Source organism: Haliea sp., from assembly GCF_041395985.1.
Taxonomy (GTDB): Bacteria; Pseudomonadota; Gammaproteobacteria; order Pseudomonadales; family Halieaceae; genus Haliea.
In genome coordinates this window covers 169,303-226,274 of record NZ_JAWKZJ010000001.1, presented here as the reverse complement: position 1 = coordinate 226,274, position 56,972 = coordinate 169,303, and the positions used below count along the sequence as shown (strand labels likewise).

Genomic DNA, 56,972 nt, shown 5'->3' with positions numbered 1-56,972 from the left:
CAACGCCCGCCAGGAAGCCGAGGGCAGTGCCGGTACGGAAACACAGCAACTGCGCCTGGAGAGTGACGGCAGGCTGATCCGTCTGGTAACGCTGCACGGGGCCAAGGGTCTGGAGTATCCCGTGGTGTTCCTGCCGTTTATCAGTTACGGCCGTGATCAGGCCCGCCAGCGTCCGGGCATTGTGCGCTACCACCAGCGCCATGACTTCAGTGCCCGGCACGCCCTCGAGCCTACGGATGAGGAACTGGCCTGGTATCGCGAGGAGCAGGCTGCGGAGGATGTGCGCCTGCTGTACGTGGGGGCGACGCGCGCTGCGCGCCGCGTCTACCTGATGGCAGCGGCCTTTGCCAGCCTGCAGACCTCGCCGCTGGCGCGTTGCCTGAAGGTCACCCGCTGGGACGCCCTGGAGCAGCAGGTGCGGGCCATGGCCGATGCCGGCGACTGCGCCGTGTTGCAGCTGGAAGGGCAGGATACGGCACCTGCGCCTGCCACCGCTGCCACAGCAGACACCGCGCTGGCACCGGCTGTGTTCACCGGGCGCATTGAGCGCGACTGGTGGCTGTCATCCTTTTCTGCACTGACCCGCAACGTGCGCCACGGCGGCCTGTCGACGCCGGACAGAGACGGCGAGGTCACCGCGCCTGCCGAGCCCGGCCCCGACTCGCCCGGAGAATTGCGCTTCTCGTTGCGCCGTGGCGCTGAGGCCGGCAACCTGCTGCATGATCTGCTCGAGGACCTGGACTTCCAGCGCCCGGACCTGGCGCGCGCGCTGGACCAGGCGGAACGCCGCTATCCCAACCTGCTGCTGGGTCAACCCGGCTGGCGCGCGGCGCTGGCGGAGTGGGTGGCGCAGCAGCTCGCGGCGCCGTTGCCCAGTGGTGCGCGCCTGGCGGACCTGGCGCCGCAGCAGACCCTGCGCGAGGTGGAATTCTATTTTCCCATGCAGGGTGACGCTGATCCCGAGGCGCTCGGGCGCCTGCTTGTGCGCCATCGGCGCGGCGCCGAGGCACCGCTGCCAGCCCCGGTGCGGCTGAAGGGCATGATGCACGGCTATATCGACCTGGTGTACCTGTGGCAGGGGCGCTACTACGTGGTGGATTACAAGTCGACCTACCTCGGCAATCGGCTGGGGGACTACCATGCCGATGCGCTCACCGCCGATGTACAGCAAAACGTCTACGACCTGCAGTATTTGCTCTATACCCTGGCACTGCACCGCTACCTGCGCACGCGGCTCGTGGACTACGACCCCGCCCAGCATCTGGGGGGGGTGCACTACCTTTACCTGCGCGGCCTGCACCCCCGTGGGGGAGCAGGGGTTTACCACCGCGATGTGGACATCGATGGTCTCCATGCGCTGGATAGCTTCTTCCGCGCGCAGGAGGGTGGCGGATGATGTTGTCGACCGAGGCCCCGGCGCTGGATCGCGCCCTGGCACAGGCGCTGTGCCGGTGGTACCGCTGCGAAGACGACTGGTTGCGCCTGACGGTTATGGCTGTCAGTCAGGCGCTACAGGAGGGGCACAGCTGTCTGTACCTCCCCGACTGGGCCGAGCGCGGCGTCGCGGGCGCCCTGGGGCACGGTGCCTTGCCGGCACTGGATGACTGGCAACACAGACTGTCGGCCTTGCCGCTGGATGCGGACAGCGCGACGCCGCTGGTGCTCGACGGGCCGCGACTCTACCTGCGGCGCTATTGGCAGTTCGAGCAGCGGCTGGCGGCGGCACTGCGTCCGCGCCTGGCGTCGGCCCCAGCGGCCGATCCTGCGCAGGCGCGTGAGGTGCTGGACACGCTGTTCCCCGCCCGTGCCGTGGGTGAGCCGCCCGACTGGCAGAAAGTGGCAGCGGCGAATGCCCTGCTGCAGTCATTTACCGTGGTGGCTGGCGGCCCGGGTACGGGCAAGACCTACACCGTCACCCGTCTGCTGGCCTGCCTGATTGCCTGTCTGGCACCCGGGCGTGCCGCGCCGCTGGCGATTGGCATGGCGGCGCCCACCGGCAAGGCCGCCCAGCGGCTGGCCGAGTCGATAGCGGCGGCCCGGTCGGATCTCCAGGGGCTGTTGCCGGCAGCGGTGCTCGATGCCATACCGGATACCGGCATCACACTGCACCGTCTGCTCGGGGTGGTGTCATATAGCCCCGGTTTCCGGCACCGCGCCGACAACCCGCTGCGGCTGGATATCCTGGTGGTGGACGAAGCCTCCATGGTCGACCTGCCCCTGATGACGCGCCTGTTTGAGGCGCTGCCGGCGCACTGTCGTGTTATTCTCCTGGGGGATCCCGACCAGTTGCCCTCGGTGGCCGCCGGATCGGTGCTGGCGGATCTCGCCGCTGGCGCTGCCAGCGGCTACAGCCCTGGGCTGCTGGCCGGGTTTGCCGCGCTGGGGGTGACGCTGGAGGCAGCAGAGGCGGGATCCGGCGAGGCTGATTACCTCACGGTGCTGCGCCAGAGCCGCCGTTTCGATGGCAGCGGCGGCATTGCCCGGCTGGCGCGGCAGGTTCTGGCAGGCGACGGCGCGGGGAGCCTGCAGACACTGAGTGCCGCCGATGACACACTGGCCCGGTTTGACGACGCGGGCAGCGGGGCGGCGGTGACGCGCTGGCTGGATCTGTACTACCAGCCCATTGCGAAGGCCGACAGCCTGGCGCAGGCGTTCATGCACCTGCAGCAGTTCCGCATTCTGTGTCCGACCCGCGGTGGGCCGCGTGGCGTGGAAGCGATCAACCGTCTGGCGCTGGCGCGGATGAACCCTGCGGGGCTGGCGCACTACCGCGGCAAACCCATCATGATCACCCGCAATCACCACGACCTCGGCCTGTACAACGGTGACGTCGGGCTGCTCTGGCCGGACGACGGGGGCCAGCTGATGGCCTGGTTTCCCTCAGCGGGCGGCTTCCGCCCCATGGCGCCCGGGCGGCTCCCCGAGCACGAGGTGGTGTACGCCATGACGATTCACAAAACCCAGGGGTCCGAGTTCCAGCGCGTGGCCCTGTTGCTGCCGGAGCAGGCCCGCGCCGGGCTCACCCGGGAGCTGCTGTACACCGCCATCACCCGTGCGCGCGAGGCACTGGAGGTCGTGGGGAGCGAGGCGGTGTGGTGTGCCGGCGTAGCGCAGCGGGTGCAGCGCGACTCGGGTCTGCCGGCTTTGCTGCGGGCCCGGTAATTCGCTCGGCAGTCAGGGTTTCGCCACCCACACTCCGTGTCTGCCATAGGCCTGCCAGCCCCAGGCCACCCAGCGCAGTAACCGGTTGGCGAGCCAGAGCGCCCAGATAAGCATCACGGCGCGATAGACCATCAGGTTGACACTGATCACGGTGGCAGTGGGGAAGCTGTCTGCGTCCGCCCGGTCCTGGAAGAAATTGTAGACGTGCGACCAGCTGTTATTACCGGTGACCAGCATGTTCGGGCTGGACAGCAGGCCCAGCGGAATTGCCGAGACCAGGGTGGCGAGCGTGATGAACGCACCAATCCCCAGTGCCACCTGCATCAGGTTGAATGTCAGTCGGTTCATGCCGGCGGGATCCATACGCTGCCGAAGTGCCAGCAGGAACAGGAAACCGGCGACGACCAGTACCCCGTAGCTGTTGACGGTGGACAGCCCGACCCCCAGCAGCAGCCACCCCGCCAGGCCGATGGGAATACCGGCGCCGATGCGCCGGTTCAGCCCGTGCAGTAGCAGGGCACCGAGCAGGATGACGCAGAAGACGCCCCAGTACAGCATGGCAGGGCCGATCGCCGGCCCGCTCAGGTACAGCGGCCAGCGGTCCTGCGGCAGGGTGTAGGCAAGCGAAATGTTGCTGGCGCCTCCGGGCAACACCACCTGCGGCGTCTCACTCCACCAGCCGCTGCCACCGTCCTGCTCGAAGGTCAGGCTGATGTGCTGATGGCCGGGCTGCAGGGCCACGGTGACGGTATTGCTCTCGGGAAGGTTGAGGTCGTTGCCGTTGCGGTTCAGCGCCGTAACACGGCTGCCGGAGGGCAGCGTCAGGGCATAGTCCTGCCCCATGCTGGCCTTGATGCTCAGGGCGAGCTGACTCTGCCGAACTGCAGTGCCCGCCTGGAAGGACAGCTTTGCCCCCTCGACGGTATAGGTGGGGCCGGCGACGCCCTCCGGGCGCTCGAACTTCAGCATCAGCGATTCCCGTGGCCAGGGTTTCCACAGTGGTTGCAGGCTGTCGGCACCGCCGAGCGGGCGGGTTGGCGGCAGGCCCTCATGACTCAGTCGCCACAGCGCCGAGGGGCGCAGGCGCCAGGTTTCGACGTAGTGCTCTCCGCTGGCGGCCTGCAGTTGCAGCTCGCTCACCGGGTTGATGCTGGATTCCCAGCTGACCTGCTGCTGGCGATCGCTGAACTGCAGCTGTGCCTTGCCGCCGGCGAAATTGACCGCGCTGGACAGGGGGCGTTCCAGGTCCAGCAGGGGAACCTCCACGGCCACCGGCCCCGCGGCCGGTGCCAGCCGCGTGACCCGGGTCACGACCCGCCACTGCAGGCCGATGTGGAATTCGCGGTGCACGGCGAAGAAGGCCGCAATGGGGTCGGGCTTGATGCGCTTGCCGGCCTCTGCCCGGGCGGCGGACAGGGCGCGCAGGGATAGCGTGCCCGAGGGCACACGGCCGTCTACCAGGCCACTCAGCTGCCAGTCGCTGCCGCGGGTGCTCAGGTTGTGGATTGCCACGGGCAGGCTCACGCTGGCCGTGTCGCCCTGCAGCGGACCGCCCAGGCTGATGATATGGTGGCCCCGGGTCAGCCGCACAGACAGGAATCCGTCGTGCAGGCGAGCACTGGCGTCCGCACCGTTCACCTGCAGGGTCGTCACCTGCCAGCCCTCGCGGGGGGTGGGCAGCTGCAGCAGCATATCGGCGGCCGCATAGGCGCTGAAGCCGATGGTGAGCGCATTGCGTTCGGTGGTGATGACGCCCTCATCGAGTGCGACGCAGTGCGGCGTGCAGGTCGGCGGTTGCAACAGGCGCTGTTCCAGCTCCTGCAGCAATGCGGCGGGCGGGAAATCCTGCGCCACGGCCGGCGCAGGCAGGGCGGGGAGCAACAGGCCTACCGCCAGGGCCAGTGCAGCGGCGCCGGCGGATGGGTTGCCGACGCCGTTCCCGTCGTCTGCCGGCGGGGCGCGCAGCGCGTGCAGCAGTGCCTGCATCAGCAACCCGGCATAGGCAAGGGTCAGCAGCACACCCACCACCCGCCACAGCCGCGTCAGCCAGGGGGGGCTGTACAGCACCGAGAGCCGGGCACCTTCCGGCACCGGGCTGCCGGAGCGCAGCTGTACCGTGTTCCACAGCCAGTTGGGCGCACCGGGTCCGGTTTGTACACGGTCGGTGTCCCCCAGCAGGTAGGCGGTTTCGGCGGAGCCCGGGGGCGCGCCGGCGCCGAATACTTTGCCTGCCACCGCGGATCGTTGTGCCAGGGCTTCGGCGCCAGCCTGCACACTGTCCGCAACGGCGGCCACTTCCCTCAGGTCAAGATCGTTGTTGGCGTAGGGGTGGACACCGAGGTCGTTGCTGTAGTCATAGACCCCCACTGCACTGCGCTCCAGTGAGGGGTAGATGGCGAGGCGGAAGTTGCTGATCGAGAACGCCACCAGCGCCAGCGCGGCTGCGATGCCGGTGACGGTGGCTGCAATGGCGATGCTGCGCCGCATGCGGCCCCGGGCAACGGCAGCGAGGGGCAACAACAACAGCAGGGTTGCCAGCAGCGCAGTGGGCATGACCGGCTCATGGTAGCCGGCCAGCAGGGCGACACCCGCCAGCGCCGCGGCCCTTACGCCCAGCAGTTTGCGTGTGGCAGCGACCATCACCAGCACCAGGAAGATGTCCCAGAGGTCCCAGTCACTCAGCCAGGTGCCCTGCACGCCTTCCACCCCGGATGCGTGCAGGACGCGCCAGCCGGGCGGGATGTGCAGCGTTGCATCGAAGGTGTCGGCGCGGCTTTGCCAGCCCGTTGCCGAAAAGTCTGTGGGGGATGCAATGCGGGTGACCGCTTGCAGCGCGATGTCCGGGCTGCGGATCTCGACCCCCTCGGTGTCGGCATGCCGCGTGACCAGTACCGGCAGGCCGGACACGCTGGCGCTGCCGAGCTGGGTGTCGGTCTGCGCGTTCAGCCGCCAGTCACTGCGCATGGCCCCGGTCACCTGCTCCACGCCGGTGAGGGCGGTGCCGTCGAAATCCAGCCACAGGTTTCTGTTGACCGCGAGGCTGTTACTGGCGGGGGACTGGTCACCACGGTATTCCGTGGTGAGCTGCAGACCGTCGTCAGCGCTCAGGCGCCAGGCCGGGAGTTCTTTCCAGTCCTCCGGAATCGGTGCCTGTGACGTGTCGATGGCGGGCGCCCCGGAGAGTTTCACCTGTCGCAGGTTGCTGTCAGCGGCAAAACTGAGGTACTCCACGACTGGCCAGGGCGCGCCGTGCTGCGTGGCGGCAAGCTGCTCCACGGGCCGCAGGAAGCGCGACAGCGTCGTTATGGTGTGTCGTCCCGCGGTCAACTGCACGCGCAGGTCACCGTTGTGCTCGACGCGGGCGGGCAGCGGGGAATCAATGCGCATGAGCGCGGTGCCTGGCCAGGCGAGCTGGCCCGTCTGTACCTCCCGCGGTTCGCCGCTGACGGTCATCACCACGCGTGTTTCCAGCGTCATCGGTACGCCGTCTGTCAGCTTGCGAAACACCTCAATGTCCAGTGAGTTGTTTTCTTTCACCGCGGTGGTTACGCGGTCGCGGTTCAGCAATACCTGTTTGCCGCGACGCTCCGCCGGTGACGCCTGACCACCCTCGGTGACGCTGACCAGGGCAATCGAGTCCGGCACAGGTAGGCCCGCAGGGCGCCGCTGCCAGCGGAACTGGCCGCTGATGCGGTGCTTGCCGCGCGCCAGCAGCGCCTGCGGTTGGCCGGCCTGGTCGAGGACGGCTGCCCGCGCCCCATTCACGGTGACGTTCAGCGGCCAGGCGCCGGGGCCGCCGGGTAGCGGTGCCAGCGCATCCTCCTGGAACACCTCGACCTCGTAAGTGAATAGCAGGCCCTGAGACTGGACCTCGAGGTTGAGCCGGCCGGGCCAGAGACAGGCGCGCTCCGGAGTGTCTGCGAACACCCAGGGACAAGCGCTGTCCGGGTGCTTCTCGAGTAGCCAGGCCTCCCAGCGGGCCAGGGACGCAGGGTCAGCCGCCGCCTGCAGACTGGCCAGCAGCATGACCAGGCAGGTCAGCGATCTGAATACGGCGTGGGGCATGGGGATCTCCGGCGCAGGGACTTTTATACCCTAAACATAGCACCCGGCGCGGGTGCCGCGCTGCGATTTTCGCGCCCCGCGGGGGGATCAGACGCTCTGCCGGTCCTGCGCCAGCGTGTCGAGATACTCGGTCACGCCGCAGATGCGGCCGTCGCGCAGGGTGAAAACAATGCAGTAGTCGTTGCGATAGGGGTTGCCGTTGGCGAGCCGGGCCTGCATGGAAAACTGGGCGGCCACCCGGGTCTGGTCGGCAATCAGCGGCTGCAGGGTGATCGCCATGCTGCCAGCCTGATAAACCCCCACCCCGCTGTGCAGCAGGTCCATGACCGCCGCATGGCCCACCCGCGGGTTGGGCGTGATATGGGGGTTGCTGTGCGGTACCTGCCAGGTCACATCGTCGCTGAAAAAATCCGCGAGGTCGCGATCACCCGCTAAACCCTGGAGCACAGCGAAATAGTGTTCGATGACTGCCCGGTTTGCCTCCGCCGGGTTGAGCGCTTGCGGCATACTTCAATCCTTGTTCGTGTGCGCCTTGTTGTTTTCCATCCAGCGAATCGTCGGGGCTGCAGAATGAAGACCACACAAGTATCGTTGATTGTACGCGCAGATCAAGCACAGCTGCCCCGGGGACATGGGGCTTCACAGACCTCGTCGTGCTGTTAGGATGGTAGCAACCGGCCGCGGTGGGGAGTTCCCGCCGGGCGATTGAACTCGTTGCAGGAGCCCGCTGATGTTGAGACGTTTCCTTTTCGCCGCAGGTATGGCGGTTGTCGTGGGCGCCTGTTCCACCAGCAAGGTTCCCGCACCTGCCGCGGCTGTTGATCCCGGGCGCCTTGAGGCCATGGTCAAGGTGCTGGCGTCAGACGCCTTCGAGGGGCGCGCGCCGGGCACACCGGGCGAGGATAAAACCATCGCCTATCTTATCGAGCAGTTTCAGGCCATTGGCATCCAGCCGGGCGGGCCGGACGGGCAGTGGACACAGGCCGTGCCCATGATGCGCACCTTCCTTGAGTCGCCGCAGTTGGCGTTCACTTACCCGCAAGGCCAGCTACAGTTGGTGCAAGGTGAGAATATAGAGGTCAGCACCGTGCGGGCAGCGGAGCACATCCACGCCGAGGAAGTGCCGCTGGTGTTCGTCGGTTTTGGCGTGACGGCCCCCGAGCGAGACTGGGACGACTACGGTGATATCGACCTGACGGGCAAGATTGCCGTGTACCTGGTGAACGACCCCGACTTCGCTGCCGAGCCCGGTGAGCCCGCTGCCGGGCGCTTCGGCAATCGCCGCATGACCTACTATGGCCGCTGGGCCTACAAGTACGAGGAGGCCGCGCGGCGCGGTGCCCTGGGTGCACTGGTGATCCACGAGACCGAAGCGGCGGGTTACGACTGGAGCGTGGCCGCGGCCGGTGCCGGGGAGCGTGTGGCGCTGGCCAGTAATGCAACGGGCCCCGCGCCGATCGCGTTACAGGGTTGGCTGCATGAAGGCGCCGCCACGGAACTGCTGGCCATGGCGGGACATGACCTGGCGACCCTGCGCAGGGCGGCGCGGCAACCGGATTTTTCCGCGTTCGAACTCGACGGGGTGCAATTCCGCGTGCACTCGGACGTCACCGTGACCCGCTTCGACAGCCGCAACGTGCTGGGCCTGTTGCCGGGCTCCGCGCGTCCGGATGAGGTGCTGATGGTATCGGCGCACTGGGACGCCTACGGTGAGGGGCCACCGGACGCGCAGGGTAGAACCGTGCGTGCGGGCGCCAACGACGATGCCCTGGGCACGGCGGGTGTGCTGGAAATCGCCCGGGTACTGCAGACGGGGCCGCCGCTGGAGCGCAGTGTGGTGTTCGCGCTGTGGACCGCGGAGGAATCCGGCCTCGTGGGGTCCAGAGCCTACGCTGTGGACCCGGTCTACCCCCTGGAGACTACGGTAGCCAACTTCACGCTGGACATTCTGCAGACGGCCGGTGCCGCGCAGGATGTGATTCTCGTCGGTGAGGGGCAGAGCAGCCTGGAAGACGATCTGGCGCGGGCTGCCGCAGCGCAGGGGCGTTACGTGACGCCCGAGAACCTCCCTGAGAACGGCCTGTTCTACCGCGCCGACCATTTTTCCCTGGCGCGCGCCGGTGTGCCTGTGCTCCTGCTGATGGGCATTGCCGGTGGCGCCGACCTGGTGGAGGGCGGTCGTGCCGCGGGCAACCAGTGGATCGCCGACTATGTCGGTAACTGCTATCACAAGCCCTGTGATGCCTGGTCGCCCGACTGGGACCTGAGTGGGGCGGTGCAGGATATCGAGCTGTTTCTCCGGATGGTGGAGGATCTCGGCAACGCGCGCCGCTGGCCGGAATGGCGCCCCGCTTCCGAGTTCAAGGCCGTGCGCGACAACAGCGCCGCGGCGCGGCGCGAGGACGGGTGAGCCGACCGTGACCCGGCACCAGGAATGCCCCGCCGCGCCGGGCCTGCGGAATTACACTTCATTGCCACTGGAACCGGGGGAGCGTAAATATGTCACCTGCAAAAACGTTTGAACAGGTGCGCGCCGAACAGCTGGAGTACAACGCCAGGCGCGAGTCGGGCTACCGCGAACGTGCGTTAAAGCTGTTCCCCTGGATCTGTGGCCGCTGCGCAAGGGAGTTCGATCGCAGAAACCTGTCGGAACTCACCGTGCACCATGTAGACCACAACCACGACAACAACCCTAGTGATGGCAGCAATTGGGAATTGCTCTGCCTCTACTGCCACGATGAAGAACACAGCAAGTTCGAGGCCTATGTACGCTACGGCAGCACTAAAGAGAGCAGAGCTTCGGCGGCGACCCACAATCCGTTTGCGGGCCTGAAGGCGAAGATGGAGGGGAAGGACTGAACGTTGCCTTGCGCCCCGGCTGTGACTTATTGTTCCCCAAACGGGGTGCAGCGGCGAGGCAGCCGGCGCACCCCCCCCGGTCCCATTGTGCAGGGAATGAGAGATGGCAAAATTGCAAACGGTGTGCCCGGCCTGCGGCACCCTGAACCGTCTGGATGCGGAGCGTATTACCGACCGGCCAACCTGTGGGCGTTGCCACGCGCTGCTGGCACCGGGCACCCCACAGGATATCGATGATGCCTCTTTCACGCGCATGCTGCAGAAGGACGAGCTGCCGCTACTGGTTGATTTCTGGGCGGAGTGGTGTGGCCCCTGCAAAATGTTTGCACCCACCTACGCGAAGCTGGCGGCGACCCGGCCCGACGTGCGCTTTCTCAAGGTCAACACCGAGCGCGCTGTAGAGACAGCCGCCAACTGGCAAATTCGCAGTATTCCTACGCTGATGCTTTTCCACCGGGGTAAACAGCTTGCGCGGCAGTCCGGCGCCATGAGTGAGCCGCAGTTGACGCAGTGGCTGCAGCAGGCCCTGGCGGAAATGCCTCGGTGATCAGCAGCGGTCAGTTCAGGGTAGCCTGGATTGCCCACATGCCGGAGAGTACAAAGCCGAACGAGCTGATGGTTGCAACCGATGCGAACATCACGGAACCGAAGGGCTCCTGTATCCATGTCGTGAAGCGCTGACCACGCGATGGCTTGATTTTCACGTCTTGGTGAGCCTTGTCTGGTGCGGTGTTCATATCCTGTGCTCCGGGTCTGGTGGGTGCGGAAAGGATACCTTTCTCTCAATTAAGTTAAAGTCGAAGTTTATGCATTAATATTCAGGAATATTCGATGTATTTGTGGGCCTGGCTCAAGGGGCGATGGTACGGCAGCGTTTGGCCCATGGATCATGCAGCTTGTTCACATTTCGGTCTGCGTCAGGCAGATTTTGAGTGCTGTCTGGGTCGCAAGGCAGGACTCCCTGTTGAGTGTCCTGAGCTCTTCCGCAAACAGGCTCCGGTGCCGCAGCAACCGGTTGAGAACCTGTCGTGGTATCTCGATTTGCACCCACTCCTGTGCGGCGCCCTGCGCGAGGTGGGTACATTCAGCATCGGGGTGTCTGACCATTCTGCTATAGGCGTTCAATGCACGTTGTGCCTCGGCAGGCCATCGGCCACCTGCCCGGAGAATCGCGTCTGGTCGGTGGTTTCAGGTTGATCGAAGTGGTCACCGACATGAAGTAGTCGCTGGCAGCCTTCGAGGACAGCTCGGCGCTCCACGCCACTGAACAGCAGTTCTTCCAGCCGGGCTATCGTGCCGCCAATCACGCCACAGGCCAGACGACGCTCACCGGTTCGGAGTAGCGATGTACACAATAACAACGCCGAATCCGTAAACCGGCCAATATCATTTTTGGTCTGTCTGGCGTGGTAGAACAGAAGTAGTTCGGCCGCTTCAAGTGCGCAGCCGGCGTAATTCACCGCTTTAATGGCGTCATGTTCATTGAGGAGGGTGCTGGCGTGCTCATAACTGCGTTGCCACGAGTCAAACGTAGCGAGCGCATTCGATGCCAGCCAGTCACGGTGATTGCTACACAGGAAACGTAATCGCATTTGCGGGCTCCAGGAAAGTTTGCCGTTGCAATTTAATGCGAATAATTCCTATTTGCAATAGCCGCCACTGGCGGACAGCTCCATCTATGATTTGAGATGTGGCGGGCAAACCGTGGGAACACGGGAAGTGACGGACAAAATCTGGCTTGCCGGAAGGCCGGGCCCCAGCTTCTTGGATTATGATCTAGGCTTCTTTGATAGAGAGTTAAACAAGGTGGAGCCAGTGGGAAAGAATCCCTTCGCTCCGAAAGTGTTACCTATGCTCTCGGAATAAAGTGCAACCTATGTGACCGGAATGCACCATTTGCAGGATGGCCCGCCCGAGAGGATTCGAACCTCTGACCTCTGCCTCCGGAGGGCAGCGCTCTATCCAGCTGAGCTACGGGCGGAAAACGGCAGTTGCGGGTGGCTGGTGCCGCAGCCCGCACCCCGCTAGGGGGAGTGGACTATAGCAAAGGCGCTCACGGCGCTCAATAGACGAACAGCGGGCGCGGTGCCGGGTGCGGGCGTGTCAGCGGCCGGCTACTCGCCGCCGGCAGCTTCCGGACCCGGGGGGAAGGCCGCGAAAATGACCTCCGCCGCCTCGTTGTAGCGCGACTGGTCCTGCAGCTGTTTGCCGGTCAGGCGCGAGTGGGTCACGCCGCGCCACACGGAGCGCTTCATGTCCGGATCGATCATATCGACGATAAAGGTGCCCTCGGTGTAATCGCGCACGCTGACCTCGGTAGACATACCCATGCAGGACCAGCAGTTGTACAGGCTGTAGCGGTTGTAGCCGTAGTACATGCCCATATAGCCGGGGCGGTCGTAGGTCTGCACATCCGTCTTGAACTGGGTGAGCAGATGCCAGCTGACCAGCATGTCGGCATCCGCGGGGTCTTCCACCAACGCGATACCTTTCAGTGACAGGGCGTGGCGAATGGCCGTGTCGATGCGCTCTTTCTGTATATCGCTGAGTTGCAGCGGGTTGTCGCCCGCCACGGTGCCGGAGTCTTCAAGGAACGCGACGCTGCGCACCTGGCTGAAGTCATAGCCCGGGTTGTAGTCGACATCGGGCTTCGGTGGCCCGCTGGCACAGGCTGCCAGTACCAGCGCGAGACTGCCGGCGCAGGTCGCTTTGAAAATGCTCAGTAGATTCGTCACGGGTTATCCCTGGGTGATGTGGTGCGTTAATGGTGTCCGTCAAACCACTTAGACTCCGTGCGCGCTGCAGAGTTTCCCGGAAACAGTCCGGCAGGCGTCAGGCGTCAACCAGGCTGCCGACCCGCGCCGCCGCAGGGTTCAAGGGTGGCCTGCAGCGCTGCCACATGGCGTTTCGGTGCCTCTGCCCAGTTTGTCAGGTTGGTGTCTCGCTGGCGCTGCCAGTCGCGATAGGCAGGAGGCAGGGCAGAACCGATCTCCTGTTCAAGGGCCTGCACCAGCGGCAGCAGCTCATGTTGGCGGCGGCCGAGGTCTGCGGACCAGGGCTGTACCTCGCCGACGAAAAACTTTTCGATCACGTTGCCCAGCGTATCCGCCGCCGCCGGGCGAATACGCTCGCTGCACAGGGGGCCCGCCGCGCGTTGCTGCGCCAGTACCGTGTCACCGGCCTGCAGCCAGCCAGCCTGCAGTGCCTGGGCGCGCAGCAGGGCGCCGCCATCCCCCAACGCGATCTCACTGAGCTGCAGCTCAAAATCCATATTGTCGGCGCGGTAGTCACCTGCCAGCCAGCGCCGGACGCTGGCATTGATGTTGGACAGCGCGGTCAGCGGTGCGCTGCTGGTATTCGCCGGGTAGTTTCGCAGGTTGTCCGGCGGCCGCCACAGGGCGCGATATTCGGGGCCACCCAGGGTGGCATTGAAGATCAGCGCCGGTAGCTGTTGCCGCTTCTGCGCATGGGCGTCTTCCAGAAGTTGGGCCAGTGCGGCTTCTCCCTGGCTGCGCTGGTAGGCGATACAGTCGGGCGCCAATTGCAGGAACTCCAGCTCCAGCAGCAGGCGCTGGGAGTCGCTGGCCATGATGCCCAGGCTGCTGTTGCGTTTGCCGATGGTGACCTGCACAGCGCAGCCCGTGAGGGCGAGAAAGTCGAGCGTGCCCAGGTTGCCACTTTCCAGCGCAAGCTTCAGTTCACCGCGCGTCGGAAGCCGCGGCAGGGTGGGCAGTTGGGGTTGGGGAGCCGTCTGCCCCAGAGTGCGCTCCAGCCGCTGCACGTAGTCCGCCAATGCGGTATCGGCCGGCACCTCACCGCATGCCGACAGGGCCAGCATGCCGGCGAGGAGCGCGCCGCGCAGGGTTCGGTTTCGCGAGAAGACTGTCTGCATGGCGCTGTTATAACCGAATTTGCACGGCCCCGCAGCGGGCAAATGGGGGCAGCGAGCTGGGCGCCGATGGGCCCCTGGGCCCCGGCGCCAACGCGTTTCACTGCCCGCCAGCAGCTGCCTCAAGGGCTGCCTTGGCGCGCGGTAGCCAGGCCTGGATGTGGCTGCACTCGTCGGGCACGGCGGCCTTGATCCAGCCGGCAAACTCGACGCACACCAGCAGGTCGATATCCGCGAGCGAGAAATGCTCGCCGGCCAGAAAGGGGCTTTTCGCCAGCGCGCGGTCCACCATGCGCCAGCCGGCTTCCAGGCGTTGTTTGCCGCGGTCAACCAGGGCCGGAATTTGCGCCACCTTCATCGGCCCCGGCAGGGCGCGGTCGGCGAAGGCCGGATTGCCGTTGCGGAACACTTCGGCAATCGCGTGGAACATGCTGTTGAAGAGGCGGTGGTTCCAGCTGATCACCTGGGCTTTTTCCAGCGCGGTGGTGCCCAGCAGGGGCTTCTCGGGATAGAGCGTCTCGAGATAGACGCAGGTGCCGATAACTTCGGTGAGTACCGTGCCATCATCCAGTGCCAGTGCCGGCACGGTACACATCGGGTTGACCTTGCGGAAGCTCTCCTCGAACTGGGCCTGTTTCATCATGTCGATCTGGACCGTGTCCAGCTTTATACCCTTGTAGTCGAGGAACAACTGCAGGCGGCGTGGGTTGGGGGCTGGGTCGTAGGTGTAGAGTTTCATGCGGGTGCTCCGGGTTGTGTGCGGATTTTTGCAGCTATAGTACGGGCAAACGCCGCGCGCGTGCCAGCGGCCTGCAATGGCGAGTTTTCCCAAGGCGCATAACTGGCTATAATGCGCGGCCAGTAACCAGAGGACTCTGTTGTGATGAGCCGATTTGTAGTGAGTGTAGTGGCACTGTGTGCAGCTATGGCGGCGGGTGCTATCGAGCTGTCGGACAGCCAGAGGGCTGCTATTGAAGAGCGCATCAAGCCGATGGGCGAAGTGTGCCTGCAGGGTGACGCCACCTGTGCCGGCGCCGCAGCATCGGGTGCGGCAGCGGTTGCTCGCTCGGGCGAGGAAGTCTATAACGCGGCCTGCATGGCCTGTCACATGACGGGTGCCGGCGGGGCTCCGGTAGTCGGCGACGCCACGGTCTGGGCGGAGCGCATTGCCAAGGGCATGGATGTATTGCATGACCATGGCATCAACGGCATCCCGGGCACCGGCATGATCGCCAAGGGCGGCTGCATGAGCTGCTCCGATGAGGAAGTGATGGCCGCGGTCGATTTCATGGTTGAAAAAAGCCAGTAAGGTCCAGCGCTGTCTGAAACCGCCCCGCTACGGCCGGGCGGTTTTTTTGTGCCCGCTGTTCTGTCCGGGCGCAGCTGTTGCTCCCCACCCCCCGGGCTCTGTTACAGTTGCCCCATACAACATTGGGGGGGCTTGGCGTGTCAGGCATGACGTTAGTGATTCGCGCAACGGCCGCGGTCAGCGTGCTTTCGCTGATTGCCTGCTCCGAGCCCGCGCCGCCGCCTCCGCCGGCCGGGGTGGTGGTGGACACAGTCCGGATAGAGCCCTACCAGGCACGCTCGGTGTATGTGGGGCGCCTGGTCGCCCGCGATGATGTGACCATCCGTGCCAGTGTCAGTGGGTATCTGCAGGAGCGCCGCTTTGTTGAGGGGGAGCAGGTAGAGGCGGGTGACGTGCTCTATGTGATCGACCCCGCGGAGTACGCTGCGGCGCTGGCCATAGCCCGGGCAGACCTCGCTGCGGCGAAAGCCAACCAGAACAATGCCGAGCGCAACTACCGGCGCGGTCTGGAGTTGTTGCCGAAAGGTGCGATTTCCCAGGTGGAGATGGACAATCTCACGGCGCTGAAGCTGGATGCCGATGCCCGCATCGAGGCGGCCCAGGCGCAGGTAAAGGCCGCGGAGGTCAACCTCGGGTTCACCACCATCAAGGCGCCGATCAGCGGCCGCATCGGGCGCAGCCAGGTGAGCCCGGGCGATCTGGTGGGTCCGAGTAGCGGCGATCTCACCACGCTGGTCAGCATCGACCCTATCGAGGCGCTGTTCCAGGTGTCGGAAGCCACCTACATCGACCAGATCAGCCAGCGGGTAACGGCCAATCCCTCGGTGGACGACCTGCAGGGCGTCGAAGTGACCCTGGAGCTCGCCGATGGTCTGGAATACCCCGAAGTGGGGCAGATTGATTACTTCGGCAACCGCATTGACGCAACCACCGGCACCATGGAGGCCCGCGCCCGCATTCCCAACCCCTATGGCCTGCTGGTGCCCGGCCAGTATGTGCGCGTAACCCTGCAGGACACGGCGCTGGAAGAGGGGCTGTTCGTCCCCCTCGCCGCAGTGCAGGCGGACCAGCAGGGTGCGTTTGTGCTGGTGGTGTCGGACCAGAACACCGTGCAGCGCAACAACCTGCAACTCGGTGAGCGGGTTGACGACATGGTGCTGGTGACGGACGGGTTGGCAGCGGGTGACCGCGTCATCGTACGCGGCCTGCAGCAGGTGCGCCCGGGCATGCCGGTGGTGATCACCGCGACGGTGGGCAGCACCGCCGACGAGGGCAACTGATGTTCAGCGCGTTTTTTATCCGGCGCCCCAAGTTTGCGCTGGTGATATCCATTGTGCTCACCTTGCTCGGCAGCCTGGCCCTGCGATTTCTGCCGATCAACGAGTATCCCCCGATCGCACCGCCCAACATTGTGGTGTCCGCCGTGTATCCGGGTGCCGCCGCCGAGGTGGTCGAGATGGCGGTGGGTGCGCCCATTGAGGACGCGGTGAATGGCGTGGAGGATATGCTGTACATGTCCTCCAAGAGCGCCAACGACGGCAGCTATTCCCTCACCATTACCTTTGCCATTGGCACCGATGCCGACATGGCCCTGGTGCGCGTGCAGAACCGGGTCAAGCTGGCAGAGCCCTCACTGCCGGCGGAGGTGACGGCGCGCGGGCTGAAGATTGCGGAACGCGCCCCGGACATGCTGAAAATCATCAGCTTCACCTCGCCGGACGAGTCGCTGGATTACAAGTTTCTTTCCAACTACGTGAAGATCAACGTAGCCGGTGCCCTCAGCCGGGTGCCGGGAATTTCCGGTGCAGATGTGATGGGCCAGGCGGACTATGCCATGCGCCTGTGGCTGGACCCGGACAAGATGGCCAATCGCGGCCTGTCGGTGACGGACATCCAGGCGGCGCTGCGCGAGCAGAATGTGCAGGTCGCGGCGGGCAAGATAGGCGGCCCGCCCTTTGACCAGCGCATGGAAACCGAGTTTACCCTGCGGGTGAAGGGCCGCCTGCAGAATGTGGCGGAGTTTGAAGGTATCGTGCTGCGCGCCCGCCCGGATGGCTCGGCGATTTACCTGCGCGATGTGGCACGGGTGGAACTGGGCCAGTCGACCTACGGTTTCTACGGTGAAATTGGCGGACGCCCCGCGGTCAACGTGGCGCTCTACCTGGCCTCGGATGCCAATGCGCTGGAGGTCGGCGAGACGGTGGATGCCCTGGTGGCGGACCTGGCGCAGTCCTTCCCCGCGGGCATGGCCTACCAGATCAACTATGACACCACGCGCTATGTGTCGACAGCCGTGGCGCAGGTGCTGCAGTCACTGCTGGTGGCGGTGCTGCTGGTGGTGCTGATTACCTTCCTGTTCCTCGGCAGCCTGCGGGCCACCCTGGTGCCGGCGGTGACCATTCCGGTGTCCCTGGTTTCATCGCTGGCCGTGCTCTTTCTGCTGGGCATGTCAATCAACACCATGACCCTGTTTGCACTCATTCTGGCCATCGGGGTGGTGGTCGATGATGCCATTCTGGTGATCGAGAACTGTGACCGGCACCTGCGCGAGGATCCGGAACTAGAGCCGCGCGATGCTGCCCTGCAGACCATGCGCGAGGTGGGTGGCGCCATCGTTGCGACAACACTGGTGCTGCTGGCGGTCTTTCTGCCAGTCGCGGCACTGCCCGGCATCACCGGTGAGATGTACCGTCAGTTCGGGGTGACCATCTGTGTCGCGGTGGTGTTTTCATCCGTCAACGCGCTGACCCTGAGTCCGGCGCTCTGCGCCCTGCTGCTCAAGCGTGGCGGGCAGCGCGATGCCGGATGGTACCGGATATTCCTCGCGGGATTTGCCCGCGTCACCGGCGGTTACACCCGTGGCGTGGACTGGGTGCTGCGCAAACTGGTGGTAGTTGGGCTGGTTTTCCTCGCCTGGATGGGTGCGCTGGCTGTGGGCGTGATCGCCACGCCGACCGCGCTGGTGCCGGACGAGGACAAGGGCGCGCTGCTGGTGAATATCCAGCTGCCGGATGCCGCCTCGCTGCTGCGCACCCGGGATGCGGTGCGCAAGGTGTCGGACATCATCGCCACCGACGCGGCGGTGCAGAGTGTCACCGAAGTGACCGGATTTTCCATCCTCACCGGCGCCATGGCGAGCAACGCCGCCACCCTGTTCGTCGTGCTCCGCCACTGGGACGATCGGCAGCAGGCGGAGGAGTTGGTGTTCAACGTGGCGCAGCGTATCAACCGGCAGGCCTTCCGGCAGGTGCCGGAGGCGCAGGTGGTGGCGATTGCACCGCCTGCCATCCCCGGCATGGGAGCCGTGGGCGGGCTGGAGTTGATGCTGCAGGACACCCTGTCCCGCGGCCCCGCCGAGCTGGCCGCCGTATTGAACAATTTCATCGTGGAAAGCAATGCGCACCCGGCACTGGCCAGCGTGTTCAGCACCTTCCGCGCCAACGTGCCGCAGTACTTTATCGACGTTGACCGGGTGAAAGCCAAGAACCTCGGCGTACCGTTGAGTGAGGTGTTCCTGACCCTGCAGGCGCAGCTGGGCTCCCTGTATATCAACGATTTCAACAAATTCGGCCAGACCTACCAGGTGACCATGCAGGCCGATGCGCCCTTCCGTGCCGATTTGGAAGGCCTGGAGCATTTCTACCTGAAGTCAGGCAGCGGGGAGATGGTGCCCCTGAGTACACTGGTCCGCAGCAACCTCACCCTGGGGCCGGATGTCACGCAGCGCTACAACCTGTACCGCGCCGCCACCGTGCGCGGGAACGTGGCACCGGGCTTCAGCAGCGGCGACGGCATGCGTGCCTTCGAATCGGTTGCGGACACGTTGCCCGATGGCTACCGCGTGGCCTGGACCGGCGCTGCCTTCCAGCAGCAGCAGGCCGGCAATACGGCGGTGCTCGGTTTCGTCCTCGCGCTGGTGTTTGTCTATCTGTTCCTGGTTGCGCAGTATGAAAGCTGGTCCGTGCCCGTCGCCATTATCCTGGTGGTTCCGATGGCGATCGGCGGAGCAATTCTCGCCCTGCTGCTCACCGGGCAGGCGCTGAACCTGTATGCGCAGATCGGACTGGTGCTGCTGATCGCCATGGCGGCGAAGAATGCGATCCTCATCGTGGAGTTTGCGCGCCAGCTGCGTGAGGACAGCGGCCGGGGCATCATCGAGGCAGCGGCCGAGGCGGGTAGGTTGCGATTCCGGGCGGTATGCATGACCGCGGTGTCGTTTATCCTGGGTATTCTGCCGCTGGTATTCGCTACCGGTGCCGGCGCTTTCGGCCAGCGCTCGCTCGGCATCACGGTGTTTGGCGGTATGCTCGCGGCCCTGTTGGTCGGCACGTTCTTTATTCCCGGTTTTTACGCGATTGTGCAGGGCCTGCGGGAGCGTGTTAAACAGCGTCTCGGCATCGGCGGGGCTGATATAAACGCGTAGCGGCCGCGCTGGTCGCCACCTGCAGCGCCACTTATACTGGCGCTCTCGGCAACAGGGGTGGGCAGGGTATCAACACTGACGCGCGCTATATGGCCTGGCTGCTGGATTATCTGGCGGGCCTGGGGATGGACGCTGGCGCACTGGCGCGCACGCACGGTATTCACGTCGATCAGCTGCACCGTCCTGAAGCCCGCATCAGCGAGGCGAGCCACCACGGTGTGTTGCGCGACGCCCAGGCGAGCTTTCCGGGCAGGTCGCTGGGGCTGCAACTGGGCCTGCACCGCTCAATGGCCACCCTCGACCAGCTGGCCTACCTGATGATGAGCAGCGCTACGCTGAGAGAGTCCATTGCCCACGGCCTGCGCTTCCAGAATTATCCCGGACGCTTTTCGGGGTTCCAGCTGGTGACCGCATTCAGCGAAATCGAAGGGCAGGGCTGCTACCAGATTCATGCCCACGACAGCCTGGGCGACCTGCGGTTGCTGGTGGTGGAGGAGTTGCTGGCGGCCATCGTCACCACTTCGCGCTGGGTGCTGGGCCGGGCGTTACCGGTTACGGCACTGAAACTCGACTACCCGGCGCCGGTACACCACGCCGAATACGCCGGGGTTTTCAATGCGCCCATACAGTTCGACAGCGCGGCCATTCAGCTGTTTTTTGCCGCGGATATCCTCGATCAGCCGCTGCCCCACGCCAGCCCGCAGAGTGCGGCGCTGTACGCCAGGCTCTGCGAGGAAACCAGTATCAGCCGCAGTCGGGGCGATATGGCCTGGCGTGTCTGGCAGATTATTGTGGAAAACCCGGCAGAGCCGCCCGGGCTGGAAGAGTGCGCTGCACTGTTGCACTGCAGCGTGCGTACCCTGAGTCGCAAGCTGCAGGCCCAGGGCTGGCAGTACCAGCATCTGGTGGACCAGGTGCGTGAGATACATGCCCGACGTTACCTCAGCCACCCGCGCCTGAGCATCACCCACATAGCCCACCAGCTGGGTTACGCCGACAGCTCTGGTTTTCATCGCGCGTTCAAGAAATGGACCGGCCTTTCCCCCAGTGAATTCAGGGCCAGGTTGTTTGCCTGACGCGGCAATGGCGTGATCGGCCATGCAACTGGCCACATTCGCCATGCCTGCAGCGCCGGGCCTATCTACTATCATTGCATAAAGCCGGCCCGGGCAGTCTGCAATGCCCAGAGGCCGCTTGCGCCAGACCAGTTGTTGATAACCCAAGGTTCGCTAAACCGCCAGATGACGGAGTGTCGCTATGAATAAATATGACGGCTTGAACAAGGCCATGCTGGACCGTTTTGCACCGCAGCCCGGCAGGCGCCCGCTGCTACCCGAGATGAGCGCCAAGGCGCAGGTGGCGCTCACCTGCCGCATGCTGTTTCGGGAGGGCTGGAACGAGCATATCGCGGGGCACATCACCCTGCGCCAGAGTGACGGCACCATACTGACCAACCCCTGGGAACTGGCGTGGGACGAGTTGACTGCCAGCGATATCATGACGCTGGATGCCAAAGGCAACATTATTGATGGCGAGTGGAACATTACCCCGGCCATCGGCCTGCACCTGCAGCTGCACGAGTTGCGGCCTGACGTACACGTGGTGATCCACAACCACACACACTGGAGCGGTATCTGGGCCAACCTGCAGCGCACCCCACCGATCTACGACCAGACCGGCGCGCACTGCGGCCTGGAGCTGCCGGTGTACAACGAGTACACCGGCACCTTTGAAGACGAGGCAACCACACTGTCTGCTGCCGAAGCGCTGGGCGATTCCAAGTGGGCACTGCTGGCCAATCACGGCGCGCTGGTAGTGGGCAAGGACCTGCGCCAGGCGCATCTGCGCGTGATCACCCTCGAGTGGCGCTGCAAGCGCGCCTACGAGGTAGAGCTGCTGGGTGGCGCCGAGCCCCTGAGCAACGAGGTGGTGGAGAAAGTGAGCATCACCGACGGCAACGGTTTCCCCTTCTGTTTTGAAGCCATGGCGCGTCGCGAGCTGCGCCTGGACCCCAGCATTCTGGATTAGGAATTGACCATGAGCCTGACTGTAAAACCGCTTGCCAACATCGGCGCCGAGATCAGCGGTGTGAACATCAACGAGCCCGTTTCCGAGGCGCTGGCCGAGGAGTTGAAAGCCCTGTGGTATGAATACGGTGTGCTGCTCATCCGCGGGCAGAAAGTCACGCCGGAGAGCCAGATCGCCTTCAGCCGCACCTTCGGCCCGTTGGAGATGCATCCGCTGAAGGCGACAACCTCGGAGGCCAACCCCGAGCTGTTCGTGCTGGAGAATGGCGGTGACAAAGACGCGTATGCCACCGCATTCTACAACGGTGAGAAGATCGTGGGCCGCCTCGACTGGCACATCGACCTGCACTACACCGGCAAGCCCAACCACGGGGCCCTGCTGACCGCCGTCACGGTTGCTGCGGAGGACGGTCTCACGGGTTTCGGAGACCTCGCCATGGCCTACGATGCCCTGGATGACGACACCAAGGCCCTGCTGGAAAAACTGGAAGTGGCCTACTGCTTCAGCATGCAGCGGCGGCATATGCGTTACGTCGACGTGCAAGGCTATGAGCCGGGCCCGCACAGCCCGAGGAAGCCTGCAGATGTCGGCTTGCCAGACTTCCCTGATGCGGTCTACCCGGCAGCCCACAGGCACCCGGTCACCGGGCGCAAGGTGCTGGGTATTGTCGAGCAGTTTCTCGATCGGGTGATTACGCCGCAAAAATTCGGCCTGTCCAACGACGAGTCAATCGAGCTGCTGGAAAGGCTGGTGGCCCACACCCGCAAGCCCGAGTTTCACTATTTTCACACGTGGGAGGAGGGCGACCTGGTGCTGTGGGACAACTGGCGCATCATGCACTGCACCACCGGCACCAAGCCCGGCGTGCGCCGCGTCATCAACCGCACGACCATTGAGGGGAATGCGGTGCTGGGTCGTGTGCTGGGTGCTGAAGTCTAGCCCTCGGCGAGCAAGCCCGCGCGCGGTGCACCGCGCTCGCGCTGAGGCGACGTCAGGCGAACAAGGATTTCAGGCTGCTCAGGGTCTCTGTCGCGCGCTGTTCATTGGCTTGCGCGGTATCGGCGTCGCCACCCTGCCACTGCAGGTCCTCTGCGGGTAGCTCGGCAAGGAAGCGGCTGGGCTCGCAGGTCAGCTGTTCGCCATATTGGCGGCGTTTCAGGGCCAGCGTCATGGTCAGTGTTTCCCGTGCCCGGGTAATACCCACGTAGGCCAGACGCCGTTCTTCGGCAATATTGTCCTCCTCAATGCTGACCCGGTGCGGCAGCAGATTCTCCTCCATGCCGATGATGAAGACGTGGGGGAACTCCAACCCTTTGGAGGCGTGCAGGGTCATCAGCTGCACGCTATCTGGCCCCGCTTTCTCTTCTTCCTGCTGCTCCAGCAGGTCGCGCAGCAGCAGGCGGCTGACCGCCTCGTCGAGGCCGATATCCTCATCGCGCGTGACCCGCTCCAGACTGTCGATCAGGAAAGTGACGTTGCCCATGCGGCGCTCCGCCACATCCTCGCTGGAGCTGATCTGCAGCAACCAGTCGGCGTAATCGATATCCCGTACCAGCTGGCGGATCGCGCCGATGCCGTCTCCGCCGGCGCTGCGCCGGCGCAGCACGCCCAGCCACTGGTTGAATTCCCGCAGCCGCTTGAGCCCGGCATCGGGCAATGCGCCGGCCTCGATGTGCTGCAGGGCCTGGCTCAGGCTGCAGCGATGCTGCGTGGCGCAGGTGCCGAGTGCCTCCAGGGTGGAGGGCCCCAGCTTGCGCCGCGGCACGTTGGCAATGCGCAGGAAGGCGTTGTCGTCGTTTTCGTTCACCAGCAGGCGCAGGTAGGCCATGATGTCCTTGACCTCATTGCGGGCGAAGAAAGAGGTGCCGCCGCTCAGGTGGTAGGGCACCTGCTGCTGCTGCAGGGCGAGCTCCAGCAGCCGCGACTGGTGGTTACCCCGGTAGAGGACCGCGTAATCGCCGAAACGGGTGCGCTTGCGCAGTTTGTGGTCGAGGATCTCTGCAACCACCTGGTCTACTTCCTGCTGCTCGTCGGCGCAGCGCAGCACGCGCAAGGGTTCACCGGCGCCGAGCTCACTCCACAGCTGTTTCTCGAACACGTGCGCATTATTGGCGATGAGGGTGTTGGCGGCCTTGAGAATGCGGGCGGTGGAGCGGTAGTTCTGCTCCAGCTTGACCAGTTTCAGGCCGCGGAAGTCCGCCTGCAGCTGGGCCAGATTCTCCGGGCGAGCGCCGCGCCAGGCGTAGATCGACTGGTCGTCGTCGCCGACCACGGTCAGCCCGCCGCGCAGGCCCACCAGTTGGCGCACCAGCAGGTACTGGCTGGCGTTGGTGTCCTGGTACTCGTCCACCAGCAGGTAGTGCAGCCGGTTCTGCCACTTTTCCAGAATGTCCGGCTGGTGCTCGAAGAGGATGGTGGGCAGCAGGATGAGGTCATCGAAGTCCAGCGCATTGAAGGCCTTCAGGGCACGCCGGTAGCGCTGGTAGGCCTGCGCAAAGAGCATCTCTGCCGGCGAGGTCGCCTGCGCCAGCGCCGCCTCGGGCAATATACGGTCGTTCTTCCAGTTGGAGATGCGCTGCTGGATGAGGCCGGCCTGGTCGCCTTCGGCGCCGTGCTCCTGAATCAGCAGATCATGAATGAGTTTGCGGCTGTCCTCACCATCAAATATCGAGAAGCCGGCCTTCATGGCCAGCGCCTTGCGCTCCTCGCGGATAATCTTCAGGCCCAGCTGGTGGAAGGTACTGACCGTGAGCCCCTCTGAAGCCTGTGGGCCGAGCAGGCCACTGACGCGCTCTTTCATTTCCCGCGCCGCCTTGTTGGTGAAGGTGACGGCGGCGATGCGCTCGGCGCGAATGCCGCAGTCCTGCACCAGGTAGGCGATCTTGCGCGTGATTACGCTGGTCTTGCCGCTGCCCGCGCCGGCGAGCACCAGCAGCGGGCCGTCAATGTAGCGCACAGCCTCGCGCTGGCGGGGGTTGAGCTGGGTCACGTGGGTGTCATTCAGGTGCTGTTCAGGGTCGCGCAGTGTAGCAGGAAATTTCCATCATCCGTGCCCGTGGCGTTTCCCGGGGCGCAATACTTTGGTCATACTTGGCGTTTACCATGCCGCCTCAGGTCACCTGACAGCACGCCCGGCGCGCACTGTCTCACTGCTGGAGTTCCCATGCACAAACGCTTTGTTCCGGGCCATGCCGACCCCTCCTTTGCCGCGAACGAGGAGCCGCTGCGTGAGCCGGTGCCACAGCCGGACTTCCAGCAGGTGGTAAGTGCTCGCTATCAGCGTAGAGACATTCTGCGCGGGGGTGTCGGACTGGCCCTCTGCACCATGTTCGGTGGTCTGTGGCCGCCGCGAACAGCGCAGGCGTCTGCGGCCGCCGGGCCCCGGCCGGCCTCTTCCCGCCTGGGGTTTTCAGCGGTGGCCGCGGGCAGCGCGGACACGGTGGTGGTGCCGCCCGGGTACCGGGTGCAGGTGCTGTTGCCCTGGGGAGAGCCCCTGTGTGGTGAGTACCCTGCTTTCTCTGTGGGCAACGGCGCTGCGGATCAGGCCCAGCAGATGGGTTCACACCACGATGGCATGCATTTCTTTCCCCTGGCGGGCAGTTCAGCAGAGGGCCTGCTGGTGATGAATCATGAGTATGCAGAACCGCGCTTCATGCATGCCGCAGCGGCAGGGCTGGCGCTGGGTGCGGTGGATGTTCCATTGCGTACAGATGGTAGCCGCGACCCGGAGCAAGTGCTCAAGGAGATCTATGCCCACGGGGTGAGCGTGGCGCACATTCGGCGCGATGCACACGGTGTGTGGCAGCTGGTGCGCGATACCCGCAACCGGCGGATCACCGCCGCGACCCCCATGGCTATCAGCGGGCCGCTGCGCGGAGACCCTCGCCTGCGTACGGCGTGGAGCCCGGATGGCACGCAGGCGCGGGGTACGCTCAACAACTGTGCCCACGGTGTCACTCCCTGGGGCACCTACCTGGCCTGCGAAGAAAACTGGCGCTATTACTTCGTGCGCGATGCGGGCCCCGCACCGGTCTCCTTGACCCGCTACGGCGTGGAGCCACTCAGTGCCTGGCGTTGGCATTTGGCCGCCGGCAATGCGGCCGACGACCCCGGCCAGTTCGCGCGATTTGATGCCAGTCGGCGCGCGGAGTCTGCCGAGGGCGACTTCCGCAATGAGCCACACGCCTTTGGCTGGGTAGTGGAAATCGACCCCTTCGATCCACAGAGCGTACCGGTGAAGCGCACCCGCCTCGGGCGGTTTGCGCATGAAGGGGTCGTCTTTGCGCCCGCAGTGGAAGGCCGCCCCCTGACCCTATACTCAGGCGATGATGCCCGGTTCGAGTATATCTACAAGTTCGTGTCCAGCCGCCCCTACCAGGCCGCCTCAGCCGATGGATCACTTCTCGACGAGGGGACACTGTATGCGGCACGCTTCTCCAGCGATGGCAGTGGAGAGTGGCTTGCGCTGGTGCCGGGCAAGAACGGGCTGACGCCGGCCACTGGCTTCGCCACGTTGGCCGATATTCTGCTTAACACGCGCGGCGCCGCAGACGTGGCGGGCGCCACCCCGATGGATCGCCCCGAATGGGGGGCACTGGATCCGGCTACGGGGCAGGTCTATTTCAGTTTGACCAAAAATGAACGGCGCACGCGTGAGCAGGCGAGTGGGGCGAACCCCCGCGCTGGCAATGCCCATGGGCAGATTGTGCGTTGGCGTGAGGCCGAGGGTGACCACACGGCGACAACCTTCACGTGGGAGCTGTTTTTGCTGGCAGGTTCGGCGGGGCAGGGCCGCGACCTGCAAGGGCAGCCATTTGCGCAGGAGAGCAGCCTCTCCAACCCGGATGGGCTCTGGTTCGACGCCGACAGGCGCCTCTGGATACAGACCGATATCTCGGACGAGAAGCTCAACACAACGGGTTGGTCTGTCTTTGGCAACAATGCCCTGCTGGCAGCGGACCCGGATACCGGCGAAGTCAGACGCTTTATGGTCGGGCCTCGCGGCGCCGAGATCACCGGCTGCGTTGGCACACCGGATGGGGCTACGCTGTTTGTGAATGTTCAGCATCCCGGGGCGTCTACCAGCGCAAAGGACTTTGCCCGCGGTCGCCTGCAGAGTTATTGGCCCGACGGCGGCCCCGCGATGCCGCGCTCGGCCACGCTGGTGATCACCCGGGAAGACGGAGGCGTGGTGGGTGCCTGAGAGGGTGTTGTGCCTGCGGGCCAGCGGCGTGCTTTCCGCCCGGCCTCAGGGCAGGCGCTCAATCAACAGGGCGCTGCCCGTACCGGCCGCCCCGGCCGCTGACACCACGCCCCACTGCAGGTCGCGCCGCTCCAGCTCATCCAGCAGGGTGCCTGCCATGATGGCGCCCGTGGCACCCATCGGGTGGCCCAGGGCAATCACGCCGCCGTTGACGTTCAGTTTGTCATCGGCAATCCCCAGCTCGCGCATCGCAACCACGCTGACTGCAGCAAACGCCTCGTGAATCTCGAACAGGTCGATATCCGCCGCACTCAGGCCCTGCTGGGCGAGCAGCGATCGCGTGGCCTCTACACAGCCGCTGAGTACCTGTAAGGGGTCGGCATTGACGGTGACCGAGGCGACGATGCGCGCCCGCGGCCGGCGGCCGTTGCGTTGCCCCCAGGTTTCGTCGGCAATCAGTACCAGTGCCGCGCCGTCGGCCATGGCAGGTGAATTGCCGGCGGTGTGGATATGCTCAACCGCGCTCAGCTGCGTGTGCCCGGCCAGCTGGAAAGCATCCACGCCGGCGGCGCCGGCCTTGGCGAAGACGGCGGGCATCTCCGCCAGCTGCTCCGCCGTGGTGGAGGCCCGGATGCATTCGTCGGCGCTCACTACGCTGCCATCTTCCAATGTGATGGGCACCACGGAGGTGAACCACCCCTGCTCGCGGGCGCGGGCGGCCCGCTGCTGGCTGGCAAGGGCTACAGCGTCGGCGTCGGCGCGGCTGACACCGTGCAGTGTGGCAATGAGGTCCGCTCCGTTACCCATCATCAACATGCGGCACTGGGCGGCGAACTGCGGATCGGTGAACACACGGGCCTGGTCCGAGAGCATGGGCACACGCGACATCATTTCCACACCGCCGGCAACCGTGACGTCGGCCTGCCCGGCGGCCACCTTGAGGGCGGCCAGGGCCATGGCATCAACGCCGGAGGAGCAGTAGCGGCTCACTGTAAGACCGGGAACCGAGCCGGGCCAGCCTGCATACAGCGTGGAGTTCTTGGCGATATTGCCTGCCTGCTCGCCGGCCTGGGTGACGCAGCCCAGAATGACATCGGCAACCTCGCCCGGCGCCAGCCCGGTACGGGACACCAGCGCGGTGTAAAGCTGCTTGAGCAGCGCCTGGGGGGTGAGTGAGTTCAGGCTGGCGCCCTCTTTGGCGCGGCCGCGTGGGCTGCGCAGGGCGTCGTAGATCAGCGCGTCCTTCATGCTCCTACTCCAATAATCAGGCTGACACAGGTGGTGGCGCTGCCACCGAGATTGAACGTGGCCATGTTCTCGGCTTGCGGCAGTTGGTAGTCACCGGCTCTCCCGCTCACCTGCAGGGCGCAGTCCAGCGCCATGCGTACACCGGTTGCGCCCACCGGATGGCCGAGGCCGATCAGGCCGCCACTGGGGTTGATGGGAAAGCTCCCGTCGCGGGTGATGCGGCCGTCCTCCACCGCCTTCCAGCTTTCCCCCGGGGCGGTGAGCCCGCTGTGGTCTATCGCCATGTATTCGGTGACCGAGAAGCAGTCGTGGGTCTCCAGGGCATCGAGGTCGGTGATCTGTGCAAAACCGCCGCGGCGCAGTGCATCTTCCATCATGGTCTGTACATGGGGGAACAGCAGCGGCATGCCGGCGCTGAGTTGCAGCTTGCGCTCCAGCAGGATCGGTGCGGAGCGGTGTCCCCAGCCCTTGATGCGCGGAATGTCGGCCAGCTTCAGGCCCCGTTTGGCGGCGTGTTCGCGCGCGGCGCGCTCACTCGCGAGCATGACGCAGGCGGCACCGTCGGTGATCTGCCCGCAATCCATCTTGCGCACACGGCCTTCGATAACCGGGTTGAGTTCGTCGTCATCGCTAAAGCAGCCCGGCGGGAACTGCCATGCGCGGGTCTGGGCATTGGGGTTGGATTTGGCGTTGCCGAAGTTGATCTCTGCGATGCGTGCCAGGTGCTCGCCGCGAATGCCGTGGCGCTGCTGGTATTCCCGGGTGATGCGATCAAACATGTGCGGCCAGGGGTAGTCGCAGTCCGTGGCCTCGTGCCCCTGCCAGGCGGCCGCCCCCAGATACTCAGCGCCGGTCTTGCCGTTCACATTGCGCATGAATTCCAGGCCCAGCACACAGGCGATGTCGTAGTGTCCGGCCTCGATATCGCGCATGGCACTGAGCATGGCGATGGAACCCGAAGCGCAGGCCGCCTCGTGGCGCGAGGTGGGGATGGCCGCCAGTTCCGGGTACAGCTGGCCGAAAAAGCCGTTGATCAGGCCCTGGCCGGTGAACAGCTCACCGACGAAATTACCCACATGGCCCACCTCGATCTGCGCGGGCTCGATGCCGGCGTCCGCGATGGCGCCGTCCAGCGCTTCGGCGAACATGTCGTAAATCTCCAGGCCTTCTCGGGCCCAGTTGCGGCTGAAGTCGGTTTGTGCACCGCCCAGGATATACACGTGGTTCATGCTTGGGTTCCTCGTTGTGCCACCAGTGCCTGCAATTCACCGCGCACCACCTTGCCGACCGGATTGCGGGGCAGTGCATCGAATATCTCCAGCCGCTCTGGCAGCTTGAATTTCGCCACGCCTTTCTCCAGCAGCCAGCTGCACAGTGTTGCCAGTTCCGGCGGGTCGCTGCCCTCCAGTGGCACGATGCAGGCGCAGATTTTTTCTTCCAGGTCCGCGTCTGGATAACCGCAGACCGCGGCCTCGGCGAGCCCGGGAAAACCCTCCAGCAAGGTATCCAGTTCTGCGGGAGAAATCTTCATGCCGCCGCGGTTGATGATGTCTTTGCAGCGGCCGACGATGCGGTAGTAATTGGGGGGCTCGCCGGCAATTTCCACCAGGTCACCGGTGCGAAACAGGCCATCCTCGGTGAACACGCCCTCGCCGCTGTGCCCCAGGTAGCCGTCAAACACGGCGGGGCCGCCGATACACAGCTCTCCCGGCACACCCGGTTCGGTAATTTCCGCACCGGACGCCGGGTCGATCACGCGGGTGGTGATGGACTCGTGGGAATGGCCCTGCCAGGGCATATTGCGAGCACCGAAGCGCGGGAACAGGCTGGCCCGGTACTCGGGGGTCGCCGCCACTTCCGGTGTGGAGAACAGGCTGATCCCCTCATTGGAGCCATAGAAGTTGATGATCTGTTTGCCGTACTCCCCCTCGATGACCTGGATCATGGCCGGAGAGAGTGGCACCGAGCCCGAGCCGAAGGCGCGGATCGCACTGAAATCGCACTGCTGCCACAGTGCCGGTTGCTGCGCGAGACGGTTGAGCAGGGCGGGTGGCGCAATGGTGAAATTGACCCGTTCCTCCTGGATCTGGCGCAGGAACATGGGTGGATCCATGGGCTGGTGCAGCACCAGCGGGCAGGCGTTGATGATGGCGGGGAACAGGAACCCGCCCAGCGCCGCCATATTGACCAGCGGAAAAGGCACCAGCAGTGTTTCGCCCTGCTGGTAGTCCCCCGCCGCCATGGTGTTGCGCGCCATCGCCCGCCACATGTTGTGGGAGCGCGGCACGCCCTTCGGTGTCCCGGTGGTACCCGAGGTCCAGACCACGGTGAGGATATCATTGGCGTCTGCCGGGTGCTGTTTGCGGTGTGCGCGCAACGCGGCGAGGTCCCCGTCGGCCATTGGCCGATCGAGGTCGAGTTCGGCACCGAAACGCCAGATGGGTTGCTCCGGTAGCGCGGCCCGTGCGCGTGCCGCGAGGTCCTGATCGCGGAACTGCCCGAGTGTGATGACGGCCGCGGGTTGCAGGCTGTGGGCAAAGCCTGTCAGCTCGTGACCGCCGTACTGTATGGGCAGCGGTGAGACCACCACCCCCAACTTGCTGGCCGCGTAGTAGGTGATGACCAGCTCGGCAATGTTCGGCAGCTGCACCAGGATGCGGTCGTCATGGTGCAGTCCCAGGGCGAGCAGCTGCGCTGCCAGTCGGTCGCTGAGTGCCTCCAGTTCGGCAAAGCTGATGCGTCTGGCCGGCAGCCCGGTCAGCTCGGTTTTGTTGGGCTGGTCAATCAGGGCTGTGCGTTCCGGCACCTGCGTCGCCTGTGCGGCGAGGATGTCGTGCAGGGTCTCGTCGCCCCAGTAACCGGCCTCGGTCAGTGTCCGGATGCGTGATTGTGGACTGGTTTGCATGTGTTATCCCTCGCAGGCCGCGCGGTATTCCCGGTCCAGCCGGTTGACCAGATCGGCAATCGGCAGAATATCACGGATGGCCCCCACTCCCTGGCCCGCCGACCAGACGTCCCGCCAGCGCTTGGCATCGCTGGTGGAGGCGGCGATATCGATGGTTGCGCCGTCCGGCATGTTTGCGGGGTCGTAGCCCGCGGCGACCAGACTGGCGCGCAGCCAGTTCGCCTTCACCCCCGTCAGGGCATCGGAACAGACGATATCGGCACCCGTGGCGTCCACCACCATCTGCTTGTAGGCGGGATCCGCCATGCTCTCCCGGGTAGCAATAAACCGCGTGCCCATGTAGGCGTAGTTGGCGCCCAGCACCTGCGCGGCGCGCACACCGCGTCCGCTGGAGATGCCGCCACCGAGCACGATATCCCCGTCCCAGAACTGACGTACCTCCTCGACAAAGGCGAAGCCCGCCTGCTGTCCCGTGTGGCCGCCTGCGCCGGCGGCCACCAGTACCAGACCATCGACGCCGGCTTCTACTGCCTTGGCGGCGAAGCGGGTGTCGATCACATCCGCGAAGATCTTGCCGCCGTAACTGTGGACTTCTTCGATCGCTTCCTTCGGGCTGCCCAGCGCCGAGATCACCAGCGGCGCGCGGTATTTCACTGCCAACGCCAGGTCGTCGAAGCGCCGGGTGTTGGAGCGATGCATCATCAGGTTGATGGCCCAGGGGCCGTCATCCTCACCGCCGGTGGCCGCCGTGATGTCCTGCAGCCAGCGCTCCAACTCTTCCGTGCTGCGGGCGTTCACCGAGGGAAAGCTGCCGACGATACCGGCGCGGCAGCTGGCAATGACCATTTCCGGGCCGGATTGCAGGAACATGGGCGCCTGGAAGACTGGGATTCTGAGCTGATCGAGAGCGCGGGACATAGAGCGTATCCGAGGTTACTTGTATTAAAAGACCACCATGGTAGTCATGAATCTGCCGGGGGACAAGACATGCGGATCCCCGACATGCGGGTATCCAGCGCGCGGTCTCCGCGTGCTGCAACAGCCCCTCATGGGGCCCGTTTGGGCGGCCAGGGAACCAGCCCGCTGGTGCGGGCCATGTACTCCGCGTAGCCGGGCTTCTCCCGCGCCAGTTTCTTGTCCAGGGTTTTCTGCCCAGTCACGTTGACCACCAGATAGCTGTAGGCCAGCGGGCCGATAACGGTGAGCCAACCCAGCGGCGCTTCACAGGCCACCAGCCAGATGCCCCACCAGACACAGAGTTCGCCGAAATAATTGGGGTGCCTGGAGTAGCGCCACAAACCCGTACAGAGAACGGTGCCGCGGTTTTCCGCTTGCGCGCGAAAGTGCCTCAACTGGGCGTCGGCCACGGTCTCGGTGACCAGCCCCACCAGCCAGACGACGCTGCCCAGCACTGCGAGCCAGCCTGCGGCACCGCCGCTGTGCATGCCCACCTGCACCGGGAGCGAGGCGAGCCAGAGCACAACGGCTTGCAGCAGGAACACCTGGCGCAGGCTGAGCCAGAGAAAGGCGCGCTCGTTGTTTACCCAACTGCGCAGTTTGGTATAGCGCGGGTCTTCACCGTGACCCCAGTTGCGCCCGATCAGGTAGGCGGTGATGCGCAGTGCCCAGACCGAGACCATGGCCAGCAACAGCCACTGCAGGGTGTTTTGTTCGGCTGCCAGGGTGAAGGCGGTCAGCGTGATGGCAACCATGATCAGGGCGAAGAACATGTCGATAATGCTGACGTCCCGCAGGGGGATGCTGGCCAACCAGAGCGCCAGTGCGCAGATCAGGGCGACCGCGGCCGTAGCACCGAACAGAGCGAGCAGGTCTATCATGGGGGCAGTTCTCCGGCAAAATCGAGAAACAGGGCGACGGCCGAGGTGTAGTCGCGTGTGGGCGTTGAATCGCCGAGCCTGCGCCAGGCAGTGTCCATGGCGCCCGCGACGTGGCTCAGGTCTACGGGGTCGCTGAGCAGGTTGCGTGCCCGCGCCACGCGGTCACCACCGGCGATCACAACCTCGCCATTGAGTGTACAGTCATCGCTTGCCAGCCAGGCCACCACCGGCGCCACAGCTTCCGGGGGCAATCGACGGGCCATGTCTGCAGGCAGGCTGCTGCGGGTCATGGCGGTGTGTGCGAAGGGTGCGATGGTGTTGACACGTACCCCGTGCGCAGCCCCTTCCAGTGCCAGCGCGCGGCACAGGCCAATCACCCCCGCCTTGGAGGCGGAGTACGCGGGCAGGCCGTGCTCACCGTGCAGCCCAGCGGCGGAGCTGCTGACCACAATGGCGCCGCCCCGTTGCTGATACAGATGGCGGAAGGTCGGATGCAGCAGCGAGGCGGTGCCCATCAGGTTGATATCGATGATGCGGCGGAACTCGTCCAGGCTTTGCTTGTGAAAGGAGGACGCCTCGGACACGCCGGCGTTGGCGATGACAATGTCCAGTCGTCCGTAGTGTTGCAGGGCCGTGGCCAGCAGATGTTCGCCACAGCGCGGGTCTGCTGCGTCACTGTAATCGGCGACGGCGCTGCCGCCCCGGGCGGAGATCTCGCGCACTACGGCATCGGCGCTGTGCTCCGTGTCGCCGCGGTGACGCCGGTTGTTGACGACAACCCGCGCACCCCTCTGTGCCAGATCCAGCGCATAGGCGCGTCCCAGGCCCTTGCCGGCACCGGTTACGATGGCCACCTTGCCAGCCAGTGTCGCTTGCCCACCGGGCACTGCGTCAGATGTCATAGTCATGTTACTTTTATAAATAGACCTTTAGTCTAGCCAAGCGACGGGGGTGCTGCAAGGGCGCAGGAATTTAAACTTGCATAAAAATACTTCATACCTATAATCAAACGAAATCCACGCGCAGCGGGGGGTGTCCCGCCTGCCAGTCGTCAGGGGGAACCCTATGCAAAGTCTCAGTCAATTCACCGAGTATCCGTCAGTAGAACAGTGTATCGGGGGCGTCACCCAGTTTGCGGATGCGCCGGCCTGGATTTACGGACTCGACAACCCCTACCTGCACGGCGTGTACGCACCGACCACCGATGAGCTTGATGTCTCGGGCCTGGCGGTGGAAGGCGAATTGCCGGCAGACCTGGAGGGGGCGTATTTCCGCAATGGTCCGAACCCGGTATTCGAGCCGAAGAACCGCTATCACCCCTTTGACGGGGACGGCATGGTCCACGGGGTGTACTTCCGCGACGGGCAGGCCGCCTATCGCAACCGCTACGTGGATACCCTCGCCCTGCAGGGGGAACGCGCCGATGGCCACTCCCTATCCCCCGGCGTGATGGGGCCCTTCGACTACTCGCTGTCGCCCTTCGGTATCAAGGACACCTCGAACACCGATATCTTCATCTACAACGGCGACCTGATGAGCCTCTGGTACAACGCCGGGCATCCCTACCGCCTGGATGCACACACCCTCGGTACCAAGGGCTACTACGATCTCGAGGGCCGCGCGCAGCGCCGCATGTCGGCGCATTCGAAAGTGGACCTGGCAACCGGTGAACTGCTGTTCTTCGACTACGGCGACCAGCCACCCTATATGACCTATGGGGTGGCAGACCCCAGCGGCAAGCTGCTGCACGAGGTAGCGATTGACCTGCCGGGCCCGCGCCTGCCCCACGACATCGGTTTCACCACGCACTACACGATCCTGCACGACCTGCCGTTCTTCCACGATATGAACGTGCTGCGCCGGCACGGCTACCGTGTGCTCACCTTCCATCGCGACATCCCCACGCGTTTCGGATTGATTCCGCGCTACGGTGCCGGCCATGAGGTGCGCTGGTTCGAGTGTGAGCCCTGCTACATCCTGCACACCAGCAATGCCTGGGAAGCGGGTGACTGGGTGATCATGGATGGCTGTCGCTCTACCAACCCGATGCCCGAAACCAAGCCCGGTGAAGGCGAGCTGGCATCAATGCTCGCCTACATGCGGCTGGAGGCCAACAACTATCGCTGGCGTTTCAATCTGCGCACGGGCGAAGTGCGGGAAGGGCCCATCGATGATCTCAACACCGAGTTCAACAAGACCAATCCGCTCTACCACGGTCGCGAGAGCCGCTTCGCCTACCACCAGCATATTCCGCTGCACCACGAGGGCGGTCTCACCCTGCGCTTTACCGGCCTGGTCAAATATGACAACGACACCGGCAAGCGCTGGCAGTGGAACTACGGCCAGGGCGTGTTTGGCAGCGAGGCGGTGTTTGCGCCGCGCCGCGGCGCCACCGCAGGCACGGCGGAGGACGATGGCTACGTCATTACCCTGGTCACCGACAGCACCACCTGGCAATCCGACTGCCTGGTGTTCGATGCGCGTGACATCGAGCCCGGCCCCATTGCCCGTGTGCGCATGCCGCATCGGGTGCCTTATGGTTTCCACGCCACCTGGGCGCGGGGTGAAGACATGTGGCCGGCGTGACGGGCTCGCCCGCCGCCGGGATCTTGTATTCCGGCAGCGTTGAGATACATTAAGTTCGGTAATGCAAATAACAAGGCGGTCCGCCCCGCCCCATAACCATAACAGCGTAAGAGGCTCCCATGACCCACTCCAGACTCCGCATTGCAATTCACACACTGGCTGCCGTGCCCTTTGCCCTGCCGCTGCTGGCGCAGGCACAACAACAGCTCGAAGAGGTGCTGGTAACCGCCGAGAAGCGGGAACAGAGTATCCAGGATGTGCCGCTGTCCGTGGCGGCGCTGGCGGGTAACGATATTGAGGTCGGCAAAATCAGCGGCCTCAACGATATCGCGTTCCGCACGCCGGGGCTGACCTACAACCAGTTCAGCATCGGTGAGCCGCGCATCTACATCCGCGGTATCGGCAACAGCTCGGACTCCGCAGGCAGTGACCCGGCGGTAGGGGTGTTTCTGGATGAGGTCTATATCGGTCGCACCGGCGGTGTCGGCTTTGATCTGTTCGACCTCGAACGCATAGAGATCCTGCGCGGTCCGCAGGGCACCCTGTACGGCAAGAACACCAACGGCGGTGCCATCAATATCGTGACCTCGCGGCCCAGTCAGGAGACCGAGGTTCGCGTGCGCGTCTCTACCGGTACCGACCAGCTGCGCCATTTCCAGGGTCTTGCCAGTGGCGGCCTGACGGACAGCGTGGCCGGCAAGATCGTGTACTCCTACCGCGACCGTGACGGCTACGGGCGCAACGTGATCACCCCGGGTGAGATCGCGACACTCGGCAATCTGTCCCAGAGCCCGATTATCGGCCCCAGCATCGGTGCCGATGACGCGGGCGAGCGCCGCGATGACGCGCGCTCGGTCAACGTGCGCGGCCAGTTGATGTTCGACCTGACGGAGCGGGTGGACCTGCTGCTGAGCGCGGATTACGCCCGCGACGAAACCGCGGGTCCCTGCCGCCACATCCAGAATATCGACAATGCTATTGCCGGTCTGGGCCCCTTCTGGGAGCTCAACATGTCGGAAGACTACATGGCCGATGAGCGGCATTGTGCGAGTCAGTTCGACACCTCGCAAAAACGTGAAGTGAACGGGGTCATGGCGCGCCTCGAGGCCGACCTCGACTGGGCCAGCCTCACCTCCATCACCGCCTGGCGCTCCAGTGAGTACAACTGGGTGGATGACCTCACCAGCCTGCCGCTGAACAATCTGGCGGCACCGTCGCCTCCCGGTGTGCCGCTGCCGCCCGGTTTCTTTACCACGCCGGGCAACGTGATCAACGGGGCCGAGGAGGACGCCTCACAGTTTTCCCAGGAGTTTCGCCTCGCCGGTAACACCGACCGGGTGAGCTGGCTGGCGGGCGTGTTCTTCATGGAGGAGGATGTGGAACGGGGCGAGGAGTTCTACACCCAGTACAGCACGCCCCTGCAGGGACTCGGCCTGGCCGGAATCGGCGATGTGCTGTTCACGCAGGATAACACCACGACCAGCTACGCGGTCTACGGCCAGGCCGACTGGGCCTTCACCGACCAGCTGACCCTGACCTACGGTGTGCGCTGGGCAGAGGACGAGAAAGAAATCACCCAGAACTCCATCGACCTGCTGGGCACCACCCCGTCGGGGGTGCCCCTGATATTGCCGTCCTTCCCGGCGCCGGTGTCAGCGGAAGACTCCTGGTCGGAGGTGACCCACAAGCTGTCACTGGCGTACCGTCCCACCGACGACCTGATGCTCTATGCGACGTACTCCGAGGGCTTCAAGAGCGGAGCTTTCCAGTCCCAGACCAACCTGCCGAGCGTCGCTACCGAAGCGGTTGATCCCGAAGTGGTGCAGAACGTGGAAGTGGGCATGAAGTCCTCGTGGTGGGACCGGCGCCTGCAGTTCAACCTTTCCTACTATGATATGGACTACGAGGACCTGCAGGTCTTCGAGCTGAACAGCCGCTTCCTGCTGGTGCTTCTGAACGCACAGGCGGAGTCCAAGGGTGTGGAGGCATCGATTGACCTGGTGCCGATCGAGAACCTGACGCTGAATGCCAGTTACAACTGGAGTGACGCGACGTTCAAGGAGTTCACCAATTCCAACGGGCTCGATCTGGCCGGCCGCGACCTGCCCTTCGCGCCGGACGCCGCCCTCACGACCACGGCCAATTACCGTGTGAACCTTTCCGGCGGGTCGGCGCTGGACTTCGGGGTCAGTTACAGCTGGAAAGACGATTACTTTACCGGCCCGCAGAATCGTCCGGTGGAGCGCCAGGCCGCGATTGAACTGCTGGATGCCAGTGTCAGCTGGACCAGCGCCGATGGCTCCCTGGCCATCGATGTGTGGGGCAAGAACCTGAATGACGAATTGCAGGTGAGCAGCCGCATCGTCGACCCCACCGGCGTGACGTCAGAGTATTACATGCCGCCGCGTACGGCGGGCGTCACGCTGACCAAGAGCTTCTGACCGGGGCGCGGCCGCGGCACTGCACGCCGCGGCCCGCCCCATGCATGCACGGTCAGTCCTTGTTGTTGACGCGAGTAGAGGCTCGCGTCGCTTTCACCTATGATGCCTTCATGAAGCCGCAACCTGTTACCGCCCAAACCCCCCGTGTCCTCGTATGGACAAATTGAGAACCCGAGCCAGCTCCATCAACCGGGCCCTCGACCAGATAGGGGACAAGTGGTGCCTGCTGATCATTCAGGAGGTTTTCTGGGGCATCAACACCTTCAGTGGGATGCTGGAAGCGACGGGGGTTTCCCGTGGTGTGTTGTCCAATCGTCTGAAGTGGCTGCAGGCGCAGGATTGCCTGCGCAAGCGGGTCGCCAGCGGCGGTTCCCGTCACCCCGTTTACCACCTCACGCGCAAGTCCGTCGGCATGTATCAGATGTCGCTGATGGCGGTGGCGTGGGAGGAGCGGTATTTTCCCCCGCCGGAGGCGGGTCGGGTGCATCTGCGTCACCGCACCTGCGGCAATGCCGTACAGCCGCGCCTGCGCTGCAGCACCTGTCGGAAGGACGTACACGGCCGCGATGTCACCTACCACCCGGGTCCCGGTGCCACGCGCGATGTGCGTGACAAGAAAGTACGCCGGCGCTCTTCCCTGTCGGCGAGCGATGTCCCCGGCGAACACAGCGTGTACCGCAACCTGATCGACCTGGTCGGTGACCGCTGGACGGCGAATGTCATTGCCCTCGCTTTCCATGGCTTGCAGCGTTTCGATGAATTCCACCAGGAATTGCCGGTGGCGACCAACATTCTGTCCGACCGCATGCGCTTTCTTGTGCAGCGGGGCGTATTTGTCACGCGACCCTACCAGCAGCGGCCCCTGCGCCACGGCTACGAGCTCACCGCCATGGGGTGGGACCTGTTTCCCTATTTCCTGACCTTGCTGCAGTGGGGAGACCGCTGGTGTGACCCGAACGGGGCGGGGCGGCCGATGTGTCTCACGCATACGCTCTGTGGCGAGAATCTGCACGGTGAGGTGGTCTGCAACCACTGCGGAGAAGAGCTGAGTGCGCACCATGTGGATTTCACCATAGGGCCAGGGGAGCCGGCCTAGGCATTTGCTTGCATAAACAGACCTCGTTGTGGCAATGTGCCCGGTTCATACTGTCACTGCCTAGGGAGAGCCCGATGAGTGCCCTGTTCGCCAAACACCAGGATCTGCTGACCAAGGCGCTGGATGCCTGCGCCCACCGCTATGCCTGGAGTGGCTGGCCGGAAAATCCCAGCAGCAAGATCCACGGAGAGGAAAAGCCTGCCGCTGGCCAGGCGCGTTTCGAGGCCCTGCTGGGCCAGGATTTCCCCCTGTCACAGCCGGCTGAGGCGGGCCGGGTGGGCGAGGAAGTGTCTCCCTATACCGGCGAGCCGCTGGGCGTGCGTTATCCCAGAGTGGACCCTGCCGCGCTGTTTCCCGCGATCAACGCCGCGCGCCCCGCCTGGGCGGCAGCGACGCCTGAGGCGCGTGTGGGCGTGTGCCTGGAAATTTTGCAGCGCTGCGGCGAACAGCTGTTTGAGAATGCGCATGCCACCATGCACACCTCAGGTCAGTCCTATGTCATGGCGTTTGCTGGCAGCGGCGCCAACGCGCTGGACCGAGGTCTGGAGGCTTTGGCTTACGCTCACAAAGCCATGCGGGATGTGCCGGCCACTGCCCACTGGGAGCGACAGTTTGGGCGTGACGGTGTCGCCAGCCTCAGTAAACGCTACCGCCTGGTGCCCCGCGGTGTGGGTGTGGTGATCTGTTGCGCCACGTTTCCGCTGTGGAATACCTACCCGGCCCTGTGCGCGTCCCTGGCCACGGGCAACCCGGTGGTGCTGAAGCCTCACCCGGCGGCAACGCTGCCGGTCGCCATGGTGGCACGTGTCTGCCGCGAGGTGCTGGCAGAGGCGGGTTTCGATCCCAATCTGGTGACGCTGGCGGCGGATACCCGCGCCGAACCCGCCACCCTGCCGCTGATCCAGCATCCGGACACCGCCATCATCGACTTCACCGGCAGTCCGCGTTTCGGCAGCTGGCTGGAGCAGAACTGCCCGGGGAAGCAGGTATACACGGAAACCGCGGGCTGCAATTCGGTGGTGCTGGAGTCTACCGATGACCTGGCGGCAACGGCGCGGTCCATCGCCCACTCCCTCTGCCAGGCCTCGGCCCAGATGTGCACCAGCGTGCAGAATATTCATATACCGGCCACGGGGGTGCGCGTGGCCGGTCACCGCATACCACACGCCGAGGCTGCCGCTGCAATCTGTGATGCGGTGGACGGCTGGTTGGCCGACCCGCGCGCTGCAGCGACGCTCTGTGGCACGTTGTTTGACCCGGCGGTGCAAGCCAATGTCGATCGCTATCGCGGGCTGGCCAAAGCGCAGCAGCGCATTCTGCGCGACTCGGCGCCCTATGCAAATCCGGGGTACCCGGCCGCACGTACGGCGACGCCGCTGGTGATTGCTGCCACCGAGGCGGATCGTGACTGGTATCGGGAAGAGGTGTTCGGGCCGGTGTCGTTCATCATTGCCAATGCCGATGCGCACGCCTGCCTGCAGGATGCCACCGGCAATGCCCGCGACTGTGGTGCGATCACCTCCCACGTGTACTCGACGGACCCGGCATTCCTCGACGAGGCGGTGGACGCCTATCACGCCGCGGGCGCCTCCGTGGCCTGCAACCTCACCGGCATGCCGATCAATTTTGCCGCCGCCTACTCAGACTTTCATGTCACCGGCCTGAACCCGGCAGGCAACGCCTGCCTCGCGGATCTGGCGTTTGTCAGCAACCGCTTCCGTATTGTGCAGAGTAAATTCATGGGTGTGGCACCGGCGTCTGCCTGATTGTCGCGTCAACGAGGTTCGGATAATGAATACTGAAGAACTGCGGAAGATCGCCTATCAGCACGTGGCGGCGGAAGAGGTGCGGGATTACGCGGCCACATTGGCGACGCTGGAGGCCGATCCAGTCTATGAGCTTTTTCCAGTGGGACTGCGCATGCGCGGCATGGCTGCGGCCGAGCGCTACTATCGGCATTTCTTCGATAACGTTGCGCCCTGTTTTGACCAGGACAGCATGGTTCTGCACGGCGAGTGGCCCGGTGCAACCGGTGTGGCCATTGAGTACACCGTACGCTACCGCTTCCCCGACGGGCGAGAGAAACCCTTTCGCATTCTCGGCATCCTCACGTATGGCAGCTACGCGCTCACTGGCGAGCGGGTGTATGCGGACGAAGAGCTGCTGCGCATCATGTTTGCCCCGATCTGGGATGAGATGGAACCTATCAGCGAAGGCTGACGCCGCCGTGGTGTCAGACCGGACCTGTTGCCTGCCTGAACGCCAGTGCCTCGGTGACGTGCTGCAGGTCGATACAGTCGGCACCCTCCATATCCGCCAGTGTCTGCGCCACGCGCAGGCTGCGGTGCAGGCCTCGCCCCGAAAGCTGCAGCGCATCGGCCGCTTGCTCGAGCTGTTGGCGTGCTGCGGGCCGCATCACGCACTGTGTGGCCAGGGCCTGTGCCGACAGCGCGGCGTTGTTGCACCCCTGACGTGCCTGCTGCCGTTGTCGGGCCGCCAGCACACGTTCCCGCACGGCGGCTGACGATTCCCCTTTCGCTTGTGTTTCCAGCAGTAGGCGCGCCGGCAGTCGTTGCATGCTGACATGCAGATCGATACGGTCGAGCAGTGGACCTGACAGTCGGTGCCGGTAGCGCTGGATGTGCTCGCTGGTGCAGCGGCAGCTGTGCTCGGGGTCGCCATAGTAGCCGCAGGGGCAGGGGTTCATTGCCCCGATCAGTTGAAACCGGGCGGGATAGGTGAATTTGTGTGCAGCGCGGGACAGCGTGACGGCGCCGGCCTCCAGGGGCTCGCGCAGCATTTCCAGCGCCTGACGGCTGAATTCCGGCAGTTCGTCGAGAAACAGAACACCGCCATGGGCAAGGCTGGCCTCGCCCGGCCGTGGCCGCGCGCCGCCGCCAATGAGTGCCGCGGCGCTGGCACTGTGGTGCGGGTGGCGAAAGGGCCGCCGCCAGAGGTGCTCCAAGCTGGTGCTGTCGTGAAAGCTGTGCAGGGCCGCGCAGGTTAGGGCCTCCTGCGTGTCCGGCGGAGGCAGGAGGCCGGGTAAACGGCTCGCCAGCAGCGTTTTTCCCGTACCAGGTGGCCCCACCAGGAGCAGGTTGTGATTGCCAGAGGCGGCAATTTCGAGCGCGCGCCGCGCCAGCGCCTGCCCGGCAACGTCCGCCAGGTCGGGGTAGGACATGGCGGGTTGCGGCTGTGGCTGGTGTTCCTGTACTGACAGTCTGTGGCGGCCGTTGAGGTGGGCACACAGTGTGAGCAGGTCCTCTGTGGCGATGATACGACTCCCGGGGACGGCGGCGGCCAGCGCAGCACTCGCCGCCGGGGTTACCAGGGCGCGACCTGCCGCGCTGCAGGCAAGCGCAGCGGGGATGATGCCCGGCACCGGGCGCACGGCACCGGTCAGGGCCAGCTCGCCAACAAATTCGTGGGCGGTCAGAGCAGCCGCTGGCAGCTGCCCGGAGGCGACAAGAATGCCCAGCGCGATGGGCAGGTCAAAGCGCCCACCCTCCTTGGGCAGGTCAGCCGGCGCAAGGTTCACGGTAATACGGCGATCCGGAAACTCGAAATGGGCTTGTTGCAGTGCACAGCGCACCCGGTCGCGGCTCTCCCGGACAGCGGTTTCCGGCAATCCGACAATCTGGAAAGCCGGCAGCCCGTTGCCCAGGTGGGTTTCCACCTGAACCAGGGGGGCTTCAATGCCTACTGCAGCGCGGCTGTAAACAACAGACAGTTCCATGGCTCATCCTTGAGCACAGAGCCTCTCCACTCAGTGGACAGGTCAGGTTTGAGGTTTCAGCGACTCGAACTCTCGCGTCAGGGCCTCCAGCTCAGCTTCCAGCTCGGCGACCCTGGCCCGGGTGCGGGCCAGTATTGCGGCCTGCGCGTCGAACTCCTCGCGGCTGACCACGTCCAGTTTGCCCAGTGCGGACTGCGCCAGGGCGCGCGCGCCCCTGTCGACTTCCGCGCGCAGGCCCGGGCTGCCGACCAGGGCCGACATCTGCTGCAGTACTTCACTGATCGGCGGTGGCTTCAGGGCCATAATGCGTGTTTCCTCTGCCAGACAGAACAGGCCGAAGTGTAGAGGAATTGCAAAACGGCGCACAGATCATCTTGGTGCACCAATAGAGTGCGGTGCTCACTAATGGTGCGTGTGGCTGCCGTTGACCCCTCGCAGAAATCGCGTGTAGTGAGCACTAAAATCTCTTAACTATTTGTAAATAATGATTTTTTCCTTGGTTGGCACAGCACCTGCAAAGCCCAGAGTGCAAACGCGAATTATGCAGAGCAAAAAAGTTCCGTGCCCGGCACACATTTTTTTGACTGCCAAACCAAGGAGAATGACACATGCTGCACAAAAAACTGCTTCCCGCTTCTATCGCCGCTGTCCTGTTCGCAGGCGCTGTTTCTGCCCAGGCAGAGATCAGCGGCAACGTGACCCTCGCCACGGATTACGTATTCCGCGGTATCTCGCAGACCGACGAGAAAGGTGCCATCCAGGGCGGCTTCGACTGGTCGGGTGATTCCGGTCTGTACGCCGGCATCTGGGCCTCCAACGTCGCCTTCGGTGGTGCTACTACCGAAATGGATTATTACTTCGGCTACGCCGGTGAAACCGACGGTGGCTTCGGCTACGACGTGGGCTTCTTCTACTTCGATTACGAGGGTGAGTCTTCCCTCGACTACATCGAATACGCGCTGGGCCTGAGCTACGCCGACTTCAGCGTTGGCTTTGTGTACTCAGACGAGTTTGGTGATGGCGGCCCCGAGTACATGTACTACTCCGCCGGCTACTCGCTGAGCCTGACCGACGTTCTCACCGTCGACTTCAACATCGGCTTCACCGATACCGATCAGGATGACTACTGGGAAGAAGGCGCCGACAGCTACACGGATTACGGCGTGACCTTCGGTTACAGCGCTATGGACCTGGACTTCGCGCTGGCCCTGATCGGAACGGATCTTGACGATGTGGACGCTGCGGATGATCGCATCGTGTTCTCCATCTCGAAGAGCCTCTAAGCGTTTCGGGACTGAAACCTACGGCGCCCCGCGGGGCGCCCTGCTGATACCTGGAGACTGACATGAAATTAATAACGGCTATCGTCAAGCCATTCAAACTGGACGACGTGCGCGAGGCACTTTCCGAGATCGGTGTGCAGGGCATCACCGTCACTGAGGTGAAAGGCTTCGGGCGCCAGAAGGGGCACACCGAGTTGTACCGGGGTGCGGAGTATGTCGTGGACTTCCTGCCCAAGGTGAAGATTGAAGTGGCTGTCGCCGAAGGGCTGGCGGACAAGACCATCGAAGCCATCACCCGGGCCGCCAACACCGGCAAGATCGGTGACGGCAAGGTGTTTGTGTCCACGCTGGAGCAGGTGATTCGTATTCGTACCGGCGAGACCGGCGAAGACGCCATCTAAATCCACCGAGACTAACTACGAGAGTGATTCCCATGGAAAACCAGATATTTGAATTACAGTACGCGATGGACACCTTTTATTTCCTGGTGTGCGGCGCCCTCGTGATGTGGATGGCGGCCGGCTTCGCGATGTTGGAGGCGGGCCTCGTGCGCGCCAAGAACACAACAGAAATCCTGACCAAGAACGTGGCCCTGTACGCCATCGCCTGCACTATGTACCTGATCTGCGGTTACCAGTTCATGTACGACGGCGGCTTCTTCCTGTCCGGTGTGACCACCGTGGCGCAGATGGATGATGCGGCGGTGGCAGCGGTGCTGGCGGACTCCGCGGAAGCCGGTTTCGGTGGCGACTCGGTGTACTCCGGCGCATCTGACTTCTTCTTCCAGGTGGTGTTTGTCGCCACGGCCATGTCGATTGTGTCCGGTGCAGTTGCCGAGCGCATGAAACTGTGGGCGTTCCTGGCCTTTGCCGTTGTCATGACCGGCTTCATCTACCCCATCGAGGGTGGCTGGACCTGGGGTGGCAAGGCAGTGCCGTTTATCGGTGAACTGTCCTACAGCGACTACGCAGGGTCTGGCATTGTGCACCTGGCGGGTGCGGCTGCGGCACTCGCAGGCGTGCTGCTGCTCGGTCCCCGTAAGGGCAAGTACGCAGCCGATGGTTCGGTCAAGGCTATCCCCGGCGCCAACATGCCGCTGGCGACCCTCGGCACCTTCATCCTGTGGATGGGCTGGTTCGGCTTCAACGGCGGCTCCACGCTCAAGCTGGGTGGCATTGCCGTGGCCAACGAAGTGGCCAACGTGTTCCTGAACACCAACGCTGCGGCTGCCGGTGGTCTGATTGCGGCTCTGCTGCTGTCACGCCTGATCTTCGGTAAAGCCGACCTGACCATGGCCTTGAACGGTGCGCTGGCTGGCCTGGTAGCGATTACGGCTGAGCCCGCAGATCCCACGCCGATGCTGGCGATGATCATCGGTGCGATTGGTGGTGTGATCGTTGTGTTCAGCATCGTTGCCATGGACAAAGTGAAAATCGACGATCCGGTCGGTGCCATCTCCGTGCACGGCGTCGTCGGTATCTGGGGTATCTTCGCGGTCCTGCTGTCTGACCCCGATGCCACCTTCATGGGTCAGCTCGTGGGCACCCTGGTGATCTTTGTCTGGGTCTTCGGCGCCAGCCTGATCACCTGGGCCATCCTCAAGGCGGTCATGGGTGTGCGTGTCAGCGAAGAGGAAGAGTACGAAGGTGTCGACCTCTCCGAATGTGGTATGGAAGCCTATCCGGAGTTTGTGGCACAGAAGTGAGCAACAGCTTGCGGGCGCATTGATGCAATGCGTGTTTGGGGGCCTTCGGGCCCCCTTTTTTATGGCCGCTTTTTGCGTTGCGCTCAGGCGCTGGCGGCGAGCAACTCGGCCGCAGCGGCGAAGATCTGGCGGCTTGCGGCGGCCACGCGCCCAGGGCCACCGGCGACATGGCCAAATTCCGATTCGATCACCCGACACTCCATCCCCAGAACCGTCGCATCGTGCGCGGCGTCCTCCGCCGTGAAATAGAGATCAGTGCTGCAGGGCATGAGGATGCCGGGGCAGCCCGACTGCGCAGAATCGGTGTCAGCCGTTGGCAGCGGTGCCTGCTGCCAGGTACGCAGCTGCAGCAACAGGTTGTTGGCGTCCTGCTGCAGGTGATCCTCTCTCCAGTAGTCCAGTACGTCCCCGATATCGGCAAAACCCAATTCGCGGTAGCGCGCGTTGCGGAAGAATGCCTGACTGTAGGCCCAGCCAGCATAGACTGTGGCAAATGCGCCAAGGCCGCGGACCGGCGGTGTGCGGTAGTGACCGCCGGCGAAGGCCGCATCCGCCGTGAGGGCCGCCGCCACACCATCGAGAAAAACCCGGTTGTGTGGGTAACAGCCGACGGTGGCACAGACGGCGAGCACGCTGCCAACGGCGTTGCGGCAGGCCCTGTGCCAGTGCAGTGCCTGCATCCCCCCCATCGACCAGCCCATCACCAGCCGGGGATTGGCGCCCTCAAAGCGCGCCTGTAGCAGCAGCTGTTGTGCACGCACGTTATCGCCGATACTCACCCGTGGGAAATCCGGCCCGGACTGTGGTGCTGGCGTGTTGCTGGGCGAACTGGACTCGCCGGCACCAAACAGGCAGGGAATGACCACGCAGTAGTCACCGCTGGCGAGTGGGCTGTCGGGATCGTCCACCCAGGCACGGTTGCTGGCGGCAACGCCGCCGTAGTAGGTGGGCAGCAACACGAGGTTGTCTTTTGGTGCGTTCAGCGCACCAAATTGGTGGTAGTGCAGGCGGGCATTGCGCAGCACCGTGCCGCTTTCCAGCACAAGGTCCCCCAGCGCATGTTCGTGTTCCTGCCAATACAGCTTGTTTTTCAATGGCTTAACTCCGGTTTCAGGTCAGACAATTTAAACATACATTCTGGCATGTTTCTTGGATGCTTCTGACTAGCAAGAAACATTCCCGCCTATGGAGCAGTCATGAACATTGAACAGTTGAAACAGCGTTGTCTGGAACAGGGTATTAAATACGGTATGGCGAGCTACGTGGATATTCACGGCGCCAGCAAGGGCAAGTTTGTGCCTGTCGGCCATTTCAAGCAGATGTTTGCCGGCTCGGAGCTGTTTACCGGCGCGGCCCTCGACGGCGTGCCGCAGGACATTGCCGATGATGAAGTGGCCGCCATGCCCGACATGGCGTCCATGCAGCAGTGCCAGTGGAACCCTGAGCTGGCCTGGTTTGCCAGCGATCTGTATCTGCAGGGAGAACCCTTCGAGGCCTGCTCCCGCACGATTCTCAAGCGTCAGCTGGCGAAAGCCGCTGCCATGGGGTTTACCTTCAACCTGGGGATAGAAACCGAGTTTTTCATCCTGCGCAAGGGGGCTGACGGGCGCCCGGTGCCTTTCAGTGAGCGCGATACCCTGGGCAAGCCCTGTTACGACATCCCCAGCATGATGGATAACATCGTGATTATCGACGAACTGGTTCAGGCGCTGACTGACATGGGTTGGGGTGTTTATTCCTTCGATCACGAGGACGCCAACGGCCAGTTCGAAATTGATTTCAATTACGCGGATGCGCTGACCATGGCCGATCGCCTGGTGTATTTCCGCTTGCTGGCCAACGAAATTGCGCGCAAGCATGGTGCCTTCGCCAGTTTCATGCCCAAGCCCTTCGCCGACCGCACGGGTAGCGGCGCCCATTACAACATGTCCCTGGCGAGTGTGGACACCGGGCAGAATCTGTTCGCAGCGAGCCCGGACGCCGATCGTTACGACTGCGGTGTCTCCGAGCTCGCCTACCAGTTTATCGGAGGCGTGTTGCGCCACGCCAAGGCCATCAGCGCCGTGGTCGCGCCCACCGTGAACAGCTACAAGCGGCTGGTGCGGCAGGGCAGCATGTCTGGCTCCACCTGGGCTCCGGTGTTCTGCTGTTACGGCAATAACAATCGCACCAATATGTTGCGTATCCCCAGTGCCGGTGCACGGGTCGAGTGCCGGGCGCCGGATATCGCCTGCAATCCCTATCTCGGTGCGGCCCTGATGCTTGCCGCAGGGCTGGAGGGCATAGAGCAGGGTATTGACCCCGGTCAGCCGCACCGGGAAAACATGTACCATTACAGTGATGCGGAAATTGCCAAGGCCGGCATTCAGTGTCTGCCCAAGACCCTCGCCGAGGCGACAGAGGCTATCGCCGCTGATGAGCTGGCCTACGAGGTACTGGGCCCTTCGATGCACAAGGCCTTTGTCGACTTCAAACGGGCGGAGTGGGACAGTTACCACAACACCGTATCGGACTGGGAAGTGGCACGCTATCTGCGACTCTTCGGTTAACCGTTACCGCCGCGGGTCGCGACTTGCCTTTGCCGGTCGCGTCCCTACACTGTAGGTTTTCCATTGCTCGGGTCGGATCATGAGGCGAACCAAGGAGGATGCAGCGAAAACCCGGCAGAGCCTGGTGGATGCGGCACTCAAACTCTTTGGCCAACGAGGCTACAGCGGCACCACCCTGCGACTTATTGCGGAGGAAGCAGGGTGCTCCCGCGGGCCCATCTACTGGCATTTCGCCAGCAAAGAAGAGTTGTTTGAAGAAATCCTTGCCTACTCACAGCTGCCGCTGGAGCGGCTGGTTGCGCTGCACCACGAGGCCAGCGATCCGCTCGCGGCCGCAGCGGACTTCTCTCGCCAGTGGCTGCGTATGCTGTTGGATGATCATTATTTTCGGCAGTCATTCGAGATCTTTCTCAACAAGACCGAGTTTACCGAGGCGGTATCAAAAACACTGGCGCGCGAACGCGCATTGACGGCCTCCCTGATTGCGACCTTTGCGGCCTGGGTGGAGCGCTACCGTCGGGAGCAGGGCGTTCAGGGAGGTGTTGCGAGCCGCACGGTGGCGCTGTCCATGTATGCTTACCTGATGGGACTGACCCAGAGCTGGCTGTTCGATTCCGGCATCACCGACCTGGATAACAATCTCGACTTCTTTGTCGGTGAGTTTCTGCGCCTGCTACGCACAGTCCAGTGACTGCGCACGCATCATCTGCCGAATTTTTCGCTCAAGAAAGCGGTATTCATCGAAATCCAGTATGGCATCGCGATCGGTGCTGCTCTTCTCCAGGCCGGGACGGATGGTCTCCAGCAGGCGCCCGGGCCGCGTGCCCATAAAAAACACCACGTCACCCAGATACAGCGCTTCCTCGATGTCGTGGGACACCATCAGCACAGTGGTACGTTCCTGATGGACAATTTCCAACAGCAGGCTCTGCATCTGCCAGCGTGTTTCCGGGTCCAGTGCGCCGAAGGGTTCATCCATCAACAGCAGTGACGGATTACTGGCCAGGCTGCGGGCGATGGCGACGCGTTGCTGCATGCCGCCCGAGAGCTGGTGGGGGTAGGCGCGTTCGAAGCCATCCAGCTTGACTGCCTTGATGAAATACGGAACCACCCCCTCGCGCAGGCTGAGCGCCTCGCCCCGGGCTTTCAGGCCGAACGCGACGTTTTCCTCTACTGTCAGCCAGGGAAAGGAGCTGTAGTTCTGGAAGACCATGCCGCGGTCTATACCGGGCCCGAGGACGGTGCTGCCATCCACGGTGATGTCGCCTTCATCCTGTGTCTCCAGGCCGGCAATAATCCGCAGCAAGGTGGATTTACCGCAACCGGACGGTCCCAGTAACACCCCGACCCCGGTTTTTGGCAGTTCGAAGTTGATGTTGTCCAGCGCGGTCAGGGTTTGTCCCGAGCGCAGCAGAAAACGCTTGCTGACGCCCGAGACGGTAAGTCCGCTGTGTGTGCCTGCGGTCATTTGTTCAGCGCTGCCGCCAGCGGCGTCGTGTCGACCCCGGCCGCCATCGGCATGGCCTTGTCGATGAAGCCAAACTTCAACCACCAGTCCGTGGTGATATCCCAGTGGTTCTGCATGCCGTCGGCGGCAATTCCGAGGGGCAGTTCACCGTCTTTCAGGCCCATGAAGATCGCGGCCTGGTCGCGGTCGAAGACGAAGATACCGCCCTTGAGAATGTCGCCCGTGCTGCCCAGCACCTGCTCGACGTCCGCCACCGTGAACTGCAGGCCATCTGCGATGATCTGGTTGGCTTCCGCGGTGTTTGTCTTCCAGAAATCCACGGCGTTGAAGTAGGCCCGGGTGAGTTTGGCCGCGTCTTCAGGCCGCTGCTCCAGGAAGGCCGTGCTCATGTAGAGGGCGTCGCCCAGCAGCGCCGTGGTGATGTACTTTTCCTCGGTGGAGTCTGCTGCCACCGTGGCGCCTGGCATGGCTTCAAGCACCTGGGAGCCAAAGGGTTCCCAGAATTCCGCGGCGGCCGCGGTGCCGCCCACCATCGCGCCCACGGCATCGTCCATGATCAGGTTGGTGAAGGTGACTTCATTGATTTCCACGCCGTTGTCGGTGAGCCATTCAGCCATGAAGATCTGTGTCAGGCCACCCTCCAGCACTGCGACTGTCTGGCCTTTGAGCTGCTCCGCGCTGGTGATGCCGGGTGCGAGGATGATTTTATCCGTGCCGTAGGACGGATTGGTGTAGGTCACCAGCTTGATGCCAACGTCCTTGTCGGCCGCAATGGGACCATACTCCGCGGTGCTTGAGGTGGCGTGGAGTTCCCCCGCCGTCATCAGGGCGAAGCTCTGGTAGGGATCCTCGATGATGCTGATGTCGAGCTCCAACCCCTCGGTCAGGCCCTTCTCCTTGGCGATAAACCAGAACCCGTAGCCGGGCCAGGAAAAGAGTGAGAGTTTCACGGGGTCAGCGGCCTGGGTGGCCGACCCCAGGGCCAGGGCCAGGATGGCAATACCGGATCGAATATAGCGCATAGTGGTGCTCCTTTGCGGTTGAGTGCTGCTAGTGGGACTCGAGGTAACGAAACGCAGTGCGATGCAGCAGTTTGAACAGTGCGTCAAAAAGCAGGCCGAGCAGGCCGATGACCAGAATGCCGGCCATGATGTCGTCAATATGCACAAAGCGCTTGGCGCGCATCATCATGGCGCCAATGCCATCGGTGGCGGCGACGATTTCGGCGATTACCAGATATGTCCAGCTCACCGCCAGCATCTGTCGCAGCACATCCAGATAGCCTGGCAGGCTGGCCCTGAACGTGACCGAAAGCAGAATCTGGGGCGCGCGCAGGCCGAGGGTGCGGGCGGTTTCGATGTATACCCTGGGCACCTGGCGGGTAACGTCGGCGAGCATGATGATGAGGAAAAACAGCACGCCGATCACCAACAGGGCGATTTTCTGCTCGTCCCCGGTGCCCAGCCACATCAGTAACAGTGGGATGAACGCCGGTGCCGGCAGGTAGCGGAAGGCGCTGGCTACCGGGCCCAGTACGCGATCGATGGGACGGTAGGCGCCCATCAGCAGACCCAGCGGCAGGGCAATCGCCACGGCGATGCCGAAACTGAGCAGAATGCGCTTCACGCTCGCCCAGATATCGCTGGCAAAATCCTTCTCCACCAGTAATTCATACAAACTGGTAAACACTTTTTCCGGCCCGGGAAACAGGCGCGGTGGCGCGATCTCGGCATGCGCGGCAAGCCACCAGCCGCCGATGAACAGCGCCCAGCCCAGAATGCCCAGCACAGTTCGGGAGCCGGCGACGGCAGCGACTCTGCGGGCGGAACTGAATAGCGGGTTGGCCTGATGCATCGCGATCTAGAACGCCGTCAGGAAGCTGAGCGCGTCGACACCGACCGCGCGCCCCTCGTTGAGTGAGGTCTTTACCTCATCGGCGCCGTATTCTTCAGCGTAAATGCGTGCCACCCGGTGTTTGTGAAAGGCACGCGCCTGCGGCACAAAACCCAGTGTCTGTGCCTCGACGTCGGGCTGCATGCTGCGATGCAGCTCTGGCAGGCGGTACCAGCCCAGCGTGGGCTTCTCGTGGTGTGCATTGTGATAGCAGAAATTGAGCACCAGCAGGTTGATGGCGGGAAAGCGGTGTGACAGGAGGTTGCTGTAGGTGTTGCGCTGTTCGTACTCGGCATCACCCTTGTGGGGAAACACTGTATCCGGGTCGTCGAGATTAAAAATCACCTCGTAGTTGTGCTGGTAGCAATCCATGAAGCGCAGGGCAGTGAGCAGCAACAGCTGCGCCAGCGCATACAGCAGGAAGGCAACGGGGCTGATGAACAGTACCAGCCCGAGCAGTGCACCACGAACCAGCAATACGCGCAGCACACGACCGCGTTGAGCGCGTTTGGACTCGATCACCCAGGGTGCGAGGATCAGCATGGTGTGCATCATGATTTCAACGGCGGGTATGTAGGCCCATTCCGCGGCATGCACCAGCCTCGCGAGGCCGGGGTGGCGTTTCAGGAAGCTGCGGTAGTCCCACACCACGGGGTCGTAGTTGTCGACATGGTGGCGCATGTGCTTGTAGCGGATATCCTCAAAGCGCCCGTAGCAGCTGCCGGTTATCCAGTTGAGCACCTTGCCCAGTGCCGCGTTGGTCTTCGCCGACATGAATACCGCGTTGTGTCCGCAATCGTGCAGCAGGTAGGCGGCGATCAGCATGCTGTGTGCCAGCACGACAACGCCCAGCGCGTTGACCGCTGCACTGGGTTGGAACAGCGCCGCCCAGCCGCCTGTATAGGTCAGTGCAATATAGGCGAGCACCAGCAGCGTGTAGTGCGCGCCCGCGGGGTCGCGCAGTTTGAGAGCGTCACGCATGACGGGCCTCCTTGGTGGCGTTGGCATGCGACCAGCGCGCGAAGTGCCTTTGCTCCTCGGCGCCAATCCAGCGGTTGAGTTCCCAGAGGTCTGCGATGGGGGCGTTGGTAAACGGCAGGTGGTGCAGATAGCCATCGGGCCCGAATTCCGGCGTCAGTGTTGTTTCGCTGTAGCCCCGCGCTTGCTGCGCCTGCCAGACGGCCTCCCAGCAGCGCTGGTGACTGGCCAGTGCCTCGGCATACTCGGGTGCACCTGGGTGGGGCACCTGGGGGCCTTGGTCATAACCGACACGCCCGTGGATGTGGTGGGCGTGTTGTGCGGCCAGCGTGACGGCGTCCCACTCACTGTCCATCAGGCGTTCGCTGACGACTACCCAGTGGCTGAAGTCGCAGGTGATCTTCAGTGCCGGCAGCTCCTGCAGTATAGCCACAGTGTTCCAGGGACAATAAAAGCTCCTTCCACGGTGCGTCTCAAAGGAGCAGAGCACACCGTGCCGGTCGGCGATGTCCATGGCCGCCCTGAAGAAGTCCACGCTGTCCTGAACCGGCCAGGCATCGCAGCCGCCCATCACGTTGATAAAGCGTGGCGCGAGGGGCTTGCCCAGCACAATCTGTGCCTCAAGGTCCTCGAGGTGTTCGCTGATGCTGGCGTGTCGCCGGGGTACGTAGGAGCCTGCGGTGCAGATTTCCTGGATCCACTCCAGCTCGTGTGTCTGCAGCGCGCTGGCGAGCTGTTCAAGGTGCCCCGGCGCGCTGTGCGTTGCCGGTGCTTCCAACCCGGCGCAACCTGCGGCGCGGGCGAGCAGGGCACCCTGGTCGATGCTGCCAGTGTGGCCCCAGAGGGTTTTAAAGGTGCGTAATTGCATGATCGGGTCCTGGATAGCGTGCCCTGTACCGGGGAGCAACTTCCATGCCAAGATGTATGTATAATTGCAACGTGTTGAAAAATATGAAAAAAATGGCTGGGCGGTGAAAAATGACTCGGATAAGTCAAGGGTTGATGCACCGCGAGCTGTGCATCCCGCGTCCTTTTTGGTGCAAGTCTCGGCAATGGTGGTGAGCAGGGTTCGGGTTGGCCCGGACCGCCAGCCCGGATGTCTTCACAGAATGCACCAGAATGGCGCGGCGCTTGCATTTGGTGCACTTTGCGGTGCAGCGTGTCCCGGTCAGGGTCGCCGTGTGGGTGTTGTCGGCGGGATTGACGGGTCTGGCACGGTTCCTGCTTTGCCTTACCCGTCCGTACTCCTGACATGACGTGACATGAAAACCAATAGAGCGCTAGGGTTCCGACCACACTATCGGTGGTGACTGGTCCGAGAGCACTCGACCTTTCGGTGAAGGGTTACACGGCGGGATAAAAGCCCGGGAGAACTGAAGGCGAAATGCCGGGGGTACTCTGTGATCAACCGACCCAACCCGACTGAGAGGTACACCATGAAGCGATTCACCTTATTCCTGCTCCTTGTGATGTTGTCGACAACGGCATCGGCCCGCGACAGCTTCAAGATCTGCTGGTCGATCTACGTCGGCTGGGTGCCCTGGGCCTACGGTGCCGAGCAGGGCATCGTGAAGAAATGGGCCGATAAATACGGCATCAACATCGAAGTGGTGCAGATCAACGACTACATCGAATCCATCAACCAGTACAGCATGGGCGAGTTCGATGCCTGCACCATGACCAACATGGATGCGCTGACCATTCCGGCTGCGGGCGGTGTGGACAGCACGGCGCTGATCGTCGGCGACTTTTCCAACGGCAATGACGGGATCGTGCTCAAAGGCAAAGACTCGATGGCGGACATCAAGGGGCAGACCGTGAATCTGGTCGAGCTGAGTGTGTCTCACTATCTTCTGGCCCGCGGCCTGGAAAGCGTGGGTCTTACCGAGCGCGATGTGCAGGTGGTGAATACCTCGGATGCCGATATGGTGGCGGTCTATGCGACACCCGGCGTGACAGCAGTCGCGACCTGGAATCCCCTGTTGAGCGAAGTGGCCGCCATGCCGGACAGCCACCTCGTATTTGACTCGTCCCAGATCCCCGGCGAGGTGATTGACCTGCTTATCATCAACACTGAGACGCTGGCGGCCTACCCGGCGCTGGGCAAGGCGCTGACCGGGGCGTGGTACGAAATCATGGCGCACATGAACGGTGGCGATGAGCGCGCGACCGCCGCCAAGACTTTCCTGGCGGAACTGTCCGGGACCGACCTTGCAGGTTTTGAGGCACAGCTGGCCAGCACGGAAATGTTCTACACCCCGGCGGAAGCACTGGCCCTGACCAACAGCGAACAGGTAAAGGCGACCATGCAGACCGTGGCGGAGTTCTCGCACAAACACGGCTTGCTGGGTGAGGGCGCGCCCGATGCCACGTTTATCGGCGTGGAGACACCGGCGGGTGTCTACGGCGATAGCAATAACATCAAGCTGCGTTTTGATCCGACCTATATGCAAATGGCCCTGGACGGCGAACTCTAGGCTCACGGAGGAGCACGGGAGCGTTGCGCTCCCGTGCTTCGCCCCAGCAAGGATGGATCATGAAACGCCTGATTAACCAGACACCTGCGCCGATGCTGCGCGTGCTGCTTGCCCTGTTGCCTTTTGTGGCTCTGGTGCTGCTGTACATGCTGGCCTCGGATGCCAGATTGGCGGAAAACCCCGCAGACAAACTGTTGCCCAGCTTCGCGCAGATCGGCGATGCCATACAGCGCATGGCTTTCGAGCCGAGCAAGCGCAGCGGCGACTACCTGCTCTGGGAGGACACGCTGAGCAGCCTTACCCGGCTTGGACTGGGGGTGATGATTGCGGCGGTGATCGGCCTTGCACTGGGATTGTTCACCGGCGCTCTGCCGCTGGTGGCGGCGACGGCGAGTCCCCTGCTGACCGTGGTGTCGCTGATTCCCCCGCTGGCGATTCTTCCCGTGCTGTTCATTGTGTTTGGTCTGGGCGAACTGTCGAAGGTGGCCTTGATCGCCATTGGCATCACTCCGTTCATTGCCCGTGACATACAGCGGCGCACGCAGGAAATACCTTCGGAGCAGCTGGTCAAGGCGCAAACGCTGGGAGCCAATACCAGCCAGATCATCTGCCGCGTGCTGTTGCCGCAGTTAATGCCGCGACTGGTCGACGCCGTGCGTCTTTCGTTGGGCGCCGGCTGGCTGTTTCTCATTGCGGCCGAAGCGATCGCCGCGACCGAGGGCCTTGGCTATCGCATCTTTCTGGTGCGCCGCTACATGGCGATGGACGTCATCCTGCCCTATGTGGCCTGGATTACCCTGCTGGCGTTTGTGATTGATGCGCTGCTGGCCGCGCTCAGCCGTCGCCTGTTTCCGTGGCACCACCAGGGGGGACACTGATGATTGAAGCGCGCAATCTGTGGAAGAAGTACGGTGACAATGTCGTGCTGGAACGCGTCAACCTGCGGGTAGAGGAAGGGGAGTTCATTACCCTCGTAGGCACCTCGGGATGCGGTAAAAGCACCTTCCTGAACATGCTGCTGGGCACCGAACCCGTCAGCAGCGGTGAGTTACTGCTGCACGGCAAGCCGGTGCCCGGTGAACCGGGCCCCGACCGGGGTATCGTGTTTCAGCAGTACTCCGTGTTCCCGCATATGACCGTTTTGCAGAACGTGATGGCTGCCCGCGGTTTCGCACGCCGCAATCTGACAGGAGCACTCTTTGGCAGCGCGCGGCGCGCGGCGCGGGAGGAGGCCCTGGCCCTGCTCGAGGAGGTGGGCCTGTCACATGCGCAGGGACTCTATCCCGCCGAGCTGTCCGGTGGCATGCGCCAGCGTCTCGCTATCGCGCAGGCGCTGCTTGGCCGTCCCGGCATTCTCCTTCTCGACGAGCCGTTCGGCGCCCTGGACCCGGGCATCCGGGCCGACATGCACGATCTGGTACTGCGCCTCTGGCGCCAGTACCGGCTCACGGTATTCATGGTCACGCACGATCTCAAAGAGGGGTTTTACCTGGGTACCAGGCTCTGGGTATTCGACAAGACACGCCACGATCCCCAGGCGCCCAACGCCTACGGCGCCACCATCACCTATGACCTGCCGGTGGGTAAGATTGACCGGGACACCTTGTCTGACATTGATCGCGACCTGGCGCGTACGGCAAACGAAACGGAATGACATCATGAACGCTTGCGAGTATGAAACCGAAATTGCTCCCGGTGGCCACTGGTCACTGCGCATGCGCAGGGGGACAGAAATGCGGCTTACCGACAGCCGTGGGAATGCCAATCTGGGGATGCTGTTCTACAACCCCGAAAACCTGCTGGAGCGCTATAACGCGCCCGATACGCTGAA

The 56,972-nt window shown here is 63.7% G+C and carries 48 protein-coding genes, 1 tRNA gene and 1 riboswitch (2 of these 50 only partly in view); of the genes, 26 read left to right on the top strand and 23 right to left on the bottom strand.

Going from position 1 to position 56,972, the window contains the following annotated elements:
• Positions 1 to 1,396: the end of an exodeoxyribonuclease V subunit beta gene (recB, locus tag R3E49_RS01025; protein ID WP_371293352.1), read on the top strand. Its footprint begins 2,057 nt before the window's first position; 1,396 of the gene's 3,453 nt are visible here — the last part of the coding sequence; its start codon lies off the left edge, out of view; it ends in the stop codon at positions 1,394 to 1,396.
• Positions 1,393 to 3,162 carry an exodeoxyribonuclease V subunit alpha gene (gene recD, locus R3E49_RS01020; RefSeq protein WP_371293351.1) on the top strand — a complete coding sequence of 590 codons (1,770 nt, stop codon included), beginning with the start codon at positions 1,393 to 1,395 and terminating at the stop codon, positions 3,160 to 3,162. The genes recB and recD overlap by 4 nt, the downstream gene beginning before the upstream one ends.
• A 12-nt stretch (positions 3,163 to 3,174) precedes the next feature.
• On the opposite strand, the gene R3E49_RS01015 is transcribed toward recD, so the two are convergent.
• Entirely contained in the window at positions 3,175 to 7,227 is a 4,053-nt protein-coding gene (locus tag R3E49_RS01015) for a hypothetical protein (RefSeq protein ID WP_371293350.1), read from the bottom strand.
• A gap of 87 nt (positions 7,228 to 7,314) precedes the next feature.
• Complete coding sequence (locus tag R3E49_RS01010; RefSeq protein WP_371293349.1) at positions 7,315 to 7,734, bottom strand: nuclear transport factor 2 family protein; 420 nt, start codon at positions 7,732 to 7,734, stop codon at positions 7,315 to 7,317.
• 223 nt (positions 7,735 to 7,957) lie between these two features.
• Between R3E49_RS01010 and R3E49_RS01005 the strand changes: the two genes are divergently transcribed.
• From R3E49_RS01005 to trxC, 3 genes are all read left to right on the top strand, one after another.
• Positions 7,958 to 9,637, top strand: coding sequence for a M28 family peptidase (locus R3E49_RS01005; protein ID WP_371293348.1), 1,680 nt, complete (start codon positions 7,958 to 7,960; stop codon positions 9,635 to 9,637).
• A gap of 89 nt (positions 9,638 to 9,726) precedes the next feature.
• Entirely contained in the window at positions 9,727 to 10,086 is a 360-nt protein-coding gene (locus tag R3E49_RS01000) for a YajD family HNH nuclease (RefSeq protein ID WP_371293347.1), read from the top strand.
• Between the two features lie 103 nt (positions 10,087 to 10,189).
• Positions 10,190 to 10,633, top strand: coding sequence for a thioredoxin TrxC (trxC, locus tag R3E49_RS00995; RefSeq protein WP_371293346.1), 444 nt, complete (start codon positions 10,190 to 10,192; stop codon positions 10,631 to 10,633).
• 10 nt (positions 10,634 to 10,643) lie between these two features.
• On the opposite strand, the gene R3E49_RS00990 is transcribed toward trxC, so the two are convergent.
• From R3E49_RS00990 to R3E49_RS00965, 6 genes are all read right to left on the bottom strand, one after another.
• Complete coding sequence (locus R3E49_RS00990) at positions 10,644 to 10,823, bottom strand: hypothetical protein (protein ID WP_371293345.1); 180 nt, start codon at positions 10,821 to 10,823, stop codon at positions 10,644 to 10,646.
• Positions 10,824 to 11,207: 384 nt separating this feature from the next.
• A complete protein-coding gene (locus R3E49_RS00985; RefSeq protein WP_371293344.1) occupies positions 11,208 to 11,678 on the bottom strand; it encodes a hypothetical protein in 471 nt (156 codons plus the stop codon).
• Between the two features lie 312 nt (positions 11,679 to 11,990).
• A tRNA-Arg gene (locus R3E49_RS00980) sits at positions 11,991 to 12,067 on the bottom strand.
• 133 nt (positions 12,068 to 12,200) lie between these two features.
• Entirely contained in the window at positions 12,201 to 12,821 is a 621-nt protein-coding gene (locus tag R3E49_RS00975; RefSeq protein ID WP_371293343.1) for a DUF4136 domain-containing protein, read from the bottom strand.
• A 104-nt stretch (positions 12,822 to 12,925) separates the two neighbouring features.
• Positions 12,926 to 13,978: a DUF3080 family protein gene (locus tag R3E49_RS00970; RefSeq protein WP_371293342.1), complete on the bottom strand. Its 1,053-nt coding sequence runs from the start codon at positions 13,976 to 13,978 to the stop codon at positions 12,926 to 12,928.
• A gap of 97 nt (positions 13,979 to 14,075) precedes the next feature.
• The gene (locus tag R3E49_RS00965) at positions 14,076 to 14,714 is read right to left on the bottom strand and encodes a glutathione S-transferase family protein (RefSeq protein ID WP_371293341.1); all 639 of its coding nucleotides are present in this window, start codon (positions 14,712 to 14,714) and stop codon (positions 14,076 to 14,078) included.
• 144 nt (positions 14,715 to 14,858) lie between these two features.
• Here R3E49_RS00965 and R3E49_RS00960 point away from each other — a divergent pair, with 144 nt between their 5' ends.
• The 6 genes from R3E49_RS00960 (at position 14,859) to R3E49_RS00935 (ending at position 22,674) form a co-directional block, all read left to right on the top strand.
• Positions 14,859 to 15,284: a cytochrome c5 family protein gene (locus tag R3E49_RS00960; protein ID WP_371293340.1), complete on the top strand. Its 426-nt coding sequence runs from the start codon at positions 14,859 to 14,861 to the stop codon at positions 15,282 to 15,284.
• Positions 15,285 to 15,430: 146 nt separating this feature from the next.
• Positions 15,431 to 16,564, top strand: a complete 1,134-nt coding sequence (locus R3E49_RS00955; protein ID WP_371293339.1) for an efflux RND transporter periplasmic adaptor subunit — start codon at positions 15,431 to 15,433, stop codon at positions 16,562 to 16,564.
• Positions 16,564 to 19,707: an efflux RND transporter permease subunit gene (locus R3E49_RS00950; RefSeq protein WP_371293338.1), complete on the top strand. Its 3,144-nt coding sequence runs from the start codon at positions 16,564 to 16,566 to the stop codon at positions 19,705 to 19,707. Before R3E49_RS00955 ends, R3E49_RS00950 begins: the two co-directional genes overlap by 1 nt.
• Positions 19,708 to 19,796: 89 nt before the next feature.
• A complete protein-coding gene (locus tag R3E49_RS00945) occupies positions 19,797 to 20,783 on the top strand; it encodes an AraC family transcriptional regulator ligand-binding domain-containing protein (protein ID WP_371293337.1) in 987 nt (328 codons plus the stop codon).
• Positions 20,784 to 20,964: 181 nt separating this feature from the next.
• Positions 20,965 to 21,735: a class II aldolase/adducin family protein gene (locus R3E49_RS00940; protein ID WP_371293336.1), complete on the top strand. Its 771-nt coding sequence runs from the start codon at positions 20,965 to 20,967 to the stop codon at positions 21,733 to 21,735.
• A 9-nt stretch (positions 21,736 to 21,744) separates the two neighbouring features.
• Positions 21,745 to 22,674, top strand: a complete 930-nt coding sequence (locus R3E49_RS00935; RefSeq protein WP_371293335.1) for a TauD/TfdA dioxygenase family protein — start codon at positions 21,745 to 21,747, stop codon at positions 22,672 to 22,674.
• Between the two features lie 52 nt (positions 22,675 to 22,726).
• Here the strand turns inward: R3E49_RS00935 and R3E49_RS00930 are convergent, their stop codons facing one another.
• A complete protein-coding gene (locus R3E49_RS00930; RefSeq protein ID WP_371293334.1) occupies positions 22,727 to 24,724 on the bottom strand; it encodes a UvrD-helicase domain-containing protein in 1,998 nt (665 codons plus the stop codon).
• Positions 24,725 to 24,898: 174 nt separating this feature from the next.
• Between R3E49_RS00930 and R3E49_RS00925 the strand changes: the two genes are divergently transcribed.
• Entirely contained in the window at positions 24,899 to 26,938 is a 2,040-nt protein-coding gene (locus R3E49_RS00925; protein WP_371293333.1) for a PhoX family phosphatase, read from the top strand.
• Positions 26,939 to 26,983: 45 nt separating this feature from the next.
• Here R3E49_RS00925 and R3E49_RS00920 read toward each other — a convergent pair whose 3' ends face one another.
• The 6 genes from R3E49_RS00920 to R3E49_RS00895 all read right to left on the bottom strand — a co-directional run bounded on the left by R3E49_RS00920 (position 26,984) and on the right by R3E49_RS00895 (position 33,831).
• On the bottom strand, positions 26,984 to 28,186 hold the full coding sequence (locus tag R3E49_RS00920; protein WP_371293332.1) for an acetyl-CoA C-acyltransferase: 1,203 nt from the start codon (positions 28,184 to 28,186) through the stop codon (positions 26,984 to 26,986).
• Entirely contained in the window at positions 28,183 to 29,415 is a 1,233-nt protein-coding gene (locus tag R3E49_RS00915) for an acetyl-CoA acetyltransferase (RefSeq protein ID WP_371293331.1), read from the bottom strand. The genes R3E49_RS00920 and R3E49_RS00915 overlap by 4 nt, the downstream gene beginning before the upstream one ends.
• Positions 29,412 to 31,091 (bottom strand): class I adenylate-forming enzyme family protein, encoded by a 1,680-nt coding sequence (locus R3E49_RS00910; protein WP_371293330.1) that lies wholly within the window; start codon positions 31,089 to 31,091, stop codon positions 29,412 to 29,414. The genes R3E49_RS00915 and R3E49_RS00910 overlap by 4 nt, the downstream gene beginning before the upstream one ends.
• 3 nt (positions 31,092 to 31,094) lie before the next feature.
• Positions 31,095 to 32,009, bottom strand: a complete 915-nt coding sequence (locus R3E49_RS00905; RefSeq protein ID WP_371293329.1) for an NAD(P)H-dependent flavin oxidoreductase — start codon at positions 32,007 to 32,009, stop codon at positions 31,095 to 31,097.
• 128 nt (positions 32,010 to 32,137) lie between these two features.
• Complete coding sequence (locus tag R3E49_RS00900) at positions 32,138 to 32,929, bottom strand: DUF1295 domain-containing protein (RefSeq protein ID WP_371293328.1); 792 nt, start codon at positions 32,927 to 32,929, stop codon at positions 32,138 to 32,140.
• Entirely contained in the window at positions 32,926 to 33,831 is a 906-nt protein-coding gene (locus R3E49_RS00895; protein ID WP_371293327.1) for an SDR family NAD(P)-dependent oxidoreductase, read from the bottom strand. The genes R3E49_RS00900 and R3E49_RS00895 overlap by 4 nt, the downstream gene beginning before the upstream one ends.
• 163 nt (positions 33,832 to 33,994) lie before the next feature.
• Between R3E49_RS00895 and R3E49_RS00890 the strand changes: the two genes are divergently transcribed.
• From R3E49_RS00890 to R3E49_RS00870, 5 genes are all read left to right on the top strand, one after another.
• The gene (locus R3E49_RS00890; RefSeq protein WP_371293326.1) at positions 33,995 to 35,515 is read left to right on the top strand and encodes a carotenoid oxygenase family protein; all 1,521 of its coding nucleotides are present in this window, start codon (positions 33,995 to 33,997) and stop codon (positions 35,513 to 35,515) included.
• Positions 35,516 to 35,634: 119 nt separating this feature from the next.
• A complete protein-coding gene (locus tag R3E49_RS00885; protein WP_371293325.1) occupies positions 35,635 to 37,956 on the top strand; it encodes a TonB-dependent receptor in 2,322 nt (773 codons plus the stop codon).
• A 154-nt stretch (positions 37,957 to 38,110) separates the two neighbouring features.
• Positions 38,111 to 39,052, top strand: coding sequence for a winged helix-turn-helix transcriptional regulator (locus R3E49_RS00880; RefSeq protein ID WP_371293324.1), 942 nt, complete (start codon positions 38,111 to 38,113; stop codon positions 39,050 to 39,052).
• 74 nt (positions 39,053 to 39,126) lie between these two features.
• The gene (paaN, locus tag R3E49_RS00875) at positions 39,127 to 40,818 is read left to right on the top strand and encodes a phenylacetic acid degradation protein PaaN (RefSeq protein ID WP_371293323.1); all 1,692 of its coding nucleotides are present in this window, start codon (positions 39,127 to 39,129) and stop codon (positions 40,816 to 40,818) included.
• A gap of 25 nt (positions 40,819 to 40,843) precedes the next feature.
• Complete coding sequence (locus tag R3E49_RS00870) at positions 40,844 to 41,272, top strand: hypothetical protein (RefSeq protein ID WP_371293322.1); 429 nt, start codon at positions 40,844 to 40,846, stop codon at positions 41,270 to 41,272.
• Between the two features lie 13 nt (positions 41,273 to 41,285).
• Here the strand turns inward: R3E49_RS00870 and R3E49_RS00865 are convergent, their stop codons facing one another.
• Positions 41,286 to 42,788, bottom strand: a complete 1,503-nt coding sequence (locus R3E49_RS00865) for a YifB family Mg chelatase-like AAA ATPase (RefSeq protein WP_371293321.1) — start codon at positions 42,786 to 42,788, stop codon at positions 41,286 to 41,288.
• Between the two features lie 42 nt (positions 42,789 to 42,830).
• Positions 42,831 to 43,091 carry an accessory factor UbiK family protein gene (locus R3E49_RS00860; RefSeq protein ID WP_290742431.1) on the bottom strand — a complete coding sequence of 87 codons (261 nt, stop codon included), beginning with the start codon at positions 43,089 to 43,091 and terminating at the stop codon, positions 42,831 to 42,833.
• A 305-nt stretch (positions 43,092 to 43,396) separates the two neighbouring features.
• Here R3E49_RS00860 and R3E49_RS00855 point away from each other — a divergent pair, with 305 nt between their 5' ends.
• The 3 genes from R3E49_RS00855 (at position 43,397) to R3E49_RS00845 (ending at position 45,776) form a co-directional block, all read left to right on the top strand.
• A complete protein-coding gene (locus tag R3E49_RS00855) occupies positions 43,397 to 44,071 on the top strand; it encodes a TorF family putative porin (protein ID WP_371293320.1) in 675 nt (224 codons plus the stop codon).
• A gap of 62 nt (positions 44,072 to 44,133) precedes the next feature.
• Positions 44,134 to 44,472 (top strand): P-II family nitrogen regulator, encoded by a 339-nt coding sequence (glnK, locus tag R3E49_RS00850; protein ID WP_290742425.1) that lies wholly within the window; start codon positions 44,134 to 44,136, stop codon positions 44,470 to 44,472.
• A 32-nt stretch (positions 44,473 to 44,504) separates the two neighbouring features.
• Positions 44,505 to 45,776 (top strand): ammonium transporter, encoded by a 1,272-nt coding sequence (locus tag R3E49_RS00845; protein WP_290742422.1) that lies wholly within the window; start codon positions 44,505 to 44,507, stop codon positions 45,774 to 45,776.
• 83 nt (positions 45,777 to 45,859) lie between these two features.
• Here the strand turns inward: R3E49_RS00845 and R3E49_RS00840 are convergent, their stop codons facing one another.
• On the bottom strand, positions 45,860 to 46,870 hold the full coding sequence (locus tag R3E49_RS00840) for an alpha/beta fold hydrolase (RefSeq protein ID WP_371293319.1): 1,011 nt from the start codon (positions 46,868 to 46,870) through the stop codon (positions 45,860 to 45,862).
• A 102-nt stretch (positions 46,871 to 46,972) separates the two neighbouring features.
• On the opposite strand from R3E49_RS00840, the gene glnT reads away from it, so the two are divergent.
• Together glnT and R3E49_RS00830 are read left to right on the top strand one after the other, a co-directional pair.
• Positions 46,973 to 48,325, top strand: a complete 1,353-nt coding sequence (gene glnT, locus R3E49_RS00835) for a type III glutamate--ammonia ligase (protein ID WP_371293318.1) — start codon at positions 46,973 to 46,975, stop codon at positions 48,323 to 48,325.
• A gap of 79 nt (positions 48,326 to 48,404) precedes the next feature.
• The gene (locus R3E49_RS00830; protein WP_290742413.1) at positions 48,405 to 49,016 is read left to right on the top strand and encodes a TetR family transcriptional regulator; all 612 of its coding nucleotides are present in this window, start codon (positions 48,405 to 48,407) and stop codon (positions 49,014 to 49,016) included.
• On the opposite strand, the gene R3E49_RS00825 is transcribed toward R3E49_RS00830, so the two are convergent.
• The 5 genes from R3E49_RS00825 to R3E49_RS00805 are packed head-to-tail and all read right to left on the bottom strand — an operon-like array spanning position 48,999 to position 53,532.
• The gene (locus R3E49_RS00825) at positions 48,999 to 49,793 is read right to left on the bottom strand and encodes an ABC transporter ATP-binding protein (protein WP_290742410.1); all 795 of its coding nucleotides are present in this window, start codon (positions 49,791 to 49,793) and stop codon (positions 48,999 to 49,001) included. The two genes, R3E49_RS00830 and R3E49_RS00825, sit on opposite strands and share 18 nt — an antisense overlap.
• Positions 49,790 to 50,815 (bottom strand): ABC transporter substrate-binding protein, encoded by a 1,026-nt coding sequence (locus R3E49_RS00820; RefSeq protein ID WP_371293317.1) that lies wholly within the window; start codon positions 50,813 to 50,815, stop codon positions 49,790 to 49,792. Before R3E49_RS00820 ends, R3E49_RS00825 begins: the two co-directional genes overlap by 4 nt.
• 28 nt (positions 50,816 to 50,843) lie before the next feature.
• A complete protein-coding gene (locus tag R3E49_RS00815; RefSeq protein WP_371293316.1) occupies positions 50,844 to 51,647 on the bottom strand; it encodes an ABC transporter permease in 804 nt (267 codons plus the stop codon).
• Between the two features lie 6 nt (positions 51,648 to 51,653).
• Positions 51,654 to 52,667 (bottom strand): fatty acid desaturase, encoded by a 1,014-nt coding sequence (locus R3E49_RS00810; protein WP_371293315.1) that lies wholly within the window; start codon positions 52,665 to 52,667, stop codon positions 51,654 to 51,656.
• Positions 52,660 to 53,532, bottom strand: a complete 873-nt coding sequence (locus R3E49_RS00805; RefSeq protein ID WP_371293314.1) for a sugar phosphate isomerase/epimerase family protein — start codon at positions 53,530 to 53,532, stop codon at positions 52,660 to 52,662. Before R3E49_RS00805 ends, R3E49_RS00810 begins: the two co-directional genes overlap by 8 nt.
• Positions 53,533 to 53,933: 401 nt before the next feature.
• Positions 53,934 to 54,037, top strand: a riboswitch (guanidine-I (ykkC/yxkD leader).
• Positions 54,038 to 54,100: 63 nt separating this feature from the next.
• On the opposite strand from R3E49_RS00805, the gene R3E49_RS00800 reads away from it, so the two are divergent.
• The 4 genes in view from R3E49_RS00800 to R3E49_RS00785 are tightly spaced (at most 59 nt apart) and all read left to right on the top strand, a layout consistent with a single transcriptional unit that may run on beyond the window.
• Positions 54,101 to 55,141, top strand: a complete 1,041-nt coding sequence (locus R3E49_RS00800) for a putative urea ABC transporter substrate-binding protein (protein WP_371293313.1) — start codon at positions 54,101 to 54,103, stop codon at positions 55,139 to 55,141.
• Positions 55,142 to 55,200: 59 nt separating this feature from the next.
• On the top strand, positions 55,201 to 56,019 hold the full coding sequence (locus R3E49_RS00795) for an ABC transporter permease (protein ID WP_371293312.1): 819 nt from the start codon (positions 55,201 to 55,203) through the stop codon (positions 56,017 to 56,019).
• Positions 56,019 to 56,795: an ABC transporter ATP-binding protein gene (locus R3E49_RS00790; RefSeq protein ID WP_371293311.1), complete on the top strand. Its 777-nt coding sequence runs from the start codon at positions 56,019 to 56,021 to the stop codon at positions 56,793 to 56,795. Before R3E49_RS00795 ends, R3E49_RS00790 begins: the two co-directional genes overlap by 1 nt.
• A gap of 4 nt (positions 56,796 to 56,799) precedes the next feature.
• On the top strand, positions 56,800 to 56,972 hold the 5' portion of the coding sequence (locus R3E49_RS00785; protein WP_371293310.1) for an urea amidolyase associated protein UAAP1. Its footprint extends 544 nt past the window's final position; the window shows 173 of its 717 coding nt (coding positions 1-173); the start codon lies at positions 56,800 to 56,802; its stop codon lies beyond the right edge, outside the window.

What these genes read in the sequence shown, in the direction of transcription:
- R3E49_RS00920 (WP_371293332.1), bottom strand. Translation starts at nt 28,186, where the DNA reads ATGAAGGACGCGCTGATCTACGACGCCCTGCGCAGCCCACGCGGCCGC.
- R3E49_RS00805 (WP_371293314.1), bottom strand. Translation starts at nt 53,532, where the DNA reads ATGCAATTACGCACCTTTAAAACCCTCTGGGGCCACACTGGCAGCATC.
- R3E49_RS00860 (WP_290742431.1), bottom strand. Translation starts at nt 43,091, where the DNA reads ATGGCCCTGAAGCCACCGCCGATCAGTGAAGTACTGCAGCAGATGTCG.
- R3E49_RS00815 (WP_371293316.1), bottom strand. Translation starts at nt 51,647, where the DNA reads ATGCATCAGGCCAACCCGCTATTCAGTTCCGCCCGCAGAGTCGCTGCC.
- R3E49_RS00845 (WP_290742422.1), top strand. Translation starts at nt 44,505, where the DNA reads ATGGAAAACCAGATATTTGAATTACAGTACGCGATGGACACCTTTTAT.
- R3E49_RS00985 (WP_371293344.1), bottom strand. Translation starts at nt 11,678, where the DNA reads ATGCGATTACGTTTCCTGTGTAGCAATCACCGTGACTGGCTGGCATCG.
- R3E49_RS00870 (WP_371293322.1), top strand. Translation starts at nt 40,844, where the DNA reads ATGAATACTGAAGAACTGCGGAAGATCGCCTATCAGCACGTGGCGGCG.
- R3E49_RS00960 (WP_371293340.1), top strand. Translation starts at nt 14,859, where the DNA reads ATGAGCCGATTTGTAGTGAGTGTAGTGGCACTGTGTGCAGCTATGGCG.
- R3E49_RS01005 (WP_371293348.1), top strand. Translation starts at nt 7,958, where the DNA reads ATGTTGAGACGTTTCCTTTTCGCCGCAGGTATGGCGGTTGTCGTGGGC.
- R3E49_RS00905 (WP_371293329.1), bottom strand. Translation starts at nt 32,009, where the DNA reads ATGTCCCGCGCTCTCGATCAGCTCAGAATCCCAGTCTTCCAGGCGCCC.
- R3E49_RS00790 (WP_371293311.1), top strand. Translation starts at nt 56,019, where the DNA reads ATGATTGAAGCGCGCAATCTGTGGAAGAAGTACGGTGACAATGTCGTG.
- R3E49_RS01015 (WP_371293350.1), bottom strand. Translation starts at nt 7,227, where the DNA reads ATGCCCCACGCCGTATTCAGATCGCTGACCTGCCTGGTCATGCTGCTG.
- R3E49_RS00955 (WP_371293339.1), top strand. Translation starts at nt 15,431, where the DNA reads ATGACGTTAGTGATTCGCGCAACGGCCGCGGTCAGCGTGCTTTCGCTG.
- R3E49_RS01010 (WP_371293349.1), bottom strand. Translation starts at nt 7,734, where the DNA reads ATGCCGCAAGCGCTCAACCCGGCGGAGGCAAACCGGGCAGTCATCGAA.
- R3E49_RS00865 (WP_371293321.1), bottom strand. Translation starts at nt 42,788, where the DNA reads ATGGAACTGTCTGTTGTTTACAGCCGCGCTGCAGTAGGCATTGAAGCC.
- R3E49_RS00925 (WP_371293333.1), top strand. Translation starts at nt 24,899, where the DNA reads ATGCACAAACGCTTTGTTCCGGGCCATGCCGACCCCTCCTTTGCCGCG.
- R3E49_RS00885 (WP_371293325.1), top strand. Translation starts at nt 35,635, where the DNA reads ATGACCCACTCCAGACTCCGCATTGCAATTCACACACTGGCTGCCGTG.
- R3E49_RS00820 (WP_371293317.1), bottom strand. Translation starts at nt 50,815, where the DNA reads ATGCGCTATATTCGATCCGGTATTGCCATCCTGGCCCTGGCCCTGGGG.
- R3E49_RS00810 (WP_371293315.1), bottom strand. Translation starts at nt 52,667, where the DNA reads ATGCGTGACGCTCTCAAACTGCGCGACCCCGCGGGCGCGCACTACACG.
- R3E49_RS00795 (WP_371293312.1), top strand. Translation starts at nt 55,201, where the DNA reads ATGAAACGCCTGATTAACCAGACACCTGCGCCGATGCTGCGCGTGCTG.
- R3E49_RS00900 (WP_371293328.1), bottom strand. Translation starts at nt 32,929, where the DNA reads ATGATAGACCTGCTCGCTCTGTTCGGTGCTACGGCCGCGGTCGCCCTG.
- R3E49_RS00890 (WP_371293326.1), top strand. Translation starts at nt 33,995, where the DNA reads ATGCAAAGTCTCAGTCAATTCACCGAGTATCCGTCAGTAGAACAGTGT.
- R3E49_RS00825 (WP_290742410.1), bottom strand. Translation starts at nt 49,793, where the DNA reads ATGACCGCAGGCACACACAGCGGACTTACCGTCTCGGGCGTCAGCAAG.
- R3E49_RS00935 (WP_371293335.1), top strand. Translation starts at nt 21,745, where the DNA reads ATGAGCCTGACTGTAAAACCGCTTGCCAACATCGGCGCCGAGATCAGC.
- recD (WP_371293351.1), top strand. Translation starts at nt 1,393, where the DNA reads ATGATGTTGTCGACCGAGGCCCCGGCGCTGGATCGCGCCCTGGCACAG.
- R3E49_RS00940 (WP_371293336.1), top strand. Translation starts at nt 20,965, where the DNA reads ATGAATAAATATGACGGCTTGAACAAGGCCATGCTGGACCGTTTTGCA.
- R3E49_RS00800 (WP_371293313.1), top strand. Translation starts at nt 54,101, where the DNA reads ATGAAGCGATTCACCTTATTCCTGCTCCTTGTGATGTTGTCGACAACG.
- glnK (WP_290742425.1), top strand. Translation starts at nt 44,134, where the DNA reads ATGAAATTAATAACGGCTATCGTCAAGCCATTCAAACTGGACGACGTG.
- paaN (WP_371293323.1), top strand. Translation starts at nt 39,127, where the DNA reads ATGAGTGCCCTGTTCGCCAAACACCAGGATCTGCTGACCAAGGCGCTG.
- R3E49_RS00855 (WP_371293320.1), top strand. Translation starts at nt 43,397, where the DNA reads ATGCTGCACAAAAAACTGCTTCCCGCTTCTATCGCCGCTGTCCTGTTC.
- R3E49_RS01000 (WP_371293347.1), top strand. Translation starts at nt 9,727, where the DNA reads ATGTCACCTGCAAAAACGTTTGAACAGGTGCGCGCCGAACAGCTGGAG.
- R3E49_RS00915 (WP_371293331.1), bottom strand. Translation starts at nt 29,415, where the DNA reads ATGAACCACGTGTATATCCTGGGCGGTGCACAAACCGACTTCAGCCGC.
- trxC (WP_371293346.1), top strand. Translation starts at nt 10,190, where the DNA reads ATGGCAAAATTGCAAACGGTGTGCCCGGCCTGCGGCACCCTGAACCGT.
- glnT (WP_371293318.1), top strand. Translation starts at nt 46,973, where the DNA reads ATGAACATTGAACAGTTGAAACAGCGTTGTCTGGAACAGGGTATTAAA.
- R3E49_RS00965 (WP_371293341.1), bottom strand. Translation starts at nt 14,714, where the DNA reads ATGAAACTCTACACCTACGACCCAGCCCCCAACCCACGCCGCCTGCAG.
- R3E49_RS00830 (WP_290742413.1), top strand. Translation starts at nt 48,405, where the DNA reads ATGAGGCGAACCAAGGAGGATGCAGCGAAAACCCGGCAGAGCCTGGTG.
- R3E49_RS00990 (WP_371293345.1), bottom strand. Translation starts at nt 10,823, where the DNA reads ATGAACACCGCACCAGACAAGGCTCACCAAGACGTGAAAATCAAGCCA.
- R3E49_RS00950 (WP_371293338.1), top strand. Translation starts at nt 16,564, where the DNA reads ATGTTCAGCGCGTTTTTTATCCGGCGCCCCAAGTTTGCGCTGGTGATA.
- R3E49_RS00880 (WP_371293324.1), top strand. Translation starts at nt 38,111, where the DNA reads ATGGACAAATTGAGAACCCGAGCCAGCTCCATCAACCGGGCCCTCGAC.
- R3E49_RS00910 (WP_371293330.1), bottom strand. Translation starts at nt 31,091, where the DNA reads ATGCAAACCAGTCCACAATCACGCATCCGGACACTGACCGAGGCCGGT.
- R3E49_RS00970 (WP_371293342.1), bottom strand. Translation starts at nt 13,978, where the DNA reads ATGCAGACAGTCTTCTCGCGAAACCGAACCCTGCGCGGCGCGCTCCTC.
- R3E49_RS00895 (WP_371293327.1), bottom strand. Translation starts at nt 33,831, where the DNA reads ATGACATCTGACGCAGTGCCCGGTGGGCAAGCGACACTGGCTGGCAAG.
- R3E49_RS00945 (WP_371293337.1), top strand. Translation starts at nt 19,797, where the DNA reads ATGGCCTGGCTGCTGGATTATCTGGCGGGCCTGGGGATGGACGCTGGC.